At 43.7% G+C, this 56,475-nt stretch carries 67 protein-coding genes (2 of these 67 running past the window's edge); 22 read left to right on the forward strand and 45 right to left on the reverse strand.

All coding sequences use genetic code 11. The annotated features are described in order from the left end of the window. Positions 1 to 69 carry the start of a TetR/AcrR family transcriptional regulator gene (locus NEJAP_RS10850; RefSeq protein ID WP_201347265.1) on the reverse strand. Its footprint begins 474 nt before the window's first position, so the window shows 69 of its 543 coding nt (coding positions 1-69); it begins with the start codon at positions 67 to 69; its stop codon lies beyond the left edge, outside the window. A gap of 83 nt (positions 70 to 152) precedes the next feature. On the opposite strand from NEJAP_RS10850, the gene trpB reads away from it, so the two are divergent. After that, complete coding sequence (gene trpB, locus NEJAP_RS10855) at positions 153 to 1,382, forward strand: tryptophan synthase subunit beta (RefSeq protein ID WP_201347266.1); 1,230 nt, start codon at positions 153 to 155, stop codon at positions 1,380 to 1,382. Then, entirely contained in the window at positions 1,379 to 2,161 is a 783-nt protein-coding gene (gene trpA / locus NEJAP_RS10860) for a tryptophan synthase subunit alpha (protein WP_201347267.1), read from the forward strand. The genes trpB and trpA overlap by 4 nt, the downstream gene beginning before the upstream one ends. Positions 2,162 to 2,245: 84 nt before the next feature. Here the strand turns inward: trpA and NEJAP_RS10865 are convergent, their stop codons facing one another. Continuing rightward, positions 2,246 to 2,908: a hypothetical protein gene (locus NEJAP_RS10865; RefSeq protein ID WP_201347268.1), complete on the reverse strand. Its 663-nt coding sequence runs from the start codon at positions 2,906 to 2,908 to the stop codon at positions 2,246 to 2,248. 97 nt (positions 2,909 to 3,005) lie between these two features. On the opposite strand from NEJAP_RS10865, the gene NEJAP_RS10870 reads away from it, so the two are divergent. The 3 genes from NEJAP_RS10870 (at position 3,006) to NEJAP_RS10880 (ending at position 4,444) form a co-directional block, all read left to right on the forward strand. Further along, positions 3,006 to 3,482 carry an acyl-CoA thioesterase gene (locus NEJAP_RS10870; RefSeq protein ID WP_201347269.1) on the forward strand — a complete coding sequence of 159 codons (477 nt, stop codon included), beginning with the start codon at positions 3,006 to 3,008 and terminating at the stop codon, positions 3,480 to 3,482. Positions 3,483 to 3,644: 162 nt separating this feature from the next. After that, on the forward strand, positions 3,645 to 4,001 hold the full coding sequence (locus tag NEJAP_RS10875) for a MerR family transcriptional regulator (RefSeq protein WP_201347270.1): 357 nt from the start codon (positions 3,645 to 3,647) through the stop codon (positions 3,999 to 4,001). A gap of 59 nt (positions 4,002 to 4,060) precedes the next feature. Continuing rightward, positions 4,061 to 4,444 (forward strand): carboxymuconolactone decarboxylase family protein, encoded by a 384-nt coding sequence (locus NEJAP_RS10880; RefSeq protein ID WP_201347271.1) that lies wholly within the window; start codon positions 4,061 to 4,063, stop codon positions 4,442 to 4,444. Between the two features lie 85 nt (positions 4,445 to 4,529). Here NEJAP_RS10880 and NEJAP_RS10885 read toward each other — a convergent pair whose 3' ends face one another. Genes NEJAP_RS10885 through NEJAP_RS10900 form a run of 4 tightly spaced genes read right to left on the reverse strand, consistent with a single transcriptional unit; the run spans position 4,530 to position 7,193 of the window. After that, entirely contained in the window at positions 4,530 to 5,072 is a 543-nt protein-coding gene (locus tag NEJAP_RS10885) for a DoxX family protein (RefSeq protein WP_236590895.1), read from the reverse strand. A 15-nt stretch (positions 5,073 to 5,087) separates the two neighbouring features. Further along, the gene (locus NEJAP_RS10890) at positions 5,088 to 5,933 is read right to left on the reverse strand and encodes a DNA-binding domain-containing protein (protein WP_201347273.1); all 846 of its coding nucleotides are present in this window, start codon (positions 5,931 to 5,933) and stop codon (positions 5,088 to 5,090) included. A 23-nt stretch (positions 5,934 to 5,956) separates the two neighbouring features. After that, the gene (locus tag NEJAP_RS10895; RefSeq protein WP_201347274.1) at positions 5,957 to 6,871 is read right to left on the reverse strand and encodes a DUF692 domain-containing protein; all 915 of its coding nucleotides are present in this window, start codon (positions 6,869 to 6,871) and stop codon (positions 5,957 to 5,959) included. Then, positions 6,846 to 7,193, reverse strand: a complete 348-nt coding sequence (locus NEJAP_RS10900; RefSeq protein WP_201347275.1) for a DUF2282 domain-containing protein — start codon at positions 7,191 to 7,193, stop codon at positions 6,846 to 6,848. Before NEJAP_RS10900 ends, NEJAP_RS10895 begins: the two co-directional genes overlap by 26 nt. Positions 7,194 to 7,591: 398 nt before the next feature. On the opposite strand from NEJAP_RS10900, the gene hisC reads away from it, so the two are divergent. Together hisC and rarD are read left to right on the forward strand one after the other, a co-directional pair. Then, the gene (gene hisC, locus NEJAP_RS10905) at positions 7,592 to 8,662 is read left to right on the forward strand and encodes a histidinol-phosphate transaminase (protein ID WP_201347276.1); all 1,071 of its coding nucleotides are present in this window, start codon (positions 7,592 to 7,594) and stop codon (positions 8,660 to 8,662) included. A gap of 157 nt (positions 8,663 to 8,819) precedes the next feature. After that, positions 8,820 to 9,707, forward strand: a complete 888-nt coding sequence (gene rarD / locus NEJAP_RS10910) for an EamA family transporter RarD (protein ID WP_201347277.1) — start codon at positions 8,820 to 8,822, stop codon at positions 9,705 to 9,707. A 49-nt stretch (positions 9,708 to 9,756) separates the two neighbouring features. Here the strand turns inward: rarD and NEJAP_RS10915 are convergent, their stop codons facing one another. The 3 genes from NEJAP_RS10915 to NEJAP_RS10925 form a co-directional block, all read right to left on the reverse strand. Next, positions 9,757 to 10,674, reverse strand: coding sequence for a sensor domain-containing diguanylate cyclase (locus NEJAP_RS10915; RefSeq protein WP_201347278.1), 918 nt, complete (start codon positions 10,672 to 10,674; stop codon positions 9,757 to 9,759). Between the two features lie 96 nt (positions 10,675 to 10,770). Continuing rightward, complete coding sequence (locus NEJAP_RS10920) at positions 10,771 to 11,070, reverse strand: hypothetical protein (protein WP_201347279.1); 300 nt, start codon at positions 11,068 to 11,070, stop codon at positions 10,771 to 10,773. Between the two features lie 80 nt (positions 11,071 to 11,150). Continuing rightward, a complete protein-coding gene (locus tag NEJAP_RS10925) occupies positions 11,151 to 12,146 on the reverse strand; it encodes a rhodanese-related sulfurtransferase (RefSeq protein ID WP_201347280.1) in 996 nt (331 codons plus the stop codon). A 174-nt stretch (positions 12,147 to 12,320) separates the two neighbouring features. Here NEJAP_RS10925 and NEJAP_RS10930 point away from each other — a divergent pair, with 174 nt between their 5' ends. Together NEJAP_RS10930 and arfB are read left to right on the forward strand one after the other, a co-directional pair. After that, positions 12,321 to 12,758, forward strand: coding sequence for a DUF3617 domain-containing protein (locus NEJAP_RS10930; RefSeq protein ID WP_201347281.1), 438 nt, complete (start codon positions 12,321 to 12,323; stop codon positions 12,756 to 12,758). 74 nt (positions 12,759 to 12,832) lie between these two features. Continuing rightward, on the forward strand, positions 12,833 to 13,249 hold the full coding sequence (arfB, locus tag NEJAP_RS10935; protein WP_201347282.1) for an alternative ribosome rescue aminoacyl-tRNA hydrolase ArfB: 417 nt from the start codon (positions 12,833 to 12,835) through the stop codon (positions 13,247 to 13,249). A gap of 69 nt (positions 13,250 to 13,318) precedes the next feature. On the opposite strand, the gene NEJAP_RS10940 is transcribed toward arfB, so the two are convergent. From NEJAP_RS10940 to NEJAP_RS10965, 6 genes are all read right to left on the reverse strand, one after another. Next, positions 13,319 to 14,278: a hypothetical protein gene (locus tag NEJAP_RS10940; protein WP_201347283.1), complete on the reverse strand. Its 960-nt coding sequence runs from the start codon at positions 14,276 to 14,278 to the stop codon at positions 13,319 to 13,321. Positions 14,279 to 14,448: 170 nt separating this feature from the next. Then, positions 14,449 to 15,234 (reverse strand): tRNA cyclic N6-threonylcarbamoyladenosine(37) synthase TcdA, encoded by a 786-nt coding sequence (tcdA, locus tag NEJAP_RS10945; RefSeq protein ID WP_201347284.1) that lies wholly within the window; start codon positions 15,232 to 15,234, stop codon positions 14,449 to 14,451. 40 nt (positions 15,235 to 15,274) lie between these two features. Then, positions 15,275 to 15,496, reverse strand: coding sequence for a hypothetical protein (locus tag NEJAP_RS10950; protein WP_028468800.1), 222 nt, complete (start codon positions 15,494 to 15,496; stop codon positions 15,275 to 15,277). Positions 15,497 to 15,583: 87 nt separating this feature from the next. Then, complete coding sequence (gene hda / locus NEJAP_RS10955; protein WP_201347285.1) at positions 15,584 to 16,291, reverse strand: DnaA regulatory inactivator Hda; 708 nt, start codon at positions 16,289 to 16,291, stop codon at positions 15,584 to 15,586. Next, positions 16,278 to 17,408, reverse strand: coding sequence for an AI-2E family transporter (locus NEJAP_RS10960; RefSeq protein WP_201347286.1), 1,131 nt, complete (start codon positions 17,406 to 17,408; stop codon positions 16,278 to 16,280). Before NEJAP_RS10960 ends, hda begins: the two co-directional genes overlap by 14 nt. A gap of 6 nt (positions 17,409 to 17,414) precedes the next feature. After that, entirely contained in the window at positions 17,415 to 18,557 is a 1,143-nt protein-coding gene (locus NEJAP_RS10965; RefSeq protein ID WP_201347287.1) for a DUF2066 domain-containing protein, read from the reverse strand. A gap of 43 nt (positions 18,558 to 18,600) precedes the next feature. Between NEJAP_RS10965 and purM the strand changes: the two genes are divergently transcribed. From purM to NEJAP_RS10990, 5 genes are all read left to right on the forward strand, one after another. Beyond that, entirely contained in the window at positions 18,601 to 19,656 is a 1,056-nt protein-coding gene (gene purM / locus NEJAP_RS10970) for a phosphoribosylformylglycinamidine cyclo-ligase (protein ID WP_201347288.1), read from the forward strand. Positions 19,657 to 19,660: 4 nt separating this feature from the next. Continuing rightward, entirely contained in the window at positions 19,661 to 20,314 is a 654-nt protein-coding gene (gene purN, locus NEJAP_RS10975; RefSeq protein WP_201347289.1) for a phosphoribosylglycinamide formyltransferase, read from the forward strand. 22 nt (positions 20,315 to 20,336) lie between these two features. Further along, a complete protein-coding gene (locus NEJAP_RS10980) occupies positions 20,337 to 21,047 on the forward strand; it encodes a DUF3108 domain-containing protein (RefSeq protein WP_201347290.1) in 711 nt (236 codons plus the stop codon). A 1-nt stretch (position 21,048) separates the two neighbouring features. Then, complete coding sequence (locus NEJAP_RS10985) at positions 21,049 to 21,300, forward strand: YfcL family protein (protein ID WP_201347291.1); 252 nt, start codon at positions 21,049 to 21,051, stop codon at positions 21,298 to 21,300. A gap of 77 nt (positions 21,301 to 21,377) precedes the next feature. Further along, the gene (locus NEJAP_RS10990) at positions 21,378 to 21,611 is read left to right on the forward strand and encodes a hypothetical protein (RefSeq protein WP_201347292.1); all 234 of its coding nucleotides are present in this window, start codon (positions 21,378 to 21,380) and stop codon (positions 21,609 to 21,611) included. 38 nt (positions 21,612 to 21,649) lie between these two features. On the opposite strand, the gene NEJAP_RS10995 is transcribed toward NEJAP_RS10990, so the two are convergent. From NEJAP_RS10995 to NEJAP_RS11005, 3 genes are all read right to left on the reverse strand, one after another. After that, complete coding sequence (locus NEJAP_RS10995) at positions 21,650 to 22,204, reverse strand: hypothetical protein (protein ID WP_201347293.1); 555 nt, start codon at positions 22,202 to 22,204, stop codon at positions 21,650 to 21,652. A 99-nt stretch (positions 22,205 to 22,303) separates the two neighbouring features. Next, positions 22,304 to 23,401, reverse strand: coding sequence for a hypothetical protein (locus NEJAP_RS11000; RefSeq protein ID WP_201347294.1), 1,098 nt, complete (start codon positions 23,399 to 23,401; stop codon positions 22,304 to 22,306). 22 nt (positions 23,402 to 23,423) lie between these two features. After that, entirely contained in the window at positions 23,424 to 23,669 is a 246-nt protein-coding gene (locus tag NEJAP_RS11005; protein ID WP_201347295.1) for a hypothetical protein, read from the reverse strand. A 2-nt stretch (positions 23,670 to 23,671) separates the two neighbouring features. Between NEJAP_RS11005 and NEJAP_RS11010 the strand changes: the two genes are divergently transcribed. Continuing rightward, the gene (locus tag NEJAP_RS11010; protein ID WP_201347296.1) at positions 23,672 to 24,841 is read left to right on the forward strand and encodes a murein transglycosylase A; all 1,170 of its coding nucleotides are present in this window, start codon (positions 23,672 to 23,674) and stop codon (positions 24,839 to 24,841) included. A 124-nt stretch (positions 24,842 to 24,965) separates the two neighbouring features. Here the strand turns inward: NEJAP_RS11010 and NEJAP_RS11015 are convergent, their stop codons facing one another. From NEJAP_RS11015 to NEJAP_RS11055, 9 genes are all read right to left on the reverse strand, one after another. Beyond that, positions 24,966 to 25,172 carry a cold-shock protein gene (locus NEJAP_RS11015; protein WP_028468790.1) on the reverse strand — a complete coding sequence of 69 codons (207 nt, stop codon included), beginning with the start codon at positions 25,170 to 25,172 and terminating at the stop codon, positions 24,966 to 24,968. A 172-nt stretch (positions 25,173 to 25,344) separates the two neighbouring features. Further along, a complete protein-coding gene (locus NEJAP_RS11020; RefSeq protein ID WP_201347297.1) occupies positions 25,345 to 25,866 on the reverse strand; it encodes an RNA methyltransferase in 522 nt (173 codons plus the stop codon). A 6-nt stretch (positions 25,867 to 25,872) separates the two neighbouring features. Further along, on the reverse strand, positions 25,873 to 26,454 hold the full coding sequence (locus NEJAP_RS11025) for a cysteine dioxygenase (RefSeq protein WP_201347298.1): 582 nt from the start codon (positions 26,452 to 26,454) through the stop codon (positions 25,873 to 25,875). A gap of 96 nt (positions 26,455 to 26,550) precedes the next feature. Next, positions 26,551 to 27,318 carry a 3-deoxy-manno-octulosonate cytidylyltransferase gene (gene kdsB / locus NEJAP_RS11030; RefSeq protein ID WP_201347299.1) on the reverse strand — a complete coding sequence of 256 codons (768 nt, stop codon included), beginning with the start codon at positions 27,316 to 27,318 and terminating at the stop codon, positions 26,551 to 26,553. Positions 27,319 to 27,327: 9 nt separating this feature from the next. Continuing rightward, positions 27,328 to 27,516 carry a Trm112 family protein gene (locus NEJAP_RS11035; RefSeq protein WP_201347300.1) on the reverse strand — a complete coding sequence of 63 codons (189 nt, stop codon included), beginning with the start codon at positions 27,514 to 27,516 and terminating at the stop codon, positions 27,328 to 27,330. Then, positions 27,509 to 28,504 carry a tetraacyldisaccharide 4'-kinase gene (lpxK, locus tag NEJAP_RS11040; protein ID WP_201347301.1) on the reverse strand — a complete coding sequence of 332 codons (996 nt, stop codon included), beginning with the start codon at positions 28,502 to 28,504 and terminating at the stop codon, positions 27,509 to 27,511. The genes NEJAP_RS11035 and lpxK overlap by 8 nt, the downstream gene beginning before the upstream one ends. 3 nt (positions 28,505 to 28,507) lie before the next feature. Continuing rightward, positions 28,508 to 28,927, reverse strand: a complete 420-nt coding sequence (locus NEJAP_RS11045) for an ExbD/TolR family protein (protein WP_201347302.1) — start codon at positions 28,925 to 28,927, stop codon at positions 28,508 to 28,510. A gap of 12 nt (positions 28,928 to 28,939) precedes the next feature. Beyond that, on the reverse strand, positions 28,940 to 29,563 hold the full coding sequence (locus NEJAP_RS11050) for a MotA/TolQ/ExbB proton channel family protein (protein ID WP_201347303.1): 624 nt from the start codon (positions 29,561 to 29,563) through the stop codon (positions 28,940 to 28,942). Positions 29,564 to 29,623: 60 nt separating this feature from the next. Continuing rightward, the gene (locus NEJAP_RS11055) at positions 29,624 to 31,900 is read right to left on the reverse strand and encodes a DNA internalization-related competence protein ComEC/Rec2 (protein ID WP_236590896.1); all 2,277 of its coding nucleotides are present in this window, start codon (positions 31,898 to 31,900) and stop codon (positions 29,624 to 29,626) included. Between the two features lie 76 nt (positions 31,901 to 31,976). Between NEJAP_RS11055 and NEJAP_RS11060 the strand changes: the two genes are divergently transcribed. Continuing rightward, positions 31,977 to 32,486: a DUF2062 domain-containing protein gene (locus tag NEJAP_RS11060; RefSeq protein WP_201347305.1), complete on the forward strand. Its 510-nt coding sequence runs from the start codon at positions 31,977 to 31,979 to the stop codon at positions 32,484 to 32,486. 38 nt (positions 32,487 to 32,524) lie between these two features. Here NEJAP_RS11060 and lolD read toward each other — a convergent pair whose 3' ends face one another. Both lolD and NEJAP_RS11070 read right to left on the reverse strand, forming a co-directional pair. Further along, entirely contained in the window at positions 32,525 to 33,214 is a 690-nt protein-coding gene (gene lolD, locus NEJAP_RS11065; protein WP_201347306.1) for a lipoprotein-releasing ABC transporter ATP-binding protein LolD, read from the reverse strand. Further along, entirely contained in the window at positions 33,207 to 34,451 is a 1,245-nt protein-coding gene (locus tag NEJAP_RS11070) for a lipoprotein-releasing ABC transporter permease subunit (RefSeq protein WP_201347307.1), read from the reverse strand. Before NEJAP_RS11070 ends, lolD begins: the two co-directional genes overlap by 8 nt. Before the next feature lie 96 nt (positions 34,452 to 34,547). Between NEJAP_RS11070 and NEJAP_RS11075 the strand changes: the two genes are divergently transcribed. From NEJAP_RS11075 to NEJAP_RS11085, 3 genes are read left to right on the forward strand one after another with little or no spacing between them, the layout of a single operon-like run. After that, positions 34,548 to 35,111 carry a PilZ domain-containing protein gene (locus tag NEJAP_RS11075; protein ID WP_201347308.1) on the forward strand — a complete coding sequence of 188 codons (564 nt, stop codon included), beginning with the start codon at positions 34,548 to 34,550 and terminating at the stop codon, positions 35,109 to 35,111. Positions 35,112 to 35,170: 59 nt separating this feature from the next. After that, positions 35,171 to 35,989 (forward strand): DNA replication terminus site-binding protein, encoded by an 819-nt coding sequence (locus NEJAP_RS11080; RefSeq protein WP_236590897.1) that lies wholly within the window; start codon positions 35,171 to 35,173, stop codon positions 35,987 to 35,989. Positions 35,990 to 35,995: 6 nt separating this feature from the next. After that, positions 35,996 to 36,283 (forward strand): hypothetical protein, encoded by a 288-nt coding sequence (locus NEJAP_RS11085; protein ID WP_201350745.1) that lies wholly within the window; start codon positions 35,996 to 35,998, stop codon positions 36,281 to 36,283. Positions 36,284 to 36,309: 26 nt separating this feature from the next. Here NEJAP_RS11085 and sthA read toward each other — a convergent pair whose 3' ends face one another. The 10 genes from sthA to NEJAP_RS11135 all read right to left on the reverse strand — a co-directional run bounded on the left by sthA (position 36,310) and on the right by NEJAP_RS11135 (position 46,720). After that, positions 36,310 to 37,710 (reverse strand): Si-specific NAD(P)(+) transhydrogenase, encoded by a 1,401-nt coding sequence (gene sthA, locus NEJAP_RS11090; protein ID WP_201347310.1) that lies wholly within the window; start codon positions 37,708 to 37,710, stop codon positions 36,310 to 36,312. 81 nt (positions 37,711 to 37,791) lie between these two features. Beyond that, positions 37,792 to 38,040 (reverse strand): (Na+)-NQR maturation NqrM, encoded by a 249-nt coding sequence (gene nqrM, locus NEJAP_RS11095; RefSeq protein ID WP_236590898.1) that lies wholly within the window; start codon positions 38,038 to 38,040, stop codon positions 37,792 to 37,794. Between the two features lies 1 nt (position 38,041). Next, complete coding sequence (locus tag NEJAP_RS11100; protein ID WP_236590899.1) at positions 38,042 to 38,962, reverse strand: FAD:protein FMN transferase; 921 nt, start codon at positions 38,960 to 38,962, stop codon at positions 38,042 to 38,044. 126 nt (positions 38,963 to 39,088) lie between these two features. Then, on the reverse strand, positions 39,089 to 40,318 hold the full coding sequence (gene nqrF, locus NEJAP_RS11105; protein WP_201347312.1) for an NADH:ubiquinone reductase (Na(+)-transporting) subunit F: 1,230 nt from the start codon (positions 40,316 to 40,318) through the stop codon (positions 39,089 to 39,091). Positions 40,319 to 40,358: 40 nt separating this feature from the next. After that, on the reverse strand, positions 40,359 to 40,970 hold the full coding sequence (nqrE, locus tag NEJAP_RS11110; protein ID WP_236591140.1) for an NADH:ubiquinone reductase (Na(+)-transporting) subunit E: 612 nt from the start codon (positions 40,968 to 40,970) through the stop codon (positions 40,359 to 40,361). After that, a complete protein-coding gene (locus NEJAP_RS11115; protein WP_201347313.1) occupies positions 40,967 to 41,626 on the reverse strand; it encodes an NADH:ubiquinone reductase (Na(+)-transporting) subunit D in 660 nt (219 codons plus the stop codon). The genes nqrE and NEJAP_RS11115 overlap by 4 nt, the downstream gene beginning before the upstream one ends. A gap of 3 nt (positions 41,627 to 41,629) precedes the next feature. Next, positions 41,630 to 42,409, reverse strand: coding sequence for a Na(+)-translocating NADH-quinone reductase subunit C (locus tag NEJAP_RS11120; RefSeq protein WP_201347314.1), 780 nt, complete (start codon positions 42,407 to 42,409; stop codon positions 41,630 to 41,632). After that, positions 42,399 to 43,607: an NADH:ubiquinone reductase (Na(+)-transporting) subunit B gene (locus tag NEJAP_RS11125; protein WP_201347315.1), complete on the reverse strand. Its 1,209-nt coding sequence runs from the start codon at positions 43,605 to 43,607 to the stop codon at positions 42,399 to 42,401. The genes NEJAP_RS11120 and NEJAP_RS11125 overlap by 11 nt, the downstream gene beginning before the upstream one ends. 12 nt (positions 43,608 to 43,619) lie before the next feature. After that, a complete protein-coding gene (locus NEJAP_RS11130) occupies positions 43,620 to 44,963 on the reverse strand; it encodes a Na(+)-translocating NADH-quinone reductase subunit A (protein WP_201347316.1) in 1,344 nt (447 codons plus the stop codon). A 320-nt stretch (positions 44,964 to 45,283) separates the two neighbouring features. Beyond that, positions 45,284 to 46,720, reverse strand: coding sequence for a glyceraldehyde-3-phosphate dehydrogenase (locus tag NEJAP_RS11135; protein WP_201347317.1), 1,437 nt, complete (start codon positions 46,718 to 46,720; stop codon positions 45,284 to 45,286). A 187-nt stretch (positions 46,721 to 46,907) separates the two neighbouring features. Here NEJAP_RS11135 and mfd point away from each other — a divergent pair, with 187 nt between their 5' ends. Both mfd and NEJAP_RS11145 read left to right on the forward strand, forming a co-directional pair. After that, positions 46,908 to 50,363 (forward strand): transcription-repair coupling factor, encoded by a 3,456-nt coding sequence (gene mfd / locus NEJAP_RS11140; protein ID WP_201347318.1) that lies wholly within the window; start codon positions 46,908 to 46,910, stop codon positions 50,361 to 50,363. Next, entirely contained in the window at positions 50,360 to 50,929 is a 570-nt protein-coding gene (locus NEJAP_RS11145) for a CsiV family protein (RefSeq protein WP_201347319.1), read from the forward strand. The genes mfd and NEJAP_RS11145 overlap by 4 nt, the downstream gene beginning before the upstream one ends. 111 nt (positions 50,930 to 51,040) lie before the next feature. Here the strand turns inward: NEJAP_RS11145 and NEJAP_RS11150 are convergent, their stop codons facing one another. The 5 genes from NEJAP_RS11150 to sohB all read right to left on the reverse strand — a co-directional run bounded on the left by NEJAP_RS11150 (position 51,041) and on the right by sohB (position 55,479). Next, positions 51,041 to 52,171 (reverse strand): mechanosensitive ion channel family protein, encoded by a 1,131-nt coding sequence (locus tag NEJAP_RS11150; RefSeq protein ID WP_201347320.1) that lies wholly within the window; start codon positions 52,169 to 52,171, stop codon positions 51,041 to 51,043. Positions 52,172 to 52,178: 7 nt separating this feature from the next. Next, entirely contained in the window at positions 52,179 to 53,180 is a 1,002-nt protein-coding gene (gene nagZ, locus NEJAP_RS11155; protein ID WP_201347321.1) for a beta-N-acetylhexosaminidase, read from the reverse strand. Then, the gene (locus tag NEJAP_RS11160; protein WP_201347322.1) at positions 53,180 to 53,656 is read right to left on the reverse strand and encodes a L,D-transpeptidase; all 477 of its coding nucleotides are present in this window, start codon (positions 53,654 to 53,656) and stop codon (positions 53,180 to 53,182) included. The genes nagZ and NEJAP_RS11160 overlap by 1 nt, the downstream gene beginning before the upstream one ends. Positions 53,657 to 53,669: 13 nt before the next feature. Continuing rightward, complete coding sequence (locus NEJAP_RS11165) at positions 53,670 to 54,329, reverse strand: TetR/AcrR family transcriptional regulator (protein WP_201347323.1); 660 nt, start codon at positions 54,327 to 54,329, stop codon at positions 53,670 to 53,672. A 79-nt stretch (positions 54,330 to 54,408) separates the two neighbouring features. Continuing rightward, positions 54,409 to 55,479 (reverse strand): protease SohB, encoded by a 1,071-nt coding sequence (sohB, locus tag NEJAP_RS11170; RefSeq protein ID WP_201347324.1) that lies wholly within the window; start codon positions 55,477 to 55,479, stop codon positions 54,409 to 54,411. Positions 55,480 to 55,587: 108 nt separating this feature from the next. Between sohB and NEJAP_RS11175 the strand changes: the two genes are divergently transcribed. Next, positions 55,588 to 55,917 (forward strand): SCP2 sterol-binding domain-containing protein, encoded by a 330-nt coding sequence (locus NEJAP_RS11175; protein ID WP_201347325.1) that lies wholly within the window; start codon positions 55,588 to 55,590, stop codon positions 55,915 to 55,917. Between the two features lies 1 nt (position 55,918). Here NEJAP_RS11175 and nudC read toward each other — a convergent pair whose 3' ends face one another. Next, positions 55,919 to 56,475, reverse strand: the 3' portion of a protein-coding gene (gene nudC / locus NEJAP_RS11180; protein WP_201347326.1) for an NAD(+) diphosphatase. The gene runs 229 nt beyond the window's last position; only the last 557 of its 786 coding nucleotides appear in the window; its start codon lies beyond the right edge, outside the window; its stop codon occupies positions 55,919 to 55,921.

Raw genomic sequence — 56,475 nt, forward strand, 5'->3', positions numbered from 1 at the left:
AGACTCTGCGAACAGCTGTCGTGCTGCATCCAAAATCACTTGTTTTTTAGAAGGACGTCCGCGCGCCATAAATACCCCATTGACGCCAGTAAGAATTTTTATTATCTTTACCGAACCGTTTAGTTAATAAATTAATACATATAGGCACGATCATGAATGATGAAGGACGCTTTGGTCAATACGGTGGGAGCTTTATCCCCGAAATACTCTATAGCAGCCAACAACAACTGCTAAAAGCTTATCGCGAAGCTATGGCTGACACCTCCTTCGTTCAACAGGTCAAATCTGAAATGCAGCACTTTTCAGGACGCCCTACCCCCTTAACCTATTGCGCCAACCTTACACAAAAGATAGGCGGTGCGCAGATATACCTAAAACGTGAAGACCTAAACCATAGCGGCGCCCATAAAATGAATAATGTCATAGGCCAAGGGCTACTCGCTAAGCGTATGGGGAAAACGCGCGTTATTGCCGAAACAGGTGCAGGCCAACACGGTGTTGCCAGCGCACTGGTTGCGGCTCGCCTTGGACTGGAGTGCGTTGTCTATATGGGAGCACACGACATTGAACGCCAATACCCTAATGTTTTCTGGATGAAACAACTTGGCGCGACGGTGGTACCGGTATCAACTGGTGCCGCCACACTTAAAGATGCGTTAGATGAAGCGCTACGCGACTGGTCTTCTAGTTATGAAGACACTCACTACCTAATTGGTACCAGCTGCGGCTGCGCACCTTACCCTGAAATGGTCGCTGGTTTTCAGTCCGTTATCGGTGAGGAAGTTAAAGAGCAATCCATACAGCAGTTTGGAAAGCACCCTGATCGCATCTATGCCTGTGTTGGCGGCGGTAGTAATGCGTGTGGTATTTTCTTGCCCTTCGTCGATACACAAACAGAACTTGTTGGTGTTGAAGCAGGCGGACGCAGCAACGATCCTGGCGAGCACGCAATGCGTTTTAATACAGACCAAGCACGTTTTGGTATTGCTCAAGGCTTTGCAACACGCTTTCTACAAGATGACGAAGGCCAGTTACAACCCACGCACTCTATATCCGCGGGGCTTGATTACGTTGGCGTGTCTCCGATACTGGCTGATTTAGAGGAGCAAGGAAAGGTTCGCATGACCAGTGCTAATGATATAGAAGTCATTGAAGCCTTTAAGCTACTCACACGTAACGAAGGGATCATCCCTGCGCTAGAGTCCTCTCATGCCGTAGCGGGGGGCTTGAAAGAAGCAGCTACCATGTCGCCTGACGAACACCTAGTCATCAACATTTCAGGGCGCGGTGATAAAGATATATTCAACATAGCTAAAGCATTGAATGACGAACCGTTCACTGAATTCTTACATAGCTACTTAAAAGAGGGAGCTGCACAATGAATAAACTAACCTCATTCATACAAGAGCAAAGGCAAAACAAGCCCCTCTTGATGATGACCCATGTTGTTTACGGCTACCCGAGCATTGAAAAAAGTCTCGAGATCATGCAACTAATGCTTGAAAGCGGCGTTGAGGTTCTCGAGGTACAATTCCCCTTCTCTGACCCTGTAGCAGACGGCCCGACCATCACTACGGCATGCCATCATGCATTGGAGCATCAACCTAAATTATCTCAGTGCCTTAAAGATATAAAACAACTCGCGCAACGTTACCCACAAAGTCGCGTGCTGTTAATGAGCTATTTAAACCCACTGTTACAACCTGGTTTTGAGTCGCTAGCACAGCAAATGGGAGATGATGTTATTGGTATCATCATACCGGACTTACCTATTGATCATCACGCCATGCTTGCTCCCCTGCCCGAGAAAGGAATCTCTCCGGTATGGCTATTGACTCCTGACATGCAGCAAGAGCGGATTAAAACCGTTCTAAAGCACGCTCAAGGCATGCTTTACTGTGTAAGCCGTTCAGGTGTGACTGGGCAGCAAGCACCTATCCACGACGACACAAAAGCGCAAGATATCCAGAGCTATCTAAGCACAATTAAAAAGTATACTTCGTTACCATTAGCGGTCGGTTTTGGTATTAATACTGCTAGCGATATCAGTTCGCTCAAAGGTTATGCCGATGTAGCGATTGTAGGATCTGCTTTACTCAATACATTTAACAAAGGAGGTTTAGACGCAGTGGCTGAAAAACTGCAAGAGCTACAGCCCTGATTACGAATCTGCTAGTAAAAGCAAAGGCTGCTTTAAAGCAGTCTTATTTTCATGAATAAAGAATGCGTAGGGCACTATCATCTCTTAGAGAAACTCTCGCAATATCGGGTTTGACTGATATAAAGGCGCTATCAGTTCTGATTTCTCGTTAATCACAGCCATCTCATTAACACGAATTAATTTTTCATGGACACGTACTTTTCCGTTACTTGGCAAGGACCACTTTTGCCCCGCCACATTAACAATATCTTTTCGTAAAGCTTCAGATATCAAAAGCGTAAAACCGTCATAAGCTACCCCTTTAGACACCTTGCTATTGATGTATTTGTAATCTGGATTAATAAGCTGGTAACCACAACCAAAATAAGGCACTAAAAAGTTTTTGGTGACTAAAGCGGGACTCTTATAATAGCTCCAATATTTTTTAGGCACTGCAAGATAAACCGCATTACTCCAATAAGGCTCTGATTTAACATTGGACAAATGCTCAACATAAAAGCTCTTGCTAGCAAAGAAAACACCTTTGTAACTCGCGTTTTGAGGCCCTATATCAACTTTACCTACCTTATGTTTTTCCCATGACTTTTTTACTACTTTTAGAAATGGATTGTTCAAATAAACAGGAAACATAACGTGATCAATTACAAGCTCTTCGGACTCCTCTTCAGCAGTATGAACAACAGGAGATAGCAGCAAGAAAACACAGCTGCTGATAACGATACACACAGACTGTAAACGAGTACTCATAAATAACCTCTCTTAGGAGTCAGTGGAGCATTTCTCACACACTCCTTTAGTCTATATAATAAAAGCACTTTCTATAAAGCATAATTTTGAGGTTTTCATGGCAGGCCAAGACAGAGAAATAACGCTAAGATTTTTATCCGAGCCAGCTGACGTTAACTTCGGCGGAAAAGTTCACGGCGGTGCCGTGATGAAATGGATTGACCTTGCAGCTTACGCATGTGCTGCCGGGTGGAGTGGCAAGTATTGCATTACTGCGTATGCTGGGGGTATTCGTTTCGTTAAGCCAATCCATGTAGGTAACATTGTTGAAGTTGCTGCAAAAGTAATTTATACCGGCCGCTCATCAATGCATATTGGGATTGATGTACGTGCAGGTGACCCGAAAGATACCGAGCGACACCTAACCACTCACTGTATTGTTATTATGGTTGCCGTTGATGACCAAGGTAAACCAACCGATATCCCTGAATGGATTCCAATGACTGAACATGATATTCGTCTAAGAGATTCTGCATTACGACTCATGGATATGAGAAAACGAATCGGCGATGAAATGGAAGCCCACGTAAAATAAAAGTAATGCATAGTCGTTGATACCTGATCCGATATTTTGATAGGTCATCAGGTATCAGCGCTCTCTATAACAACGCCCTTCCTATATCACTGCATAACAAAAACTAACTAGACGTGATTTTCACATTCATTACATAATGTGGCCAAGATAAGGATATCCTCGATGAATATGAAAGATTTTTCTGCACGTACAACCCTATCAGCGCATACACTAAGATATTATGAGAAAATTGGTCTTCTCCGCGATATTCACCGCAGCTCAAACGGCCACCGCTTTTTTACAATAAAGGACCTAGAGTGGGTTGCATTTATTATCAGACTCAAAGAAACAGGAATGCCACTAGAAAGCATTTTAGAATACTCAAAACTAAGAGCATTGGGTGAGAGCACTAACCAACAGCGCCAAGCATTACTTGAACAACATCGTGATAAATTAAAATCTAGAATCGAAAACGAGATTCAGCATCTAGCTGCACTCGATTCGAAAATTGAATACTACACTATCAATAAAACCTCTTGACCTAGAGTAAACTCTAACTTGTAACCTTGCCTCGATTACCTACGCAAAGGAGCAAGGAAATGAACAAATCAAGATATGCTGTTGGTTTAAACAAGTTAGCAGAGATTGATGGTCAAGCAGGGCATAAAGTGATCGAGAGCCTGCAAAATGTTTGCCCAGACTTAGCGCGCTACACTATTGAATATCCTTTCGGTGACATCTATTCAAGACCAGGCTTAGATTTAAAATCAAGGGAAATAGCTACTGTTGCAGCACTCACAGCTATGGGTAATTGCAGACCTCAATTAATAGTTCATATCAACGCAGCGCTGAATGTTGGCTGCTCTCCCGAAGAAATAAAAGAAACCGTTCTACAAATGTCTGTATACGCAGGCTTTCCCGCAGCGCTTAATGGCATGTTTGCTGTAAGAGAAGTGCTGGAAGAACGCGACTTACTCTCTTAATAAGCTCTTTATAAAGCAACTTAAAGCAAACCACAAAAGAGCACCGAGTCAACGACACGCCCGGTGCTCTTATCAGATTAAAACATCACTTAGCTAGTGCTGGCTTTGCATCTAAGCCAAGTAATCTATCGATAGACAGAGTCCCTGGACCGCGTGCAACAATTACCAATAGCGACACTGCCCACCATGATGCTGGATTAATCCAATGATCCCATGTTGGGAATACAGCCAATTGAATAAACATCGTCATACCAATAAGGCCTAGTGCAGCAAAACGAGAAAACAGTCCAATGATGAGCAATACTGGCAACACAACTTCGGCGATACCCGCAAATACTGCAAGCAGTTCAATCATTTTCACAACAAACGAGCCTTCAACATACTCGAGTGTTTCTGGGTTACAAAGCTGCAATGCCCCTGGCCTTACTGGGTCTGGGCAGAAGAACTCGTACATGAATAAGTCATACTTATCGACATTAAACTTTAAAAAACCATCCCACTTACCTAGCCCAGAATCAAGAAAGACCTTGGCCACCATAAAGCGGAGAAAAAATAACGCCAGCGGCTCTAAAAACCGTGATAATTGCTGGCCTATTTGCACATAAAGCTCACGTAACTTCCCCACCATACCCATATTAATTCCTTATTTATTATGATCGTGTGTAGTCATATCAATTTCTAAAATTTCATTTTGTATACAGGCCGAAAAAATATCACTCACGTAAAAGTCGGGATCCAACGCTAAAGCTGCATCAAAAGCCTCTTCCAACACACAACCCTCTCCTTGCAAAGCATGCATAACTGCCCACTCAGGAGCAGAGAGAGCGCGTACCTGTACGGAACCGTGTAGACGCCAAAACATCACGAGATCAGAAGATAAAGAACTATCTCTCAATGACGATTCACGGTGTATATTCTCATCTTGTGCGACTTCGCTTGAGTTAGTTTTTAATGCAATCCATTGCTCCAACGTGTCGGCACTTACTTGTAGAAGAATAACGCTAGCGTTCAATGTCGCTATTGATTGAGTAAAATCGCAGTCTTCGCTCATTAACCATGTGACTTTTTCTGCTGTCAAAGCCTGAGTAACATCAGCACTCATCAAGCTCATTAGCCAGGCATAATCCAAGTGTGCCAAATCAACCAACTTTGACGATAACTTTAACACCTCAGGTTGTTTTGCTAGCTCCGTTATAAAGTCATCTAAAAAATCAGGAAAGTTAAGCCCATAACCTACCAAAGTGCCTTTTTCTGGCGGGTAATGATCAACATAAATACGAGCAATATTCTTAAAGTTGTCACTTCCTACAAATTTTTCACACATAGGAAAGTTTGCAGTTAGCGCATCAACACACCCTTTGTAAAAACCATTGCGGTATACCGACATACGCTTTAAGTGCTCAGCATTAACGCAAAAATCATTCATCCCACTCACATCACCTGTTCGCAGGTAAATAGAAAATGCATCAATGTAAGAACTAACCCCCATCAACAACCTCCCGTAAAAAGATATTATGCGGCATTACTTCTTATCTGCTTTAAGTAGCCTTGTGCAATTTGGCACTCACTCATCAACTCAGCAAACGCTGGTATGTTGGCATCCCGTTCAACCAAAACAGGCTTATGGCCAAATAAAGACAAGGCATGCTCTAACAACGCCCACACCGGTAAGTCGACTGCTGATGCATGACTATCAATAAGTAATGCTTCTCCCAACTCCGGATCAGGATCATGTCCTGCTATATGAATCTCTCCGACAAGATCAGCAGGAATTTGTGATAAATATTCTACGGCATCAATACCTGTATTCTTACTACTGATATACAAGTTATTAATATCGATTAATAAACCACAACCACTACGATTCGCCGCATCAACAAGAAACTGCGGCTCATCCATCTCACTGGTAAAATCCAAATAGTTACTTGGGTTTTCAATTAAAATTCGCCGCTCGATACCCGTCTGATAACGATCAATTCCTTCAACTAATGACTGAAGTGCGTCATGCGTTCTAGGTAATGGCATAAGGTCTGCAAAATATGCTCCCCCAGAGCGAGACCAAACAGCATGCTCTGAGACAAGCGCCGGTTGAAACTCATCGATTAATACTTTTACCTGCTTAATATGCTCAGGCATAGATTGATGATCATAACCGAGTGACCCCCCCACTCCATGAAAACTAAGATCGTAATTCTCACGGATTGCTCTGAGGTAGTTGAGTCGAGGCCCACCCGCTACAAAATAGTTTTCTGTATGAACCTCAAACCAAAGATGGCTACCAGCACACGTTTTATCGGTAACGGGTAATGCCAAAATAGCATCTAGGTGCTCCGCCTTTAAACCAAGGCCAGCACCTAAGCGCCCCTCCGCAGTCAAAGACTGCGAAAGCAAGGGAGATTCATCAGCTTTCAAGCGAACCGGTTCCATGAGGCGTTACGATCGATTCGCACGTGCCCTTTGGAGCATAGGTCCAAGCATTTGCTTGAAAATCTTTAGTTGATGTACCTTCGCAGCTTGTACCAGCACCTGCCGCACAATCATTTTCACCTGCTAGAGCAATACCGAAACACTTATCTTTACGACCGCGGATTTTATCACCAGCCAACCAACCTTGAACTTTGGCCTGAACCTCAGCTGGTGCAGCTTCCGAAACTTTTAGTTGGCTGTTAGGGCCTGCAACGGCACCGGTGCTTAGAATGGCTGCTGATGCGCCAACGAGTAGGGCTGTAGTTAAGCTTGCTTTATTCATTGTTATTGCTCCACGTTAAATCGATCATTATTTTAGTTATTTTTACAACTAAGTTTCATCATTAAGAACTATTTCAAGCACGCTGCGCTTACAGTATTTATGTACAACTAAATCTAATGTTTTCCATAGGTTGGGCTATCTAGAGTTTAGACTACCAAAGCTTATTTGCCATAAGCTGCTACTTAACATCAATAGAGATAAAGTTACTTGCAAATACACTGCCTCATCGCTGCTTGATGTGACTTACTTTAAAGACTGAAACTGAAACGAAGCTGAAAACCCTAAAAATAAAAACTGCTAATGAGTCAATGTTCAGCGTGTTGCTTTTTTGCTATGCTCCGCTCTCCTGTTTAGCGGGTGGCGGCTGTCGCCCCCCAGCATTAAAATGAGTGATTGCCATGAGCAAATACTGGAGCGAAGCTATCCAAAGCCTAACACCTTATGTACCAGGTGAGCAGCCAAAGGGCAGCAATATCATTAAACTGAACACCAACGAAAACCCATTTCCACCCTCCCCAATGGTGTTAGAAGCGATCCATCAGTTTGATACTGATCGTCTACGTCTTTACCCAGACCCAGATGCATCTGCGCTTAAGCTATCACTCGCCGAACATTTTAATGTAAAAGCCAATCAAGTCTTTGTAGGCAACGGCTCCGATGAAGTACTCGCGCATACTTTTATGGCTTTTTTCCGCCAACCCCAACCACTATTGATGCCAGACATCTCTTATAGTTTTTATGATGTGTACTGCAATCTCTATGGTATTGAAGCCAAGCATATCCCTCTACAAGATAATTTTTGTATTGTGCTAGATGACTATGCCCAAGCTAATGGCGGTATTATTTTTGCCAACCCTAATGCACCTACAGGTAGAGCACTCACGCTAGAAAAGATAGAAGCATTACTGCAACGAAACACTGAGACTGTCGTCGTTGTTGATGAGGCCTATGTAGATTTTGGTGCACAAACAGCTATCAATTTAGTAGATAAGTACCCAAACCTTTTGGTTATCCAGACATTATCTAAGTCTCGCTCATTAGCCGGAATGCGTGTTGGCTTTGCGATAGGCAGTGCTGAGTTAATTGAAGGCTTAGAGCGTGTGAAAAACAGCTTTAATTCTTATCCATTAGACATGCTTGCACAAGCAACAGCCATTGCCGCTATTAAAGACAATGACTACTTTGTAGAAACCACTCAGCAGATCATAACGATGCGTGAGTGGACTAACCAGCAATTACAATCCTTAGGTTTTAAGATTATTCCATCTAAAACAAATTTCGTATTTGCTTCACATCGCTATATTGAAGCGGCAGAATTAATGGGCTTTCTAAGAACCAACCAGATATTAGTACGCCATTTCAGCCGCCCCGGCATTAATAATCACTTACGTATCACCATTGGCACAGAAGCTGAGATGCAAGCGATGATTGACTGTCTAAAGCGCCACCCCGACATAATCTCTCTGTAGTTAACCCCCCTCGCTCGCTAACGCGAGGGGGATTTTTTAAGCTCTTCGTTACGTATTCTTCGTCACCCCCCAAAAACATCTTTTACACAACAATCTGTTTCCTTGCTGTATTAGGCTTTACTGTTAGAATTCGTTTTTAATAAATGGAATACTCACTGTGACAGAGTCTAACCGCGGCTTATTGCTTGCCCTATTTTCCTATTCAATGTGGGGAAGCTTTGTACTTTTTTTTAGCTTACTAAAGCATATTCCTGCCACCGAAGTACTACTTCATCGTGTGATATGGTCTTTTCTATTTGTCGCTATTATTCTCACGCTGAGCAAAAACTGGGGGCGCGCTAAAACAGCGTTACTCAACCGCCGATTACTCCTTGCACTTTTTTGCTCTTCACTACTTATTGCGACAAACTGGGGACTATATATTTGGGCCGTTAGCGTAAACCGTGCTGTTGATGCCAGCCTCGGTTATTTTATCAACCCTTTAGTGGCAATATGCTTAGGCGTTATTTTCTTTAAAGAATCACTGGCTGTTTATCAGAAAGTGGCCATTTTGGTCGCATCACTAGGGGTTGCTTACAAAATAATAGGGATGGGTGAGCTTCCTTGGATAGCTCTCACGCTCGCTATTAGCTTTGGGCTTTACGGGCTTGTTCGTAAGAAAACACAAGTAGATACAGTCACAGGACTCATGATTGAAACTATTCTATTGCTACCCTTTGCTGTCGCTTATTGGTTATGGCTACTATTTCAGGGTCAGCAACACTTCAGCATCAGTACAGACGGAGCTTTGCTTATTCTCGCAGGAGTCCTTACTGCATTACCTTTGCTGGCTTTTTCTGCCGCTGCTCATAGACTCAGCCTGACAATACTTGGATTTATGACCTATCTTGCCCCAACACTTCAACTGTTAAGCGCAGTGCTTATTTTAGATGAGCCTTTTGACGACGGGGACTTAATAACTTTCTCAATGATTTGGCTAGCACTACTTATATTTTCAGGCGGCGCTATCTGGCGCCGCAGAAAGACGCCAAGAAGTATTGCTTAAAAACATTGCGCTGAGATTCAAACGTTAAAATATAGCGGTTAACTAGCTGCTAATTGGACTCACCTTCAATTCGGTTAGTACCGCTCTGTTTTGCAATAAACAAATTCTCTTCTGCTCGCTTCAAAATACTTTCAGGTGTATCTTGCGCATCTTGCAACGAAGCAGCACCAATGCTTACGGTAAAATTCAGAATAAACTCACTTCCATCAGCAGCTATACATGGCACCTGCTGCTCAGCAGCCAGTTTTCTTACACGTTCTGCCGCTAATAATGCCTGCTCTTGATTGGTTTCAGGTAAAAACATAACAAATCGATCATCAGAGAAGCGCGCAAAAAAATCAGCCGTGCGTTGAAAACCGAGCATAGCCCTTACGAACTGCTGCAAAACTTTATCGCCAGTATCCCAATTATATTGATCGTTAATTTGATTAAAGTGATCAATATCGATCAATAAAAAGGAACAGACCCAATCGTAACGCTGCGCTTGTGCAACAGAATGATCAAGAACAGTAAGCAAAGAACGACGGTTGTAAGCACCCGTCAAAGGATCTCGCTGCGCTTGTTTAAAAAGCTTTTGCTCATTTCGCTTAGACACTGACACATCACGTGCAACCCACATAAGCTCTGTAGCACTCACGGCAACCAGTGTTGTATCCCAAACCTGAGCACTGCTTAGGCCAAGCTCATGCCAATGAAATGAATGCTCTGGCTTCATGGAGACAGTTAGCTGTTGAGGCTCATTACTTTTCAGGGCTTTATTAATCGAGGATGATATATGCTCTGCTATTTCATCGGCAAACAGCGAAGAGAAGGTTCTAGAAAGCATTGCTTCGGTATTTAACCAAGATGCTCCTCCTGCATTGACTCTAAGCACTTCCCCAGCGCCATTTAAAATCACAACTATCTGGTCGACAGCCGATAATAGACACTCAAAACGACGCTGCTGTAGTCCCTCAGAGTCCGTCATTTACATCTCCAAAATGAAATTACTTTGTAAAAGTTATAGCACAGCTGAAGGTGCTTGTTATCCGTAATTGGAAAATATTCTAATGATTTCTTCGAATCATTTAATAAAGCGTCTAACCAACCGGGCGGAATCACCAAAAAGATCTAACGCATAATGTCCCGAATGCTTATCAAAACAACCAACCAGCTCAGAAATATCTTCAGGCATACCTTTAAAGCTAGCATCCAACAACAAGGTGCCTTCACCCTGCAAATTCAGCTGAATGCGGTCTTTCTTAAGTACATCTTCATCTTCACTATGAATTAATAAATTCCAACCAGACAGTACTAACTGGCTCACTATAGAATCTCTTTCAAGCGGTAAATTCACCGTACCTAATAGCCTGTAAGTCTGCATAAAACTCCTTACTAGCATGAGCTCACTCACACCAGTAAATAACCCAATAATGAAAACAGATCCAACTTTGAAATAAACAACTATTTGTTAGATTTTTGCTGCTCAGCTATCAGTCGCGCTCGTGCTGCGCGTTTAGCCTCTCGTCGCTCTTGCATCGTCATCACAGCAGCATCACCGATATGCCCTTCGCCTCGCTCATTGGCTAACTGCATTTGCTTTTCACGCTGAGCAAAACGCTGAACCTGTTCCGCCGTATGCTTACCAAAACAATGAGGACAACTAACGCCTGAGACGTATTGCTCACTCTCTTTATCAGCTTGAGTTATCGGCATACGACAGGCATTACACTGATCATACTGGCCTTTTTCGAGTTGATGATTTACCGTCACTCGATCATCAAAAACAAAACACTCGCCTTCCCATAATGATGTTTCTTGAGGCACTTCTTCTAGGTATTTTAAAATTCCACCTTTAAGATGATAAACCTCATCAAAGCCCTGCTCCTTCATATACGCGGTCGATTTTTCACAACGAATGCCCCCCGTACAGAACATGGCAACTTTTTTCTGTTTAGCAGGGTTCATATTCTGCTTCACATATTCAGGAAACTCTCGAAACGTTTCTGTATTTGGGTTCACCGCATGACGGAATGTACCCACCTGAACCTCATAGTCATTACGAGTATCCACCAGCACTACATCTGGATCACTAATAAGCGAATTCCAATCTTTAGGCTCAACATAAGTGCCCACAACTCGTTTGGGATCGATCCCTTCCACACCCAGAGTAACAATCTCTTTTTTTAGCTTAACTTTACTTCTCTTGAATGGCTGACGCTCATGCAAAGATTCTTTGTAGTCTATATCCGCTAAACGCTCATCTGATTTGAGCCAAATAAGCAACGCATCAATAGCTTCTCGTGTCCCTGATACTGTGCCATTTATCCCTTCCTGGGCTAATAATAGCGTCCCACGCACATCATTATTTTTCATTACCTCATGCAAAGGTGCGCGCAGTTCTTGGTAATCATCCAGAACAACAAATTTATAAAGGGCACACACCACTGTGTGGGACATAGAGATTCTCCTAGCTCAGGTAAAAATGACGCACCATTATACGTAAATCTACTTTATCTGTCGCTAAGCGGGCAAAACACTCGCCATCAATTAATTTGTATTAGACGTCAGCTAGCACAGCTGAGATGATTAACTTATCCTTACCACCACTTAGCAACCTTAAAGAGCATCAACATGAAAATATTACTATCGTGCGCTTTTATGTTGAGCGTACTCACACTCCCCATAAACCAAACCCATGCAGCGACGGTAAACAGCGTGCCTTTTAATGCAGGAAAGTGGGAAATCACTAGCAGAGCCTCAATGCCAATGCTGGCAAAACCTCTCGTTAATAAGAATATTGAATGTATTCGTGAAAAAACGATAAGTGCTGACCACTTCACACAAAAAACTCGCGGTAACTGCAAAGCAACAGACGTGCGAGTTAATGGAAAAAACATACAATGGAATATGAGCTGCAACATTGAAGGCAACTTAGTAACAGGGCGTGGTGATATGCAGGTACAAAACACTAAAGTTAACGGCAAAGCTATCATTGCAATGTCTATGCAAGGAATGAAGTTAGAAATGACAACTACATGGAGCGGGAAACGTCTGGGAGAATGCAACTAGCATTTAAGTACAACTACGCCTATATCACTGACAAAATACCAACAGCTAATCATTAAATAAAAAGGCAAGCGTACGTGCTTCAAATTTCTAATTACGTCATGATTCCTGATAGCGAAATCGAACTAACAGCGATACGCGCTCAAGGTGCTGGGGGGCAGAACGTCAACAAGGTTTCAAGCGCCATCCACCTGCGATTTGATATTAACGCATCCTCACTACCGGACTACTACAAACAGCAGTTACTCAATATCAACGACCATCGCATCACCAAAGAAGGCATCGTGGTCATTAAAGCACAGCAATTTCGTACTCAAGAAAAAAACAAAGAAGCAGCTTTAACAAGATTATTAGAACTGATAAAAAGCGCCACAGCGCAACAAAAACCGAGAAAACCAACCAAGCCAACTAAGGGCTCAAAAACAAGACGACTGGATAGTAAAAACAAACGAGGAAAAACCAAACAAATGCGCGGAAAAGTCACTGACAGCTAGTGTCAAGCAATACATTTTAATAGAGTAAAACTACTACAGGGACTTATCACGATTTATGTATAAGGCAAGCTATGCACCTAGCATATACCCTTGAGCATCAGATTTTTTTGAGTCAGTAATGGAATCCAGTGCTTTCTCTATCCATTCACCCGTCTCACCTCTGAGCCATGCTGCAGATAACTCTTCTTGCAACAAACTATCCCAATCAGATACAGCAAGCCGTGCCGAGATGCCTAGGCGCAAAGGAAGATGTTTTAAAATAGAGTAAACTTCGAAGGATATTTTAAAATCTCTAAACTGCCTACGCGCGAATAACTGTAACTGCCTTCCAGTACATGCAGAAGCCACTATGTCTTTACCTGCAGCCACTTGCATCCACGGATCAATCCCTCTAATTCCCAGCTCATCATGAGCCAGCGGGAAAACACCATACAAATTAAAAGCACGAAGATAAATTTGTCGCAAATAGGCATCGTAGCATTGATTCTCAATTGCTTCGATGCGCGTCATACCACTAATTCTATGCACATCAAGCGTAGCTGCTGCCAGCGCATATGGGCGCCCTAAAACAGCTACTCCCATTAACTCATTACTTTCCTTACGCACCCAATGACTAATAGGCCGCTCATGCCGCCATAAGCTTGCTAAAAATTCGTCATTTAGTTCAAATGGAACATTGAGATCAGAAATAACGCCACCAACACCAAAACGTACTGTCAATAGATCAGTTTTAACACTGCCCAATAACGCCTCGATAACACGGCCCGCTCGCTCATGAAAACGGATATAATCTTCAGAGTGCTTTTCAACACTTTCTTCAGGGAAGTTTAATATGTCAATCAGGTTAGGTACGGACCACTCAGCAAGCAAGCGCAGTTCAGCTTCCGTAACAACATCACGTATAACAGCATGGCTGTTTTTCACATTAGATCGGAAAATATTACGCGCATTAATACTTCTCGTAGAGGCTGACAGAAGGGAACCTTCTGCGGAACGGGGCATCTGGTAGCAATGATTCAGTCCAAGCATATTAAGCTTCTCAAAATAATTCCGTGATATTGATTGCTCTGAGCAAACCGGTTTCTTTGCTGTAAGTTCATATTATTTGCAATCCATGCATAAGAAGAACTATTGAAATAGATTCAATATTACTAGTTGAATTATAGCCGCTTCTTCAGTTCTTGTTAAGCTCTAAACGGCTACTCCGCACTCACCTTTAGCATGATTTTATTAAGTACCCGCGAAGCTGCCACCATGCCAAACGTGGCCGTGACCACTGCTGCAGCACCAAAACCACCATCACAATCTAGCTTAGTTTGGCCATCAGACATCATTTTCTGCCCACATACCGACCCATCAGGCTGAGGGTAGCGCAACTGTTCAGTGGAATAAACACAATCAACACCAAACTTCTTACCATTCTTGCTAAACCCATAATGGCGTCGCAACATAGAGCGCACTTTGGCGGCCAAGGGGTCATTATAGGTTTTAGAAAGATCGACAACACTCACACATGTTGGATCGAGTTGCCCGCCGGCTCCACCCACAGAAACAATGGGTACCTTAAAGCGTTTGCAGTAACCGATCAATGCCGCTTTATCTTTAACACTATCGATTGCATCAACCACATAATCAAAACAGTCTTGGACTAAATCAGGTGTATTGTCACGATTAATAAATGCATGCTCTTCATGCACAAGGCATTCCGGATTAATCAAACGTATACGCTCAGCCATCACTGCTATTTTAGATTGACCTACCGTTCCATCCAATGCATGTATTTGTCGATTAATATTCGTTTCACAAATATCATCTTGGTCTATAAGCGTAATTTCACCGATTCCAGAACGAGCTAGCGCCTCTGCCACCCATGAACCAACCCCTCCTATGCCAATAACACAGACATGGGAATTACGGAAACGCTCTACAACATCAGCGCCATATAAGCGACGAGTGCCACCAAAACGATTATCAAATGCAGACACGAATAAGCCCTAATGCTAAAAAATACAATTTAAAAGAGAATTACAGATCATCTTCGGTTAGTTCAGTAAAAACTTGCTCACCGCACTTGTTACAAGAACCCTCTACAAAGATGGTTCCATCTAATTCATATTCTAGAGGCGTGTGCATACCCAGATCCGCAGCCTGGCAGTTATCACACCAAGTTTGGCTCAAAAATGCTTGCTGCTCATCATCATCACGTGCAAAAAAATCACGTTTTATTTTTGTATCTTCATTGGACATAGGTGGTGCCTTAACAATTTATGGAATTAATAGACGACTAAAAATACTGAACCAACTGTATGAACAAGAGAGACTCGCTAAAAAGAACTACCAGCCCATCTCTTGCTTTATAAAAGGAATAGTTACTTTTCTTTGCGCCATTAGCGATGCTTTATCAAGACGATCCAGCATCAGACACAAATCATTCATATCTCTACTTGCATGATGCACCAAATACCGCGCTACATCCTCGGCAAGATCAATACCACGGATTTTTGCACGTAACTGGATGGCCTGTATCTTATCTTCATCGTTAAGTGCTGCAACACTAAAAACAGCCCCCCAACTAAGACGAGAAACAAGATCTGGCAATTTAATGGTTAGCTGACGCGGCGCTGAATTAGCCGCAACAATCAAGGTGTTTTGCTCTTGACGAATACGGTTATACAAGTGGAATAATGCTTCTTCCCATACTCGCGATGTAGCAACAGCTTCTACATTATCTATACATATTAGGTCGAGATGTTCCATCCCTTCAAGGATCACTGGGCTTAAGCCCAAAAGCTCATTCAATGGAAGATAGACAGCGGTTCTCTTGCAGGGCTCCGCCGCATGACAAACAGCTTGTAACAAATGAGAACAACCCGTTCCTTTAGCGCCCCATATATAAAGGAAAGGCTCCCCTACACCCACCGCGGCCTGGCGAAGCATTTCGCACACAAGCCCATTATCACCTATCTGATAATTTTCAAATCGCGCATCATCCCTGAGAGTCACTCCTAAAGGGAGCTGCTGTGGCGCATTAGCGCTGTTCATCTAAGCCTATATCCTGTTCTTGCGGTGCTTCATCTGCGATTACATCAACGACGGTATCAGAGCCATACAAGTGACTATTTTTATATCCGTCATGAACATGGCGCAAAAATACCATAATTACAGCCGCGACCGGAAGTGCTATCAACACACCAACGAAACCAAAAAGCTGCCCGCCTGCCATAATTGCAAAAATAACGGCTACCGGATGCAATCCTATTTTATCACCCACAAGCAAAGGTGTTAAAACCATCCCTTCTAAAGCCTGACCTACACCAAAGACAGCAGATACCCACAACAATATTACAGGATCATGAAATTGCAAGTAAGCAGCCACACCTGCAGCAAATATACCAACAATAAAGCCCATATAAGGAACAATGCTTGCGAGTCCTGCCAACATACCTAGCAGCAAAGCTAGATCCAAACCAACCAACCACAAGCCCACTGCGTATACAAAACCCAATGTCAACATGACTAGCAGCTGCCCTTTAATAAAAGCGCCTAGCACTTCATCACTTTCTTTTGCCCAACGAGAGACTACAGGCTCAACACTTCGTGGTAATAGGTGCCCTATTTTATCCATCATCACATCCCAGTCACGTAACAGGTAAAATGTTACAACGGGAATAAGTAATAGGTTTGCTATCCAACCAACAACAGCCAAACCAGAGCGCGTAATGCCAGATGCAACTTGCGCCATAATATCGCCTGTTTTTTCCCAATGGCTGGCAACTAGCTTTTTAAATGACTCAATATCTCCAAAAGAAACACCATCACCTAGAAATGCTTGGATAGCGGGTATTGCCTTCTCTTCAAAAAGCGCAATAACAGCGGGTATCTGATGGATCATTACTTGAATTTGATGCGTTAGTTTTGGAATAAACAACAAGATCAACATCGTTATTAAAGTAGTCAGGATAACAAACACAATAACAACCGCTGCCGTGCGTGAGACCCCTAACTCTTCAAGCCGATCAGCTACCGGATCCGTTAAATAAGCCAGTAGCGCACCAATAAGGAATGGCGATAAGATGGGCCCCAATAAATACAGCAAGAAGCCTGAAGCCATAACAGCTAACAGCAAAAAAAAGCGCTGCGATGTGAGAACATTATCCATTAAATCTTACCTACCTCGTGTACCAAACCATCGCCAACGCAAAGTGGCTTCTGATTCTGCTTCTTTCTGCAAGGGGCGCATATACAACATACGCCTATCTAAGCTCAACAAACGCGATACTTCGGCGCTATCCAAAGGACTTTGCAATGCAAGGGTCAATGTTTGGTTATCCAATGACGCAACCGTTATTAAGTCAATGGAAGGCAGCGACCGGACGTATTCCATAATTGCTGCATAGTCTGCCATATTTTTAACTCTTGTCACGATTATCTGATGAGAATTTTTCGTTAAAGCTCTTTTGCCATCAATTTTAATTCCTGAAGAATCAAACCACGCATCAAATGCCTTCGTTAACTGTGAAGCAAAGCCACCCTTTGAAAAAGCCCACTTAACCCTTTCATGGGAAGCCTCATCAACAACGGTCCAATGCATAATTTCATTTTCATCAAAAAAGACAACAATAACTAATGCTTTAGGGTAACTCTTAGAACGCTCACTAATTTTCTCAATTAGCCTCCCTTTTGTTTGCTGCTTAATAAACACCTGATTGGCCATCAACAAAGTCACTGGAAACGCCACTTGAGCAGCATGCTGTTGCAAACCCTGTCTAAAACTTAACAGTGCCTTATTTTCATCTCCCAGCACCCAAACAAGCAATCGCGGCCTGTACTTTCCCAAAGGAAAAAAATCACTGCTATTTAACAACTTATCTATAGATGCCTGTTCAAAGAGTAATACCAGACGCTGCGCAAGATAATCATTACCTTGAGCATCCGTACGCACCTGATACGTAGACTCAAAATGAAATTTACTCATATAAAGATCAGGATCAAAAACAAATTCATCAACGATTTGTGAAGCCTCCGTAGTACCGCTCACCTTTACTAATATGCGTTTTAAACCGAATCGCAGAGAAATATCATCGGGGTGCGTTAAACGATCAGAAACAAGGAGCTCTGTTTGATATAAGTTTTCAACTAACTCAGCTCTAAGCGGAGTCGATATCAAGAAACCCAAGACTATTAATTGAGCAACAATGAAACAAAGAAGGTTTTGCATGCTAAATAAATGTACCAGAGACATTTTTAAAACTGAAAACTGTAACATACAATAGCCGCCACTCCCGCAACCTGTTAGAATGCTGCGCATATTTTTTCACCTGTTATTTACCCTGTCTGAAAGGTTGCATTGCATGTCTACTGGTTCTGACCAAACATCACTTAGTTACAAAGACGCTGGCGTTGATATTGATGCAGGAAATGCATTGGTTGATCGAATTAAAAGTATTGCAAAGCGTACAGCTCGCCCAGAGGTCATGGGTGGTCTCGGCGGCTTTGGAGCGCTGTGTGAAATCCCTGAAGGATACAAACAGCCCGTTCTTGTTTCTGGCACCGATGGTGTTGGCACAAAATTACGCCTAGCAATGGAGCTGCAAAAACATGACACCATTGGCATTGACTTGGTGGCTATGTGCGTTAACGACCTGATCGTAGCCGGAGCAGAACCTTTGTTCTTCCTCGACTACTATGCCACCGGGAAACTTAATATCGAAATGGCAGCGGATGTTGTTACTGGTATTGGCAAAGGTTGTGAGCTTTCAGGTGCAGCCCTCGTGGGCGGCGAAACGGCTGAGATGCCAGGCATGTATGAAGGCGACGATTACGATCTTGCCGGATTCTGCGTCGGTATTGTAGAAAAGTCTGAAATCATTGATGGCAGCAAAGTTAGCGTAGGCGACACTTTAATTGGATTAGCTGCCTCAGGCCCGCATTCAAATGGCTACTCCCTGATTCGTAAAATCATTGACGTATCCGATGCAGACCTTGATCAAGATATCGAAGGGCGCACGCTAAAAGATGCACTACTTGAGCCTACACGCATTTATGTTAAGTCTGTTCTTAACCTGCTAAAAAATGGCCAAGTAAACGCGCTGTCACACATTACAGGTGGCGGCTTACTTGAAAATATTCCTCGTGTATTACCTGATAATGCTAAAGCGGTTATCAATACCAACTCATGGACAATACCTGGCGTATTCCAATGGCTCCAGTCAGCTGGAAACGTCGATTCGCGTGAAATGTATCGCACATTCAACTGTGGCGTAGGCATGGTAATTTGTGTTCCTGCTGACCAAGCACAGGCATCTATTAACCTGCTAAAAGACACAGGCGAAGATGCTTGGGTCATCGGTCATATCGACACAGCCAACGATGGCGAAGAACAAGTAGAGCTTATCGACGCGGAGTAAAGTAATGCCCCTGAAACGGATTGTAGTACTGATTTCGGGAAGCGGCTCTAACCTGCAAGCCATCATGGATGCTATTGAATCTGGCCGTATACACGGCCAGATCGTTCAGGTTATCAGCAACAAAACCGATGCATACGGATTAGTTCGCGCTGCCAATGCAGGAATCCCGACAACCTGCATAGACCACAAAACCTTCGCCTCTCGCGAAGCCTTTGACGACGAAGTTCGACGCTGTATTGATATCAACCAAGCAGACTTAATTATTCTTGCCGGGTTTATGCGAATCCTTTCAGCAAGATTTGTTCAGCATTTTTCTGGCCGCATGCTTAATATACATCCTTCACTTCTACCTAAGTACAAAGGCCTACACACACATCAACGGGCACTTGCTGCTAATGACCTAGAGCATGGCTGCACAGTACACTATGTAACTGAAGAATTAGACGGTGGCCCCTTACTGATACAGGCCGTTGTTCCCATTCTACAAAATGACGATGAAAACAGCCTGCAAAGCCGTGTTCATACACGCGAACATGCTGCATACCCATTAGCTGTCGAATGGATTTGCGCAGGCCGAGTTCGCTTTGACAAAGATGGCATACATCTAGATGAGGAACTTTTACCAGATTCTGGTTTCAGACTAGGCTACGACACTTAAGCTTGTTTAAGGACTCTTAATTATGTCTTCATTTATTAAGGCATTGCTTACTTCAGCTTTTCTGATTCCAGCAATTACAAACGCAAATACCTCCCCCCCAGTTCTGCCCTTTACTGCCGTATACTCATCACAATGGAATGCGGGAATTGCCCTCAAAGGGGAAGTCGAACGATCACTCTCTAGCACCCCTGATGGACAGTGGTTATTTCGCACTTATGCTAGCGCTCTTATTGCGTCAATCGATGAAAAAAGCACGGTTGTATTTAACAACTCCGAAGTAACTCCTCAAAAATACCACTATAAGAAACTCGTGCTAGGCAAAAAACGTGAAGCAAAGCTCGCTTTCGACTGGGCAAACATGAGCGTAAAAAACGATGTTGATGATAAACCTTGGAAAATGGATATTCCAGCCAAAGCACAAGACAAGCTAAGCTATCAGCTACAGATGCGCCTTGATCTGAAAGCCGGAAAAAAAGGACCTTTTAGCTATAAAATAGCAGACGGTGGCCGCCTCAAAGAATACGACTTCAAAATTATCGGCGAAGAAAAAATACAATCTCCTCTCGGTGAATTCGATACTATCAAAGTTGAGATGGACAGAGGCCCTAAGGCCGCCCGCAAAACCTATATTTGGTATGCCCCCAAGCTTGACTACATGATTATTAAACTCAAACAAATTGAAGGCGATGGCAAAACTTACGCTCTTCAACTGAAATCCATGGAAACATTCTGATATGCCAAAAACAAATGGTGACACTCTCTACAACTGGCTCCTTCAGCAAGAGCTACAAGGTGATGACGACCGACGCTTTTATTCAAGCTACCTTTTAGGCCATGTTAGCCTAGCCCTAGCCGATACAGAGGAGTTACCGGAGCAATTTATAGAGCGCTTAAACCAAGGCCTTAATGACGCGATCCCTGATGACAAGCTCTCTGAAAAAGATATAGAAGGCATTCACGCACTCTTAGCTGAAGGTCTAAAATAACTTAGCACGCATTATTGTGCGGCGCACAATAAGAGAGTAAACTTTAGTCTATATTAATAGTTGACTGGAGTTAAATCATGAGTATGAAATTTACGGGTATTGCTGATGATGACCGTCGCATTGAAGCAGAGCTACATGCAATGGGCGCATTCGACACCCCTCAGATAGAACAAGCATCATCGATTTCTCAAATATTTAATGCCATAGGCCAATTTGCAGAATGGATGCGCTGGAAAGGCGAAGTCGGCGTTTACGGCTGCCGCGTTGGTGCCGCGCACGCTCGACACGAAGAAGCCAAGCACTTCGCATAAAATATACGGCAGCTCATCACATAAAGAGCTGCCGATTTTTAATCCATTGATTTAAGGTCAACCCCTAAAGCAACAGACCTCTTTTGCATAGCAGCATTAATCACCCGATCACTTAATGTGCCGTTGTTTTTAGTAATCTGAAGAATATGCTCACACTGCTGGTGCTGACGCTTCTGCTCTTCATTATCCGTCTTCCCATCCTTCCAAGCCATTGCCGATTTTCGACTTAAAACGTAGTCTTGACTGAAACTTTGAAATGAAAAACTTTCTTTAAGAGTAAATTTTTGATTCATTTGTTTAATAAAAATACCCGTCATCAACATCGTTGATGTTGACTGCCTAAACAGATAGCGCTTATTGATTCCCGGCCAATTCTTTTGAATTACACCCAACGCCTGATGATCAGCAGCTTGATCTAAATTATGCAGCAAAGCAAAAACACCATCATAAAACCCAGAGCATTTAGCGCCTACCGACGACGCTAATTTCATTTTCTCAAGACCCACACGGCTCTTTTCTGCAGACTCTGATACTAGCGGAAACATCAAAACCAAAACAGAGCAACCCACTACACGCCTGAATAAAACAGACATAAAAACTCCTTCGAATAACTATACTAAGGAGTTTACCGGATTATCGACTTTTCAGGTACTCAACAAAGCAGCCTAAAAGCTAATCTCATCTACTGACAATCAAACAACCATATCAACCTGCTGAACAGAACCAACCTCTCCTGTCTCAGCAATATAGATTCCACTTTCAACAACCCTGCCAAGTATTTGATTATTTTTATTTTTTATATCAAATGGAGTTTCTTCTGAACCGGTATAAATAGCACCTATATTACTCTCCTGCAACGATAGGAGCTCATCCGATTCGAGCGTTTTATTCCATACCAAAAGATCATCAAAAATATCATCCCCAGCATCTATAAAACCATTCTTATCACTATCATACTGGCGCAACTCATCAAAGCCTCGCCCTGTTAGACCGCCAAATAACTCAGATCCATCATCAATCCGACCGTTATCATTCTTATCTAGCCCCAACCAACCACTGGCGCCCTCCAAATAACTTAACGACTCCATTTCGCCATCGGCATCGATATCAAACTCAAATGACTCATCTGAAAGCTCAGCGGCAGAGCCGTTAAAATTAAGCAGCAAAGGGTCTTTAAAGCGCACCTCTTGCGTAAAGCTCATTTCACGCGACGCAGAGTATTGACGCTCCATCGTCATATCTAAATTAATATTTATTTCTACCCCATCAGACGTCTTAACAACACCCGCCGCACTAAAATGAGTTGATTCGTATTCTTCTATGGACTCAGAAACATGTACTGTCACCTGAAGCGTTTTTTCTTCAGACAAAAACGCAGTCGATGCAGAGCTCTGCACCCTTCCAGACGCATAATCAGCCACTGCCAACTCTTCACTACCAGAAAACGCATCATCAACAACGGGAACCTCTTTTCCCGTAATTGCTTCAAACAAAGCCTTAAACAACCTCGCTTGAGTATAACTCTGCTGCAACTCAGCACTTTCTTCAGCCCCTGCCTCCCTAAACTGCAACCCCTGATCGGTCATTACAAGTATTGACGGAGCCCGCGGACTTTCATCAACGACTTTATCTCCAACAGCCAGCCCAGAAATATCCAGCCCATCCAGTAACGATTGCGCCTGGGTGAAATTTTGGCCAAAATTAGATAGGTTATCTCGCCGCACATAACTGACTGACTCAGTTTTTTGATGCTCAGCACTCATCGCGATCATACTCTGCTCAATTATCATAACTAATCACCTAATTAGAATATCAATGTAAAACGGCCACGATTTGCCTCGCCTTAGCAGCTGCGGCAAACAGAACGCCCCACTTCTGCGAATGCTGAGAACAACCCAAACAAACAACAACCCAGCCACCATACAGCCTAAAGCAGCATAAAACCGCCAAATACTCTTCAAGCACTAACAACCCACTTGCTGATTTAACACTCGCTCTTGCATAGCTCTTAATAAGTAAGCAAGATGCAGGCCTAAGATAGACTTTAAGGAACTTCATAAATGCTTACCCATGCCACCCGCTGCTTATTGTCGCCTCGGACCATAACCACCAGCTGCATCGCTTTATTACTTCATGGCTGCAGCTCGATTACCCCTCCACCACCTGGAGTCAACCACGCCACGTGCTGGAATAAACTACATGGCTGGCAACAAGACTCTTTTAGCGAAGCGCTGCCTGCACTGCTTAGCCAATGCCCAAGGCTCAGTAAAAAATCGCCTGAGTGGAAGAACATTTGCAGCTCAGCTAAGTCTCTTACCTTGGCATCCGATGTCGAAGTTCGCCGCTTTATAGAAGAAAACTTTATACCCCACACGATCATCGGCACTGCTGGAAAAAACGAAGGCCTAATAACAGGCTATTACGAACCGACACTCAATGGCAGTCTAAAACCAGACGATCAGTACAGCTACCCGCTATACCAAACACCGAAAGACATGCTAACGGTTAAGCTTGATTCTCGTTTCAAAGAACTCAAAGGAAAGCGCGTACGCGGACGAATCACAGGAAACACAGTGATTCCTTATTACAGTCGTGCTGAAATTGATAAACCAGAGTCCCCACTCAAGGGCCAAGAGCTACTTTGGGTTGATGATCCAGATGCTGCTTTTTTTCTACATATCCAAGGGTCAGGGCGAATACAACTCACAGATGGCAGCATGGTGGGCGTAGGTTACGCTAATCAAAATGGCCACCCCTATGTAGCTATTGGAAAAAAGCTTATTGAAACAGGCGCGCTAACACGCGAAGAAGTTTCTTTAGACACTATCAGGCAATGGCTCGATACTAATCCATCTAAAGCTCAAGCACTGAAAAACCAAAACCCTAGCTATGTTTTTTTTACGATGAGACACGACTTGGAGTTCGGCCCTCGCGGCTCTCTCAACGTCCCACTGACACCTGAGCGTAGCGTAGCTGTAGACAGAAAAATAATTCCACTGGGCACGCCGCTATGGGTTACCACAACACTACCCGGCACCAACAAGCCTTACCAGCGCCTAGTATTCGCACAAGACACAGGCGGCGCAATCAACGGGCCTGTTCGGGCAGATGTGTTTTTTGGGCGAGGAGAGCGAGCAGAAAAACTAGCAGGCGAGATGAAACAAAAAGGCAGCATATATGCCCTGCTACCAAAACCAGCTAACAGCCAAAATCAAATGAACTGCCAATAAAAGAAAAACCCAAACAGCAGACAAAAAAAAGGGCAAGACAATTAAGCTTACCCTTTTTTTCTCTTTCCAAACAAATGGAAGAGCAACCGGCATTAATTCAACACCGGTTACATAACACTTTAAATTAAAGTGCTACGATGTTTTCTGCTTGAAGACCTTTCTGGCCCTGAGTAACAGTAAACTCAACTTTCTGGCCTTCAGCCAAAGTTTTGAAACCGTCACCAGCGATAGCACGGAAATGAGCGAAAACGTCAGGGCCGTTTTCCTGCTCGATGAAACCGAAACCTTTCTCTTCGTTAAACCATTTTACTGTGCCAGTAGTTGTAGACATAATAATATCCTGTTAATTCATGAATCATGGATGCCGTCACTTTATGCTCGGGCTATGAAGCTGGAAATTTTGCTATTACTTATGAAAACAGAACGAGCACTCAACAAAGAACATCGAAATGGAACACATAAATATAAGTCGAACTTTCAAGCTAGGCTAATTATATACAGCTTCAGTCTGTAGTCAAAGCACTAATCTTTACTTTATTATTAGTATCTCTGCTTTGACGAATTAATTCATCGCCTTCAACGACTAAAGACGATTTAGCAAGCCTATCGTACAAAACAACATTGACAGTAGCCGCTAAATTCATGCAGCCCACTGTCGGTATATAGACAACAGCGTCTGCACGATCAACAACTTGCTGATCAAGAGAGCTATCTTCTGGCCCAAAAATATAAAAAGCATTATCCGGATGCTCAAACTCAGGCAGCGAAGTCGCTCCTTCTACTAACTCAACACAAACAACTTTTGACCCTACAGGTACATGCTCAAGCAAGCAGTCAACTCCAGCTAATGTAATATTGTTACGGACATCTTTTGTATCAGTATTAAACTTTGCTGCACGCGAGTAACGCGCACCCGTATAAAAAACAGCACTGGCTCTATAACAACCCGCTGCACGCATAACAGCCCCAACATTTGTTGGGCTCTTTGGGTTAACCAAGCCAATACTGACCACTTGCTGATTCATTAAATATCAACCCCAAATATTGGGTAATACTGGATTAGTATATCCAGAGATGAAGGACTGTACCTTCTTAGAATTTTGATCATAAGTATGCCGGTCAACCATACCGATGTTGGCCCCATATATATGAATACTGACAGAGACATCATCGCTTAAAGCATTGGAAACTCGATGAATATCCCCCACCGCTGGAGAAACCAAGTCAACATCACCTACTTGCAAGGTATGCTGACCAGCAGCAACCACTTCTCCGCTTGCTTGATCAACACTAAACTCTTCACAAACCTCACCACCACGCATGACACCGACCATTCCCCATACAGTATGATCATGAATAGGCGTTAACTGGCCCGGCCCCCAGACAAAGCTCGCTACAGAAAACCTCTCATGAGGATCACAGTGCAATAAAAACTGCTGATATTGATCCGAAGAGGCTTGAGAAAACTCTTCAGGCAACCAGTCATCACACTTAATCAGGCCTTGAAGAAGCGCTTTACCTGTCACAAATATTTTCTTTTCGTCATTGCCAGCAACATCAATTAAGCGGGTGAAATCTTGGATAAAAGACCTAAATCTAGTCAAATTATGCATCACTATTCCTTGTTATGTTTTTTATTCAACAGCAAAGCCTGCACAAACAAATAGCGCCGGCCAGCAAAACTTAAAAGAGGCGCGCGCTTTACTCAATTACACTTTTCCAGACTTAAACAACTCACGCAAGCGCTCCAGATCTTCTGGAGTATCAACACCTGCCGGTGGTAACTCATCAGCAACTTCTACATGTATGCGAGCACCATTCCACATAGCGCGCAACTGCTCTAAGCACTCAGCTTCTTCTATCGGTGCTGGAGCCCAATGCACAAAATCATTAAGCATTTTCACACGATAAGCATAAATACCAATATGGCGCTGCCAATTATAGCTAGAGGGCATTACATCCTTAGTAACCGCAAACTCATCTCGCGGCCACGGAATAGGAGCCCGGCTAAAATAAACAGCCATACCGCGGTGATCCGTAACTACTTTAACGACATTAGGGTTTAGTAAACTCGCTACATCTTCAATAGGCTCCGACAGTGTAGATATACCAGCGTCAGGCTCCGCCTTCAGGTTATGAGCGACTTGGTTAATCACACGAGGCGGAATCAATGGCTCATCTCCTTGCACGTTCACAACGATATCGTCTGCATAAAACCCTAATGAATGCACTACCTCTTGCAATCGATCAGTGCCTGATGGGTGGTCTGCTTTCGTCATACATACTTCAGCACCAAAACCAGAAGCAACAGTAGCAATGCGCTCATCATCAGTGGCCACAATGACACGCTCAGCTTCACTTTGAAGGGCGCGCTCGTATACATGCTGCACCATAGGCTTGCCCGCAATATCTGCTAATGGCTTTCCTGGAAAACGCGTTGATGCAAATCTGGCAGGTATAATTACACTGAATCCCATCACTAATTCCTATTTATCTTTTAAACGTTCTTCAGATGTCAGCGTACGCGCCTCACTCTCCAACATGACAGGAATATCATCCCGCACTGGATAAGCTAAGCCGCTGGTACGACAGATCAATTCGTTAGTTTCAGCACTGTACTCTACCGGTGCTTTAGAGACAGGGCAGACTAGGATATCTAATAATTTTTTATCCATTAATATCACTCTCTTTATGTAATTTGAGCTTTTCTTTTAACTGATGCGCAAATGCAACAGGTAACTGCGCATCGACCTGTAGATAATAAGCAGGGGTTTCAATTTTTAACCCTCTACATTTAACCGCATCTTTTTCGGTCATAATAACAGGAAGCTCATCACTAAATGTGATATCAGCCTCCTGAAACAAATAGTGATCAGGAAAGCTATGTTTGATAGGGTCAAGACCCTCTTTTTCTAGCGTTTCGTAAAACCGACTTGGATTCCCAATTCCTGCAACCGCATGAACATTCGTTGTCTTAAGCGCTGAAATATCATACTGCTTACCATCATTAAGCCCAACTAAAGTCGTAGCCAACAAGCGCATCTGGATTGACGGCTCATAACTAAAGCCCCCTTCACCATTAACCACAATCATATCAACTTGTTGAAGTCGGCTTGGACTCTCACGCAAAGGACCAACAGGCAAACAATGACCATTGCCCAAACCACGCTGACCATCAACAACAACTATTTCAATATCACGCCCCATCGCATAATGCTGCAAACCATCATCGCTGATAATTATATCGCACGCATACGTTTTTAATAAATGCTGGCACGCGCTCACACGATCAGGGTCAATAACCATCGGCACCTGAGTACGCTGCACTATCATTAAAGGCTCATCTCCCACATCGTGCGATGCAGAATCAGGAAACACACTAAAAGGATATTCCGGAGGGTTTGCGGTATAACCGCGACTGACAACACCAGGTTTATAACCCTGCTCTCGCAACAACTTAATTAAAGCAATTACCAGCGGGCTTTTCCCCGTACCTCCTACATTTATATTGCCAACCACTATAACAGGTACAGGAGCACGCCACTGAGTCAACTCATGCTTGTGTCGTCGATAACGCGATACAGCAATAAAAAATTTCTCTAACGGATACAGCAATAAAGACCATCGTGAACCATCATACCAAGCTTTTTCGAATACACTCATTAGTTATTCTGCGGACTGTTTTGTCGTAATACTAAGCTTTTCAAATCCAAGCTTACCCGAAACGTCCATTGCAGTTACAACGGATTGATGCGGTGTTTTTGCATCCGCCGTAATGACTAATGCAGGCCGATCATCACCCTCTATTAATTTAAGCATTGCCTGACGTAAAGTTTTTTCCTGAGTATTTATTAACGGAGCACCATTTACACTGTACTGGCCCTCTTCATCAATTATAATTTCTATCGCTTTTGGGACATCTTGCGTTGTCGCTTCTTCGGAAGCTTGAGGCAAATCAATTTCTAAATGACTTTCTTTTGTAAAGGTTGTCGAGACCATAAAAAAAATCAGCAACAGAAACACCACATCGATAAGCGGTGTAAGGTTAACACTGACCTCTTCTCTATTTTGGCGCTGGAACTTCACAATAAATCTCCACTATTTATCATGATCAACGTCACGTTCGCCATGAACAGCTTCCACTAATTTCACTGCCTGCTGCTCCATTTCGACAACAAGAGAATCTATTTTACGTTGAAAATGGCGATGAAATATTAAAGTAGGAATAGCAATAGCCAATCCAGATGCCGTGGTAATCAATGCTTCTGAAATACCACCTGCCAAAACAGAAGCATTCCCTGTTCCTTGGATCATAATCTCAGTAAAAACTTTAATCATCCCAATAACAGTACCCAACAAACCCAATAAAGGAGCAATAGCCGCAATGGTCCCCAAGGCTGTCAGAAAACGCTCTAGTTCATGTATAACTTGAGTCGCTGCTTCTTGAATACTTTCTTTCATGATCTCTCGACCATGGCGAGCATTATTGAGTCCTGCAACAATAATGCGTCCAAGAGGACTACCCCTCTTAACTTCCTTCATGCGCTCAGCTGTCATGGCTCCGCTTTTTAGCCAGCCCCACACATCCTTCATTAAATCAGGTGGCGCAATCTTATTTGCACGTAACTCCCATAAGCGCTCCATACAAATAGCCAGCGCTAGTACCGAACAACCAATGATAGGAATCATTAGCCAACCACCCGATGCAATCAATTCAAACACGTTCAACTCTCCTTTAGAATCGAGCTACTTTAACACACACAAATCCATTGGAGTATGCCCTCAACTGGCTGTCCAATAACGTTTTTCTTTTTGTCGCCATGTTTCAACACGACATTCATCGCCAGTTGTTTCATCCAAGATTAGGGCACCTTGTTGATCCGTGCGAAAAACCTGACTGCCGGCTGCCTTTATACGAGAAAGCACCTCCTCATGCGGATGCCCATAACGATTAAGAAACCCTGCAGAAATAAGTGTATTTTTTGGCTTATACGCCTCAAGAAAAGCAACCCCTGTTGACGTACGACTCCCATGATGCCCCGCCACCAGCCAGTGAATAGGCGCGCGCGCATCTGAATTAGCCAATACCTCTTCTTCAATACGAACGCTTGCATCACCTGTTATTAATAAACTGCATGCCTTGCTACGTACTTCTAATACGCATGAGCGGTCATTATCGGTAGCCGACAAGCTAGGCTTTGGATGAATATAGCGAAAATAGACGCCATCCCATTGCCAACTAACGCCCACTCGGCAGAGCTGAGCAGTTACATTAATTGCATCCGGCATCCCGCTTTCTATCGCACCAATACGCATCACCTCAATAACCTTAGACACACCGCCGGCATGATCATTATCCTCATGACTAACAATCAACTTATCAATAAATTCAATTCCTTTAAGCCTCAAATACGGCAGCACAGAACGCTCGAAAGCGGTATTTCCATTGGGATAAGCAGCGCCTGTATCATATAAAAGAGTATGTCCATGTGTCCTAATTATCATTGCTGTACCTTGCCCGACGTCAAACACAACAGCACTCATTCGTCCCGATGGCACACTGCTTTGTGGCGGTACAAATAAAGGCAACCAGCACAATACGCCCAGCGCTTTTAACTTAATACTGATCGGCTGAAGCACCATTACTGCCCCCAAACCTGCAAATAGAATGACCATAAAACTGGGTTGTTGAATATAAACAACCCCATGATCACTCAACCCATTCACCCAAGCTAAACCGTCCCATAATGACTGAATCAATACCCCAACAAAATCTAACCCCCAACTAACACCGGCAGCCTCCAGCAACATAGCCGGGACAATCAACAACAGCAGGAGTGACAGAAAAGGGATAGCCAGAATATTTACGAATGGCGCACTAATAGACACCTGGGAAAAGAACAAGAGCATTAATGGGCTTAATACTAAAAATATCCACCATTGGCTTTTAAGTAACATCAGCCACCCCGCGCTTTTCTGGCGTGCCGTCACTAGAAATAATAATGCAGCAACCGCCGCAAATGATAACCAAGCGCCAACTTCATGGACTGCCAAAGGGTGCAAAGTAAGCACAATCGCCAAGGCCAACCACCAACGAAACCACACACTAGGCCGACGCATCACTAATTGCGCTCCCAATAACACCGCCGCCATAATCCACGCCCTTTGTGTCGGGATACTAAAACCGGCCAAAGCAACATAACTGCCACTCACGAGCAAAGCAACAACCACAGATAACCAGTGATGTGGGATTCGAGACTCCTTACCTCTGAACAGTAAAGCAGCAATAATACGACCAAACCACCAGCCTAATAACACACAAACACCAATATGCAGACCACTTACAACCATTAAGTGTGTAGTCCCAGTACTTCGCAGCAAAGACCATTGCCAATCAACAAACCCACTTTTGTCGCCAAGCAGCAGTGCCTGTAATGTTGACAATACAACCGGTTGGAGCCTCAAACGATTACCCAACCATTCAATCAAACTAAAACGCCATACATCTATTGACGCACTAGATACAGGCTGGTGCACATAAAGCGCTTTAACATACCCAACAGCATCAATATCACGTCCTAAAGCCCATCGCTCATAATCGAAACCACCCGGGTTCCATAAAGAATGAGGAGGGCGAAGTTTCACATCAAGTTCAAGTAAGTCGCCAGGCTTTAAGCGCTCATCGGTGCGATACCAGCTCAATCTAATTATACGCGGAGTACTCTCTGGCTGGACACCAGCCTCAACCGCATTCAAGGCACTGCTAATACGTAAGTTAAATGTTATGTGCTTACTTTTATAATCAGGAAGACCGTCAACAGTCCCTTCTACTCGCCAAGTTGATGCGGCATCAGAGGAGTGCCAACGATACTGCAACTGAATATGACCATAGATCAAGGCAATTGTTAAACCGGCCATTAATGCCAACAATTGAAAACGCAGAGACCGAAAATAATAAAATGAAAAGATTAAAACGATAGGGAAACAAAGCAGCCAATATAGTGGCGGCAAAAAAGGAAGCCAAGCTATGACAAAAAAACCTACAATATATATGATCATCCATGATCTCTATGTTGGCTTACACAGCTGTGCTGTGCATAATACGTTTATCTTTTTCAGATGAAGTATACTTCCTATGCCTCGGAAGATTATCAAAAGATTCATGCCAAATGAGTCATCACTACGTAATCACAAACATCTCAGCTGGCTTGGCCGTCACTTACACGACCCTGCGCTTTGGCATTTAACACGTAAATCTGTTGCGAAAGCCTTTCTCGTGGGTGTTTTTTGTGCCTTTTTACCTGTACCGATGCAAATGATCATTGCCGCGGTACTTTCTCTCTTTGCACGTAGCAACATGCCTATATCAATTGGTTTGGTCTGGATTACCAACCCGTTAACCATCCCTCCCATATTTTATTTCAGTTATGTAGTAGGAACTTACCTACTTGGCACACCTATACTAGATATGGAGTTAGAGTTTTCTTATAAAGCCCTATCACATGACTTATCCGCTATCTGGTGGCCCCTCATAACAGGCTCTTTGTTCTGCGGAGCTATATTTAGTGTAATTGCTTATTTTAGCGTCTCATTTTTATGGATATGGCGTGTTCGCAAAACATGGTCTGGCAGACGAAAAAGTTAACCGCATGTAGCGGTTAATACAGGCAACACAACCGCTACTTACCTTGTTACTTCGTGCAAACCGCCATCGCGCAACTCCAATACTCGATCCATTCGGTGTGCTAACTCAGAATCATGTGTCACTATAATGAATGATGTCTTGAACTCTTGATTTAAGTTTTCCATCAATTTTTGCACATCATTTGCTGTATTATTATCTAAATTCCCCGTAGGCTCATCCATCAACACACAAGCTGGCCGAGTAACCAAGGCTCTTGCAATAGCCACTCGCTGACGCTCTCCACCACTTAGTTGTGCAGGTTTATGAGAAAGTCTAGCAGATAAACCAACCGCCTCTAACATCTCTTTAGCACGCGCCTGTGCTTCTTTAATAGCAACCTTCCCCAGCAGCAATGGCATCGCCACATTTTCAATAGCGTCAAATTCTGGCAAAAGATGGTGAAACTGATAAACAAAACCTAATTGGCGATTACGAATCCGCGCTCTTTTTTCTTCAGAGACATCATATAACGACTCACCACCAACACTCACTTCACCTTGGCTTGGCGCTTCTAATCCACCTAGCGTGTTCAGCAATGTACTCTTACCAGAGCCTGATGTTCCTATAATAGAGATCCGCTCCCCTTTAGTAACATTAAGAGAAACTTCGCTTAAAACCGTTAAAGGATTACCCGCTTCAGTGTATATTTTACCCACGCCACGGCACACCAACACTGACTCATTACTCATAGCGTAAAGCCTCCGCAGGCTGTGTTCTAGACGCTTTCCACGCAGGGTATAGCGTAGCAAAAAAGCTAATTAACAAGGCAGAACCACCTATCACACCTACATCATTCCAATCCAAACGTGAGGGTAGATAACTAATAAAATACACATCAGAAGATAAGAACTGCATTCCTAGAACTTGCTCGATCCAGGCAACCAAATCAGTCACAGTCGACGCCAAAAGCACACCTAGCGCCGCTCCAATCAAGGTACCAGCAAACCCGATAACAATACCCTGCACCATAAAAATACGCATAATCATGCCAGGCGTCGCTCCCAAGGTACGCAATATGGCAATATCCGATTTCTTATCTGTCACCACCATAACCAATGTTGATACGATATTAAAAGCTGCCACAAACACAATAAGAAATAATAGCAAACCAATCATTTTCTTTTCCATCTGTATAGCTTGGAACAGGTTACCGTGAGTACGCGTCCAGTCTGAAACAAGAAAGTACCCATCAAGTGTTGACGTTATTTCTCTGGCCGCCACTGGTGCTTTAAATAGGTCCTGAAAGGTCACTCGTACGCCTTCTACACCTTCACGAATACGCTTTAAACGGGCAGCATCATCTATATGTATATAAGCGAGTGAACTATCAAGCTCGGCTCCCACTGAAAAAATACCAACAACGGTGAAGCGCTTTAGCCTTGGAGTGACACCAGCAACACTAATGGATGCTTCAGGTAATACCAGCGTCACCTTATCGCCAATGCGTGCACCCAAATAACGCGCTAACAGGTCGCCCAGAACCACTCCAAACTCACCACTCTTAAGGTTACTCCATTCACCGTTAAGCATATGTTGTGAAACGATAGATACCTTGCTCTCAGCAATAGGGTCTACTCCTTGCACCATAACACCGCGCACTTGCCCTGAATATGTCAGCATACCTTGCGCATTGATAAAAGGCGCCGTAGCTATCACTCTTGAATCCTGCTCAACAACAGCAGCAAGTTGCTGCCAATCAGCAATGGGGTTTTCATAACCGGTGATAGTGGCATGTGGAACCATGCCTAGAATTCTATCTTTTAATTCACGATCAAAACCGTTCATTACAGACAAAACAAGAATTAATGCAGCCACTCCCAACATCAACCCAAGCATTGAAACCAAGGAGATAAAAGAGATGAAATGATTACTGCGCTTTGCTGCGGTATACCGCAAGCCTACATATATAGAAAAGGGTCTGAACATGGTCGCGGATTAAATCACAGTTGGGTTAGTAACTCTAACAATATTAAGAAAATCTCCGCTATACTCTAGCCACAAACACGTGAACAGGAGGTGACTGTGAGTCAGGAGCGAAGACAGTTTTATAGGGTCGAAAAAAATGTAGCACTAGAAGTGCAACACGTGACCCCCGAAGAAGCAAACCATTCTAATAAACCGGCTCAATTTGAAGTATCTCCATATTTTGAACTGCTCTCAGATGCTCAAGAAATTGATAAGCAACAAACAGACCTGCTCATTCAATTAAACGAGTCTCAACCCTTATTAGCTGAGCTCTTCTCACTACAAGCCAAAAAACTTGAATTAATTACTCGCACACTCGCGAACAGCGGCTTAAAAATCGAACGCCTTACTAAGCAATCCGTAAATTTAAGCGAAGGTGGTATGCAATTTGTCACCACAGACAATATATATCATGTGGGAGACTTCATCGAGATAAAGCTTATTTTCTCGAATCCACTATTAGGAGTTTTATTGTACGCAAAGGTTCAACGCGTTATCACAGATGAAGATAACTTCCATATAGCCATCTCCTTTCACCGCACTCCTGAAAACTGCCGCATGCTTATCGCTCAACGCGTTATTCAAACTCAAGCACTCCAACTTCCTGAGACCGATCAATAATTCACATGGCAATTACTCCTACGCTCCTCACGAATATAATTGATGCATTCGAGCAGCTGATGGAGTCTTTACTTATTTTTGACAAGCAACTCTCAACGTCACATCTACCCATATCACTTCCTTCACAGGAACGCGATGTGCTCACACAACAACAAGCATTGGACCAAGTCAGGTATTACTATAGCAACATCTGGCATAGCGATGACACTGACGGGCGCAGAACACAATCTTGCTACGGCTTAGTCGGTGCAAACACAGAAACTCTTGAATCCGCTGTTAAATTAAATACAGCAAAAGACAAGCTTCGCATATCTGTCGGCTTGCTTCAAAAATCTGAGCTAAAAACCGCATCAGAACAATTACATCGACGCTCTCAAGCACTAGCATTAGTCCTGAATAATCAAGGATTAGGCCGCATACACTTAAAGCAATGCTATCGACATATCCCATTATTAGACTCTACACCTCACAACGTAAGGTTTAGCTGGTACAACAGCGGACGAAGCATAAAAAAGCTCACCGCAGAATGTGCAATGCAAATGCTATTAAAACTAGACACATCTCAGCCACATATTGTCAGGCAAATAGAAAAGCTATCCCCCTTACACAAAAATATAAAGATGGCTCAGATCCAAACTCAAGTACCCGTAATTCGCGCTAACATTGCATGGAAAACAGGTGATAATAACTGGCGACGTCTTGCAAAAAACTGCCCGCTACCTATACTGATCCCTCTCTTAGATGAAGCACCGTTACCCGAACATAACGTGTTAACAAGCGTTGCGCCTATACTACGCAGCCGAGCTCAACGCTCAGATAGCCTTATCGACCCTGAACCTTTTTTGCCCAGCTTACGCATCCATCTTTACAGGAAATAATCCATTATGAGCAGTAACACGCTCCACCATTTAGCTACCGGCCTAGGGTTTGCTTTTTTAATAGGCAGCTACTTATTAGGCCGCCACTTAGGATTTATTGACTGGATAACACTGCAGATGCCAAAAGGCTATGAGGGGAGCGGGCTTATGTTAGCAATCGGCATTATGATGACACCCGCATTCTTTATTTGGAGCCGCTTCAATCGTTTTGTAGAGAAAAAACTAGGTATTAAAGGCAAGTACTACGAAGACAGTTACTATAACAACGATGTTCAAAAAAAAGACCGGGACTAGCCCGGCCTTTTCAATTAAGAAGCTTCTTACAAATTAGCAATACGATTTAATCCTGCGATGGCAGCCACACGGTAAGCTTCAGCCATTGTAGGGTAGTTAAACGTAGTATTAACAAAATACTCAATCGTATTAGCTTCACCTTCTTGACGCATAATAGCCTGCCCGATATGCACAATCTCAGACGCCTGATCTCCAAAACAATGGATACCAAGAATAGCCAATGTTTCACGGTGAAATAGAATTTTCAGCATGCCAACAGGCTGGCTAGAAATCTGCGCGCGCGCAGTATCTTTAAAGAAAGCTTGCCCAACCTCATAAGGAACCCGCTCAGCCGTTAGCTCCTCTTCAGTTTTACCTAAAGAGCTGATCTCAGGAATTGTATAGATCCCTGTCGGCACTTCATCTATGTAACGAAAGCTATCAGCCCCAACCAGATCGGCAGCAGCAGATCGCCCCTGATCCAGAGCAGCAGAAGCCAAACTTGGCCACCCTATAACATCACCAACGGCGTATATATTTTCTACGTCAGTTTTATAATGCTGATCTATAGTCAATTGCCCACGACTATTCGCCTTAAGCCCACTCGCCTCAAGGTTCATATTATCCGTATTTCCTGTTCGGCCATTACACCAAAGGAAAGCATCTGCACGAATACGCTTGCCTGATTTCAGATTCAGAATAACGCCGTGCTCATCACCTACTACACTCTCATACTCTTCGTTATGACGAATCTTAACGGCAGTATTACGCAGGTGATAGCTCAGTGCATCAGAGATTTCGCCATCAAGAAATGACAACAGTCGATCCTGAGTATCGATTAGATCAACTTTCACACCGAGACCGCTGAAGATAGAGCAATACTCGCTACCGATTACACCAGCGCCATAAATGATCAATGTACGCGGCGTATGACTTAGCTTAAGAATAGTATCTGAGTTATAAATACGTGGGTGTGTAAAATCAATATCTGGCGGGCAGTACGGACGCGATCCTGAAGCAATAACGACGCTCTTGGTACGCAGCGTCTCATCACCTTTCGCCGTTTCTTTTACTATGATGGTGTTGTTGTTCTCAAACTCTGCTCTGCCGAAAAATACATCAACGCGATTACGCGCATAAAAATTGGTACGCAACATAACCTGGTTAGACATTACTTTTTCAGCACGTTTGAGCACTTTTGAAAAAGAGAACCAGCGCGGCTCCCCAATATCTCTAAACATTGGGTTAGTATTAAATTCAATGATCTGCTTAACCGCGTGACGTAATGCTTTAGATGGAATAGTCCCTTTATGTGTACAGTTACCACCAACAGAATCTTGCTCTTCAACAATCGCAACACGGCGCCCGTGCTTAGCAGCATTCATTGCTGCTCCTTCTCCTGCCGGACCTGAACCAATCACGACAACGTCATAGTCATAAACAGCCATCAATATCCCCTTAGTTTATCTTTATTGTCAGTTACTTAGGACTACATAGTACAGAATAAGCCACAACTAGGCAGACAACAATCAGCTTTTAGACTTAACCTCATAAGCTAGATCTGTTGATTTGGCCAATTCTGCGATACGGCGATTTTTTTCGTCTTCATCTTCACAAATAGATTTATCACCCGCACAAATATCACACGCAGTATCCATGCCTAGATTTGCCATACCACCGCATGAACCCGCGATTGGCTTACCTCCCAGAATAACACCTACCGACATCGCCAAAATGATTAACATCAAACCTGCTAAAACAAAGATAAAAATATCCACATCAACCTCTCTTCACCAAGCGCTTATCAAAGCCCGGTGTCATTTTTTCGATAAAATCTTGATTAGATTTTACAATAAAGAAAGCATCTATATTATGCTTAACTGCAAATTCATACGCCCGCTCCTCCCCCATCACCATAAACGCCGTTGCCATTGCATCCGCTTCAGCGCAAGTAGGCATCAACACAGTCACCGAAGCCAACTTATGTATTATTGGCCGGCCTGTTTTTGGGTTGATCGTATGAGAGTAGCGAACACCCGCTTCTTCAAAGTAATTTCTATAATCACCCGAAGTAGCAATTCCTGTATCACTGATACTGAGTATTTTTTGTACTTTTCGTGCACCATTAACAGGACTTTCAATTGCAATTTTCCAGTCCTGATCATTTGGCTTATGACCTTTAGCCCTTAACTCACCGCCGATCTCAACAAGGTAGTCATGGATATCATGCTTTTCCATAACCCTAGCCAAGACATCAACACCGTAGCCTTTCGCTATCGCTGAAAGATCTACATATAAAGCAGTTTTCTTAAGCGCTTTTTGAGCATCACTGTTAATTACTAATTTCTCAAAGCCAGTCTGCTGCTGCAAGCGCACAACATCACTATCTGCCGGCGCCTTAATAACACGCCCATCGGGCCCGAAACCCCATAGATTGACGAGAGGCCCTACTGTAACATCAAAAGCACCTGCGGTTTTCTTACTAATACTTTGCGCTAGACTCAATACAAAAAATAATGCATCACTAAGCTCTACCTCATTCTCAACCGGCAGCTGATTAAGAAGAGATAACTCTGAGTCTGCTATGTATGTCGACATCGCTTGGTTAACGTCAGCTAACGCGCCTGCCACGTCCTCGTGGATACTCGCCACACGAGCATCGTCATCACCTACCCACTTTACGGTAAATGTAGTTCCCATCGTCACCCCTGAAAAGGAAACGATCTCTGAATTCTGTTTATTCTCGCTACACCCAACTAAAAACAAAAAGGCCAGCAGCAATGCTGCCGGCCATTTAGGGGCACGATGTAGTGCATCTATCAAGGCCTAACCACCAAAGTCATCAAGCAAGATATTTTCATTCTCTACACCTAAATCCAACAGCATTTGAACAACTGCGGCATTCATCATAGGCGGACCACACATGTAGAACTCACAATCTTCAGGCGCTTCATGATCCTTAAGATAGTTTTCATACAACACGTTATGGATGAAGCCTGTTAGACCATCCCAGTTATCTTCTTCCTGAGGATCTGACAACGCTAAGTGCCACTCGAAGTTATCGTTATCAGCCTGAAGCTGATCGTATTCTTCATTATAGAAACACTCACGCAGTGAACGCGCACCGTACCAGAACGACATCTTACGTGTAGACTTCAATCGCTTCAGCTGATCGAAAATGTGCGAACGCATCGGCGCCATACCCGCACCACCACCGATGAAGACCATTTCATTGTCAGTATCTTTTGCAAAGAACTCACCAAACGGTCCGTACACAGTGATTTTATCACCCGGCTTAAGACTGAAAACATAAGAAGACATCAAACCTGGAGGCAGGTCATCTTTACCTGGAGGCGGAGAAGCGATACGAATATTGAATTTAACAATACCCACTTCCTCAGGATAGTTTGCCATAGAGTATGCTCGGATAACGGGCTCCGTTACCTTAGATACATACTTCCACTGGTTAAACTTATCCCAATCACCACGGTACTCTTCTTCAATGTCGAAGTCTTTATAATGAACTTCATGAGCAGGTGCTTCCAACTGCACATAACCACCAGCGCGAAAATCTACATTTTCACCTTCAGGCAGGCGCAGTGTTAGCTCTTTGATGAAAGTAGCAACGTTCGGGTTTGACTCAACCGTACATTCCCACTTTTTAACACCAAAGATCTCTTCTTCCAGCTCAATATTCATGTCTTGCTTTACAGCAACTTGACATGACAAGCGCCAGCCGTCTTTTGCTTCACGCATTGTAAAGTGCGACTCTTCAGTTGGCAGCATAGAACCACCACCATCAAGAACCTGACATTTACACTGCGCACAAGTCCCACCACCACCACAAGCCGATGGCACAAAAATCCCAACGTTTGCAAGTGTCTGCAAAAGCTTGCCACCCGCAGGCACTGTGATCGCTTTTTCTGGATCATCATTGATGCTAATAGTCACATCACCAGAACTTACCAATTTTGAACGGGCTGCCAGAATTACCGCTACAAGTGCAAGCACTACAACGGTAAACATGACAACACCGAGAACGATTTCAGCATTCATAGGCTTAATCCATCCTTCTGTTGTTCACGTCTGAGCAGAATCACAGCTGCACACCAGAGAAAGACATGAAACCTAGAGACATCAAACCAACAGTAACGAAGGTAATGCCTAGACCACGTAGTCCCTCTGGAACATCGCTATACTTCAATTTTTCACGAATACCCGCTAACGCTGCAATTGCCAACGCCCAACCAACACCCGCACCAACACCGTAAACAACACTTTCACCAAAGTTATAGTCACGCTCTACCATGAAGAGAGCAGCACCCATAATGGCACAGTTTACTGTGATCAATGGAAGGAACACTCCTAATGCGTTATATAGTACTGGAAAGAACTTATCCAATACCATTTCGAGGATCTGAACGATCGCAGCGATAACGCCAATATAAGAGATGTAACCCAAAAAGCTCAGATCTACTTCAGGATAACCCGCCCATGACAATGCGCCTTCACGCAGTAAGCCGTTATAAAGCAAGTTATTGATAGGTGTAGTAATTGCAAGCACTACAATTACCGCAATACCTAAACCAATAGCAGTTTGCACTTTCTTTGAAATAGCCAAGAAAGTACACATTCCGAGAAAGAAGGACAGCGCCATGTTCTCAACGAAGATAGCCCGAATAGCCAAGCTGATATATTGCTCCATTATACAGCCCCCTTCTTAGAGTTTGGTGCCATGATGAACTCAGGAGCCTCTACCTGCTTTTTATCATAGGCACGTATAATCCAAATGAATCCACCGATGATAAAGAAAGCACTTGGCGGCAACAGCATCATACCATTGGCCTGATACCAACCACCGTTAGTGACTAATGGAAGAATTTCAATTCCAAACAGGCTGCCTGATCCGAACAATTCACGGAAAAAAGCAACAAACATCAATACAGCACCATAACCTAGTCCGTTACCGATACCGTCCATGAAAGAGATCCCAGGAGGATTTTTCATAGCAAAAGCTTCAGCACGACCCATTACGATACAGTTTGTGATAATCAAACCCACGAAAACGGATAACTGTTTAGAAACATCATAAGCAACGGCTTTCAAAATCTGATCAACAACAATTACCAACGATGCGATAATAACCATCTGACAGATAATACGAATACTGCTGGGCATATGATTACGAATCATAGACACAAACATATTTGAAAATGCTGTTACTGAAATTACTGCCAACGTCATTACAAGCGCAGTGTTCATGTTCGTTGTTACCGCCAGAGCGGAACACACACCAAGAATCTGTAATGCTATTGGGTTATTTTTGACGATAGGGCCCGTCAAAATATCTCTAGTTTCAGACATGATTTACACCCCCCCAGCTTTCAGGTTAGTAAGAAACGGCGCATAACCGTTTTCACCCATCCAGAACTTAACCATCTGAGACACACCATTACTAGTCAGTGTCGCACCGGAAAGGCCATCGATCTGATGAGCAGCATTTGCAGCATCAGGATTCACCTTACCTTTAACCAAGCCTAACAATGGTTCCATAGCGCCATCAGCATAGACTTTCTTACCTGGCCACTGCGACTTCCAAAGAGGGTTGTCTACTTCACCACCCAATCCAGGGGTTTCAGCATGAGAGTAAAAACCTAAACCAACGACTGTATTTAAGTCACCTTCTAATGCAAGGAACCCATAAAGCGTTGACCAAAGACCGTAGCCATGAACTGGCAAAATGACCTTTTCAAGTTTACCTTCAGCTTCAACTAAGTATACAGTCTGAAATTTCGCCTGGCGCTTGATTGATGCGATATCATCCTTACGATCCAACTTACTTGATAGAGCGGGATCTTTAGAGGCTTTACGCGCATCAAATGTTGCAGCGTCAACCGCATCAGTATACTTGCCTGTTTCCAAATCAATGACTTTAGTAGTGATCTGTGAAAACAACTCATCAACAGACTTAGACGAATCCATTAGACCAGCAGCAGCCAGAATATTGGTTTTTCTGTCGAGTTCTTTGTTAGCAATTTGCTGAGGCTTCAGAAGTACTGCAGCTGCAGATACGATTACTGAACAAACCACACAAAGTAATACGGTGACGGTAATCGTTTTACTGATAGTATCGTTATTAGCCGACATTGCGTGCCATCCTCCGTTTAATGTTCGCCTGAATGACAAAGTTGTCAATCAATGGTGCGAACAAGTTACCGAACAGAATCGCTAGCATCATACCTTCAGGGAATGCGGGGTTAACTACACGAATTAACACCACCATGATGCCGATCAGTGCACCGAAGTATAGCTTACCGGTATTCGTCATTGACGCAGAAACCGGATCGGTCGCCATAAAGAACATACCGAATGCGAACCCACCTAACACAAAATGCCAGTAGAACGGCAAAGCGAACATCGGGTTAGTATCAGAACCAATAATATTTAGCAGTACCGTCATTCCGACCATACCCGCAAATACACCAGCAACAATACGCCAAGCAGCCACTTTAGCTATCAGCAATACCGCACCACCAATCATAATGGCGATAGTTGATGTTTCACCTACAGAACCTTGAATTTGGCCCAAGAAAGCATCCATCCATGTCAGGTTTTGCGCAAGAATGGCATCAACACCACCCGCTGCTGCTAAACCTAGAGGTGTTGCTCCAGAGAAACCATCAACAGCAGTCCAGATAGCATCACCAGACATCTGCGCAGGATATGCGAAGAATAGGAATGCACGCCCAGTAAGTGCAGGGTTCAGGAAGTTTTTACCTGTTCCACCGAACACTTCTTTACCGATAACCACACCAAAGCTGATCCCTAGCGCTACTTGCCACAACGGAACAGTTGGAGGAAGAATCAATGCAAACAAGATTGAGGTTACGAAAAAACCTTCGTTAACTTCATGCCCACGCTTCATTGCAAACAAAACTTCCCAGAAGCCGCCTACAAGAAAGACTGTTATATAAATAGGTAACCAATAAACAGCACCATGGATAATGTTATCCCATATACTGCTTGCATCGAACCCAGTCAAAGCACCAGCAATAGCACCACGCCAGCCTTCAGCTTCAGTCAGGCCCATGCCCGCCATAGCTGTATTCGCTTGGTATCCAACGTTATACAAACCAGCAAAAATTGCTGGAAAAGTACACATCCAGACCAAAATCATCATACGTTTAAGGTCGATACCATCCCGCACATGCGACGCTGTTTTGGTCACAGATGCCGGTGTATAAAAAATGGTATCTGCTGCTTCAAACAACGCATACCAATTTTCGTACTTGCCGCCTTTATGGAAATGCGGCTCCATTTTATCAAGTATATTTCTGATACTCATACGCTGCCTCTCTTAGGCTTCTTTCTCTATGCGCGTCAGATTATCGCGAAGGATTGGTCCGTATTCGTACTTACCAGGGCAAGCAAAAGTACAAAGAGCCAGATCTTCTTCGTCGAGTTCCAAGCAACCTAACTGCATTGCAGTTACGATATCCCCGGTGACTAGCGCACGTAGCAATTGAGTTGGCAAGATATCCAGCGGCATCAGTTGTTCAAACTGTCCCACAGGAACCATTGCTCGCTCAGAACCATTTGTGGTGGTTGTGAAATCGAACTTTTTGCCAGACGAGAGGAACGATGTAAAGACGTTCAGAACAGAGAATTTATTGGAACCAGGCAAAACCCATCCAAAGAATTCACGCTTGTTACCTTCGGTCAATACAGTTACCTGGTTTGCGTATCGCCCCAGATATGCCAACGGCCCTTTAGCTGTCGCACCATTCCAAACTGAACCATTAATCAAACGGTTTTCGCCAGTAGGCAATAAACCAACTGTTAACTCGTCTAGCTTAGCGCCCACACGGGTTTTAAGAACAGACGACTTATTAACATGCGGCCCAGCAACTGAAACAAAACGCTCAACAAATAGTCGACCATCAGTAAAGAGCTTACCCATAGCAACAACGTCTTGATAACCAATAGTCCATACAGTTTTTGTACGAGACACAGGGTCAAGATGATGAATATGAGTACCAGCATTACCTGCAGGATGAGGACCGTCGAATTCTTCAACAGTAACACCATCAACACTCGGCACTTTGGTACCTGGTGCTTTACACAGATAAACCGCTTTCTCAGATAGCTTAGTTAGCAGCTTCAATCCATTGGCAAAATCTTCAGCATATTCATTAATGAATAGCGCAGGATCAGCTGCCAAAGGGTTGGTATCAATTGCAGTTACGAAAATAGAAGCAGGGACAGTTGAGATAGCAGGCACACGGCTAAAAGGACGTGTACGTAGGGCCGTCCACAAACCAGAGGCTTGTAGGTTCTCAACAACCTGATCACGTGTTACATCTGCTAATTTAGCAGCATCGTAACGTGCGAATTCTATTGATTCTTCTTCAGCGTCCAGTTCAATAACAACCGATTGAAGAACCCGACGCTCTCCACGATTGATCTCAGTTACTACACCAGCGCCTGGAGCAGTGACCTGAACACCTTCAGTTTTTTTATCGGAAAAGACCACTTGACCGAGTTTAACTCGATCACCCACCTTGACGGCCATTGTTGGTTTACAACCAATATAGTCTGGCCCAATCACGGCGACCGACCGAATTTCCGAGACAGCACTTTTTACAGCCTGTTCAGGAGAACCCGTTATCGGTAGATCTAGACCTTTATTGATCTTGATCATACACCTCACCCAATCACGATTAAATTTTTCGAGATCTAGTTTCCTTCATGTCAGATACAGCGAATCAGCTTAGCTTCCACTAAATGCCCCACTTCTGATCTTCTTATTTAAGAAAACGAATAACCCCACCTAAAAACTTTCCAAGTATACCTGAGCGTCACACTCTATATCTACAAAGAGCCCCGGTTAAACCGCTGCTACCTTGGGCTTAGTTAGGCAAATCACCTAGACGCATTTAATATAAGCTTATTCTTTTCTGGAATATAAATTAAAAGACCAAAAAAAACCGCACAATGCGGTTTTTTCCTGACAAATATCAACTATTTATTAGCTTTAGGGAAAGCAGGCAAAGTGACATTAGCCATCTTCTGAGCCATACGAATCACCTGGCAGCTATAACCAAACTCATTGTCATACCATACATAAAGCACACAACGATTACCTGTTGCGATAGTCGCCAAAGCATCAACAATACCCGCCGCACGCGATCCAACAAAATCACTTGATACAGCTTCCGGAGAGTTGCTGTAGGCTATTTGTTTCTGCAATGGAGAGTGCAATGACGCTTCACGAAGATAATCATTCAAACCTTCGCGATCAACTTCTTTTGACAAGTTCAGATTCAAAATTGCCATTGAAACGTTAGGTGTTGGCACACGAATAGCATTACCCGTTAGCTTACCTTCCATAACAGGCAAGGCTTTAGAAACTGCTTTAGCCGCCCCCGTTTCTGTAATAACCATATTCAGGCCTGCCGCACGGCCGCGACGATCGCCTTTATGGTAATTATCAATTAGGTTCTGATCATTTGTGTAAGAATGCACAGTTTCAACATGACCATTCTCAATACCATAAACATCATTCACTGCTTTCAAAACAGGCGTAATGGCATTGGTAGTACAAGAAGCGGCAGACAAAACCAAATCTTCATCTTCGATATCATGATGGTTAACACCCATCACAATGTTTTTAACGCCTTTACCAGGAGCCGTCAGCAATACACGCGCAACACCTTTTGATTTAAGGTGCAAAGAAAGACCTTCTTTGTCACGCCACATACCCGTGTTATCAATAACAATAGCATTATTAATACCATACTCTGTGTAATCGATCTGGTCTGGAGCGTTAGCAAAAATAACTTTAATCTCATTACCATTGGCAATCAGTGTGTTATTTTCATTATCAATTTGGATGGTTCCTTTAAACGAACCATGCACTGAGTCACGACGTAGCAAACTAGCACGCTTCTCAAGATCATTATCAGCCTTACCTTTACGCACAACAATCGCACGCAAACGTAAAGATTGACCACCGCCAGTACGCTCGATTAGCAAACGCGCCAACAAACGACCGATACGACCAAAACCATAAAGTACAACATCAGTACCTTGACGATCTTCAACACCAATAACTGAGGACAACTGCTCCTCAAGAAACTCTTTCATGGTGCGGCCATTTCCACTTTCACGGAACTGTGCTGCCATTTTACCGACATCAACATGAGCACCACTCACATCTAAAGACTCAAGTGCTTCCAGCACAGGGTATGTTTCTAGTACTGTCAGCTCTTGAGCTTCCATCTGACGCACGTAACGATGCGCTTTAAGCACATCAATGACAGAACGCTTAACAATCAGACGACCATAAACAGAAGTTTCAATATTACGATCACGGTACAAACGACCGATCAAAGGAATCATGGCTTCCGCTGTCGCTTCGCGTTCTTTCCATTCAGCGAATACTTGATCTTGGCTCACAGGCTTCTCCAACTTTACATCAACACACGTTAAAAATTTGCGGAACATTATCCCCTTTTATAGGGCTGCGGGCAAACACTCTCATCCTAGTACTTTAGCCGGATGATTTTTCAAGCACTTATATCTCTTCTTTGAGCCAATCTGTAATATAGGGCGCTTCTCAATATTCTGAAACAGGAGAGGTTTCGTGACAAATTTGATATTTCCGATACCGACAAAACCAGGTGATATCAAATGGGTGGGCCAAGCACACCAAAGTGCCGCCGGGTTATTAATAGCTCAAGCAGCTCTTAAGCATCAACAACTAACCTTAGTCATCACGCGAAACAGTGATACAGCGAGCCTACTGGAAAATGAAATCCATTTTTACTCGGCAGCTCAAAACTTAGAGATTCTTCCTTTTCCTGATTGGGAAACCCTGCCCTACGATACGTTTTCACCCCATCAGGACATTACTTCAACACGCGTCAGTACATTAAAGCAGCTGTCGCAACTCAAACATGGTGTTGTTATCGTGCCTATCAGCACGCTTATGCACCGGATTGCGCCCTCCAGCTTTTTACAGGCACACTCATTATTATTGCAAACAGGCCAGCCTCTTAATATTGACAAATTAAGACAACAACTTAGCAATGCAGGCTATCGCGCCGTTGATACCGTGAATGAACATGGAGAATACGCCGTCAGAGGCTCCATCATTGACCTTTTTCCTATGGGCGCAGAAACACCTTTTAGGATTGATCTTTTTGATGATGAAATTGACACTCTGCGCACATTTGATCCTGAATCACAGCGATCTATCGACAAAATTGAGCAGATTCGCTTATTACCAGCACGCGAAGTACCACTAACAGAAGAAGCCATTTCTCGCTTTAAACAGAACTGGCGCAACACCTTTGATGTTGACCAACGTCGCTGCCCAACCTACCAAGATGTCAGTAACGGTTTCGCACCAGCTGGAATTGAGTACTACTTACCATTTTTCTTTGACGAGACCGCTACACTCTTTGACTACCTACCCAAAGAGACTCTGATAGTATCCGATGGGTCACTTGACAGGCCTTGCCAGCAATTCTGGAACGATGTTAATGGCCGCTATGAAGAGCGCCGCCATGATATCGAACGCCCTATCTTGCCACCTAGCGCAATATTCACCCCTAAAGACGAGTTCTTCGGCGCCCTCAAGCAATTTAGACGCATTCAATTTAGCGCAGATCCTGTAGCAGATGACACCGCCGGCAGATTCAATTTTCCTTACCAAGAAACACCCGAGCTAACAATAAATGCTCAGTCATCCTCCCCTCTCTCACTACTAACGAGTTTTTTAGAGGAGCGCCCCAGCCACAAGATCTTATTTTGCGCTGAGTCTGCTGGCCGACGCGAAGCGCTTCAAGAGCTACTCAATAAAGCCCACATTAAGCCCATTATTGTCGATAACTGGCAATCGTTTATTGATAGCGATATCCGTTGCGCATTAACAGTATACCCAATCAATCGCGGACTCAGCGCTGATAACGACATTCATGTTATTTCAGAATCACAACTCTTTGGCAGACAAGTATTCCAACGCAGAAGACGCGCCAAAGACAAAGGCCAAACAGACCTCGTCGTTCGCAACCTCGCAGAGCTCGCGCCTAACGCACCTGTCGTACATATAGACCACGGAATTGGGCGCTACCTCGGCCTTGAAACCATTGACCTTGACGGACAGACCAATGAATTTGTAGCGTTGTCTTATGCCAATAACGCCAAACTGTATGTACCGGTAGCCTCGTTACACTTAATTAGCCGATACAGTGGCAGCAGCGACGAACTTGCCCCACTGCACCGCCTTGGTACAGAGCAATGGAGCAAAGCCCGCCAAAAAGCGGCAGAAAAAGTGCGCGACACGGCAGCCGAACTATTAGATATTTACGCAAGGCGTGCAGCTCGCAAAGGTTTTGCCTTTAGTGACCCGGATGAAGACTATCAATTGTTTGTTTCTGGCTTTCCATTTGAAGAAACACCCGACCAAGAAATAGCTATCCAATCCGTTATTCGCGACATGATATCTCCTCAGCCAATGGATCGACTAGTATGCGGCGACGTAGGCTTTGGTAAAACAGAAGTTGCCATGCGGGCCGCTTTTATCGCCGCAAACTCAGGAAGACAAATAGCCATTCTTGTTCCTACCACCTTACTAGCCCAGCAACACTTTGAGAACTTTAGAGACCGTTTTGCAGACTGGCCAGTAACTGTCGAGCTTATTTCGCGCTTTAGAAGCAGTAAGCAACAAACTGAAGCGATAGAAAAGCTTAAAACAGGCCAAATAGACATCATCATAGGCACACATAAGCTATTACAAGGCGATATCACATTTAAGAACTTAGGCTTGGTCATCATTGATGAGGAGCACCGCTTTGGCGTACAGCAAAAAGAGCGCCTCAAATCACTACGCTCTGAAATCGACATCCTCACCATGACAGCAACACCCATTCCTCGCACGCTCAACATGGCCATGTCTGGCATGCGAGATCTGTCCATTATTGCTACGCCACCAGCACGAAGACTGGCTGTCAAAACTTTTGTCCGTGAATCAGACGGCCCGCTTATTAAAGAAGCCGTTTTACGTGAGCTCTTACGCGGAGGACAAGTTTACTACCTTCACAACGAAGTCAAAACCATTGAAAAAACCGCACAAGAACTAGCAGAACTAGTCCCAGAAGCCCGCATAGGCATTGGCCACGGCCAGATGCGTGAACGAGAATTAGAACAAGTCATGACCGACTTCTATCATAAGCGTCATAACATCCTACTATGCACCACCATTATTGAAACAGGGATCGACATCCCTAATGCCAACACTATTATTATTGACCGTGCCGATAAGTTTGGCCTAGCTCAACTACACCAGCTACGAGGCCGCGTCGGCCGCTCGCATCATCAGGCTTACGCCTATATGCTGACGCCCCCCGCTAAAAACGTTAGCAAAGATGCTACCAAGCGACTTGAAGCCATTGCTTTAGCTGACGACTTGGGCGCAGGCTTTACCCTCGCCACTCATGACCTTGAAATACGCGGTGCTGGCGAACTGCTCGGCGACGATCAAAGCGGTCAAATCCAAGGCATTGGCTTTACTCTCTATATGGAAATGCTTGAAGAGGCCATCCAATCCATTAAGGACGGCAAAACACCTAACATGGACAGACCTCTTCATCACGGCGCGGAAATCAACTTACATATTCCTGCACTGATAAAAGATGACTATCTACCCGATGTACATAGCCGCTTAATCATGTATAAACGTATTTCCAGCGCAAAAGACGATACCGAACTGAAGGAACTTCAGATTGAAATGATTGACCGTTTTGGCTTATTACCTGAAACGACTAAGAGCCTGTTCAGGCTAACATCGCTAAAATTACAGGCAGAACAACTCGGCATCATAAAATTGGATGCAGGCAGCCAAAGTGGTCGCCTTGAATTCGACCAAGCAACTAAGGTAGATCCTTTTACGCTTGTGACATTGGTGCAAAAACAACAAAATAAATACAAACTTGAAGGCGCTAGTCATCTCCGCTTTTCTTTAGAAATGGAAGAGACCGAGCAACGCTTCAACGCTGTTGAAAATCTGCTAAAAGAACTGGGTAAGGTACATCCATGAAAAAACTGATCTCTTTATGTTTCGTTTTGCTATCGCTGACTTTACAGAGCAATGCTCAAGCAGCAACAGTTTACGGAATAGAAGTCCTTATCTTTAGCCGTGACAATGCCTCTGCATACAGCGAATACTGGCCAACTCCCGACAAACCACCTGCATCAGGTATCAGCCTTTCTAGCGGCGGATACAACGAGCGCTCAGCTCGTAGCTTCATGCTAAAAAGTACCGACAAAAGAATTCGCAACACCAGCGGCCTACGCGTCATTTACCATAAAGCGTGGACTCAGTCCGTAAGAAAAGGAAGAAGCTCTAAGCCCGTTGCTATTCGTGCAGGAAGCATAATGGATGATGGGTATCACGAGCTTGAAGGCGCAATAACTGTTGATCGTGGTCATTACCTTCATTTCAAACCAGATTTACAGCTGCGTCGCACCGTAACACTTGAAGACGGATTTCAGAAAACGATTGCTGCCGTGCTAGATGAGCCGCGCCGCATGAAATCCAAAGAAGCGCACTATATCGATCATCCGCTATTTGGCATTCTTGTTTACGCAACACCGCTAAACTAAATAGATAGATAGATAGATAGATAGATAGATAGACACATCTGAAACCTAAAATCAGGAAAGCTCACCGCACATCTTTACGGCGAGCTCTTACCCCTCTACAGAGCAACATGTCTATTTAAGCGCCTCTACGGGAACCTGAAACTCGCCTTCAGGTATAAGATGTACTGTACTGGTAGGAAAGGCTGCCTCAGCTCCATGCTTCTCAACGATATCCATAATTTTTAGCAAGACGTCCTCTTTTACTTGATGAAAACGCACCCAATTAGTCGTTTTAGTGAAAGTATAAACAAAGAAGTCGAGAGAAGACGGTGCAAACTTATTCAAATTCACAATCAGCGTCTGCGATTGATCAAGATCAGGGTGCTGGCGTAACATTTCACGCACCTCAACAACAACCCCCTTCACTGCTTTAAGGTCACAATAGCGCACTCCAATTGTTTCATAAATCCGGCGGTGCGTCATACGAGAAGGGTTTTCAACAGAGATGCTGGCAAACGTTGCATTAGGCACATACAAAGGACGCTTATCAAACGTCCTTATACGCGTTAAACGCCAACCGATATCCTCAACTGTCCCTTCAATATTTTGATCAGGAGAGCGAACCCAATCACCGACCTTAAACGGCCTATCCATATAGATCATCAGGCCACCAAAAAAGTTAGCCAACAAATCTTTTGCAGCAAAGCCAACGGCTAAACCGCCAATTCCACCAAATGCCAACACACCAGAAATACTATAGCCAAAGCTTTGCAACACCACCAATGAGACCGTTATTATCAGCGATAAGCGCAGCAACTTTCCCATTGCGCTTATCGTAGTTGCATCTAGTGTCGTATCAATTCCGGCAGGATCAATTAAAGCTTTTTCAGCTGCACGAACAAAACGTATAAGAAACCAACCCAGCAACACAATAACAGCTACTTTGCGAAGAGGCTCAATGACGCCAAGCAAGACCGTCCCTGTTTTAGCATCGATAACATCAAAAGCCCAACTACCGCCCAATACCCAAACCATCATTACTGCAGGACGTCTTGCAGAATCAAGCAAGATATCATCCCAAGTATTCTTAGTGCGCTTAAGCTGAGCAGCCATTCGATCAAACACTTTACGCGCAACAAAGGCTCCTGTAAGCGTCACAAGAACGATGATAAAAACACTTAAAATCCAGCCATTCTCTTGGCCTAATGATAAGTACTGAACCAACCAGGCATTAAACCCATTGACCGCTTCTTTCACATCCATCCCTAAGCTATGCCCCTAACCGTAATATTAAATCCTGCACACGTTCAAAACGCGACTCATCAAAGGCGTGTTTTTTATGCTTCATGGTATGTATAGAGACTGTTGAAGGCCCCTGATAACGCTCTAAATAGGAAAGCACCTGCACAGCGCCTTCTGGATTGTTACACACAAGCGCCATATCACATCCTGCATCAAGCGCCGCTTGTGTCCGCTCAACAAACCCGCCAACAGCAGAAGCCCCTTCCATGCTCAGGTCATCACTGAAAATAACACCTGAAAACCCCAACTGCTCACGTAATATTTTTTTAAGCCAAAAGCCTGAAAAACCCGCTGTTTTCTCATCCACCTGCTGATAAATAATATGCGCAGGCATAATAGCGTCTAACCCCTGATCAATTAATGCCTTAAAAGGTTTAATATCATCAGAACACAGCATCTCAAAACTGCGCTCATCACAAGGAATATCAAGATGAGAATCAGCAACAACCCAACCATGCCCAGGAAAATGCTTCCCTGTTGCTGCCATGCCGGCATCATGCATCCCTGCCATGAAGCTACTCGCAAGTGAAATAACTTGTGGAGCACTTTTGCCAAACGCTCGATCACCTATAATCTCACTGCGAGACCAGTCAATATCGAGCACTGGGGCAAAACTTATATCGATATCATAATTAATGAGCTCCGCTGCCATAAGCCAACCAATATCTTCTGTTACCTGTAGCGCTTTATCAGGGTCCGCCTCCCACAACTGGGCAAGCACACGCATAGGAGGAATCCTTACAAACTCATGACGAAAACGCTGAACCCGCCCGCCCTCATGGTCCACTGCCAATAAGATGCCCGGATTTTGTTCTCGTATATCTGCAATCAAGTCACTTAACTGTGACTTACACTGGTAATTGCGCCCAAAAAGTATCAACCCTCCCGCTTCTGGATGACTAAGCATATCCCGCTCAGATGACACCAATGACAGCCCTTGCACATCCAGCATCAAACGCCCAGAAGACATCAGCACTCCTCAATCAATAATTCAGTTCCGACTGGAACAAGGTCAAATAACTCAATTACATCTAAATTACGCATGCGAATACAGCCATGTGACAACGCAACACCCATAGGTTCAGTATCTGGTGTGCCATGAATATAGATATACCGTCTCATACTATCGACTGAACCTAAGCGGTTACGACTAGGCTCTTTCCCGCTGAGCCACAAAATGCGCGTCAGTATCCAATCTCTTTTAGGGTGTAATTTGGCCAAATCGGGCGTATAGATCTCGCCGGTAAAACGGCGTCCAACGAATACCGAATTAAGGGGAAGGCTCTCGCCAATTTTGGCACGTATAATATGCAAGCCTCTGGGCGTACAGCCTGATCCAAATTTTTCACCGGCACCATTAAGCGCAGTCGACACATGAAATTGCCGACTGCCTTGTGCTAAGTGCACGGTCAAAACCTGTTGTTTAATGTTTAACTGCAAGTGCATGAGGGGTTTTAAATCAGAGTCGGCAGAAAAAAGTTTTATCCGAACGGGCCTGCAATCCTGCCGTTAATACAGGGATCATTCTGTGCAGAACCTTTTCTATCTCAACCTCTTTATCAAATTCACTTTTCTCGATAGAAATTAGTGTATGAAAATTCGATAAAGTAAAAACCATAGACCCCATAAGAAAATGTAAACGCCAGAAGAACTCATCATCTTCCATAGGAGATGAATCGTTACGTAAAAGCTCTAAAAAACGCTCAAGCTTAACGTGCTGTTGCAAAAACATATACTCACGCAGTACTGACTGGCTTTTCATATAGGAAAGATCAAGCAAGCGCATAAACATAGACAAGGCATGCGTATTATCATGCCTCACGTCCAACAATGCTCGCATCACCATCTCCATCAACTCGTCCGAGGTAACAGTGACACCAGACTCGCTTGATAAACGCTCAGTAACAGCATCATCAATGTAATCACAAAAAGGCGTTAAATATTTCTCAGAAACAGCTTGAATAAGACCCTGCTTAGAACCAAAGTGATAATTCACTGCTGCCAAATTCACATCGGCAGCCGCGGTAATCTGACGCATGGTTGTTTCTGAGAACCCCTGCTCAGAAAATAAAGCTTCAGCAGCTTTTAGTATTTGGTTTGCCGTTTTAGACCGCTGCAAGCTCCGCCTCCTTTCAAATCTTGTTTAAAACATTTATATAAAAAATATAGCTCATAGATGAGCAATAGAAAAATTTTATTTATCTTGTCATAAAACGGCTATTCGAGACACGTGTCCAAATTTTAGATACGATGCCCTCAGAGGTTTGAATTGCCATCTCACTTAAACGCTCTTGAAGCGTTTTTTTCATCTCGTAGCGCACTCTAAACACATCAGCTTCATTACATGCGGTCATCAGGTAATCATCTGATGTAGAAAGCTCATCAATCAGCTCTTCTGCTAAAGCACGCTTACCAAACCATACTTCACCGGTTGCTACTTTTTCAATATTTAGCTGTGGGCGATATTCAGAAACAAACTCCTTGAAAAGTGCATGCGTATCTTCAAGTTCTTCAACAAATTTCTGTTTACCTTTTTCTGTATTCTCACCAAACATTGTCACTGTACGCTTGTACTCACCAGCAGTGAACATCTCGTAATCAACATCATGCTTCTTTAGCACACGATTAAAATTTGGAACCTGGGCAATAACACCAATGGAACCTACTAACGCAAACGGCGCAGCAATAAGCCGGTCAGCCAAGCATGCCATAAGATAACCACCACTGGCTGCTACCTGATCGACACAAACGGTTAACGGTATTCCGCTAGCTTTAATACGCGCCAGCTGAGAAGCAGCCAAACCATAGGTATGCACCATACCGCCAGCGCTCTCCAAACGTATAACAACCTCATCGCAAGGACGAGCAAAAGTCAATACTGCCGAAATTTCTTCTCTCAGCAACTCAACCTCACTGGCTTTAATATCACCATCGAAATCAAGTACATAAATACGCTTCTTATCCTCTGGCTCTTTAATAGAGGCTGTTTTCGCTTCTTTCTTGCGCTGCTTACTTTCAAGCTTATCTTGCTTTTTCTGCTGCTTCAGCAGCTGTTTATAAGCATCCTTATCTAATACAGCAGCTTCAACTGTATCCTTCATATCTTCGTAAAGATCATTTATAGAGGTTACATCAACCTCACCATCACCATCATCCCGACGGTTGCGCGCACTTACCATTATGATGCCAGCTACTAACAGCAACACAACCACTAATCCGGTGAATGCTTTCGCAGCAAACAGACCGTATTCAAAGAAAAATTCAGACAACAGGTTTCTCCAGAAAAAGAGTTATCAGTATTAAGTGCGGTAATGTAACATAAAAGCGAATTAACGAATCCACTGTACGCTACTTTTCCTAACAGGAATGTATTTATAATGAGTTCAGATATTACTGTCACTCGCGTTATTGAAAAACTACCCTCACGCTTCCAAGCAGACGCTGCTGGCAGCCTTGATGCCATCTTTCAGTTTTTACTAGAAGATGACGACGATTTTTATATCTCGATTAAAGAACAGACCTGCACAACCGAACAAGGCGAGCACCAAGACCCATCCATCACATTACTTATGGATGCCGACACCTTTATTAGGGTCGTTACCGGAGAGCAGGACGGCATGAGCGCATTCCTCAAGGGCCAACTTCGCGCTGAAGGCAATGTCATGCTTGCTACAAAGCTCGGCAAACTCTTTAAAAACAAATCATAAATCAGACATTACCTTTAAGGAAATGTCCAATTAATGTCGAAGAAATCGCAAACGAGGGTGGCAAATCCGGCATCGCATCGCGGTGATACCAATTAGCCTCCTCAATTTCTACACCATCAGGAATTAACTCTCCTCCAGCATAGTCTGCAAAAAAACCTAACATCAAAGAATGCGGAAAAGGCCACGACTGACTTTCTACATAACGTACATTCTTAACATCTACACCCACTTCTTCTTTAATTTCTCGATGCACAGCTGACTCTGCAGTCTCACCGGCCTCAATGAAGCCCGCTAACGTACTAAAAACCCCCGGCTTAAAACGGGGTGAGCGAGCCAATATACAACGGTCGCCATCAACGACTAACACAATGATACAAGGCGATATACGTGGATACTGCACTAAAGCGCAGCTTTCGCAATGTTTTGCTAAGTCAACGGCATGATGCTTCATTTGATGCCCACAGCGCCCACAAAAGCGATGTTCATTATGCCAAGTGACTAATTGTGCAGCTCTGGACAGAGTTACATATTCTTGCTCATCCCGAGAAACAGATAACA

The organism is Neptunomonas japonica JAMM 1380, assembly GCF_016592555.1.
GTDB classification, from domain to species: Bacteria; Pseudomonadota; Gammaproteobacteria; order Pseudomonadales; family Balneatricaceae; genus Neptunomonas; species Neptunomonas japonica_A.

Coding starts and splice junctions, on each gene's coding strand:
- NEJAP_RS11175 (WP_201347325.1), top strand. CDS start 55,588: ATGAGTTCAGATATTACTGTCACTCGCGTTATTGAAAAACTACCCTCA.
- NEJAP_RS10925 (WP_201347280.1), bottom strand. CDS start 12,146: ATGTCCCACACAGTGGTGTGTGCCCTTTATAAATTTGTTGTTCTGGAT.
- NEJAP_RS11015 (WP_028468790.1), bottom strand. CDS start 25,172: ATGTCTACAACTACTGGCACAGTAAAATGGTTTAACGAAGAGAAAGGT.
- NEJAP_RS10875 (WP_201347270.1), top strand. CDS start 3,645: ATGAATATGAAAGATTTTTCTGCACGTACAACCCTATCAGCGCATACA.
- kdsB (WP_201347299.1), bottom strand. CDS start 27,318: ATGGGATTCAGTGTAATTATACCTGCCAGATTTGCATCAACGCGTTTT.
- NEJAP_RS10900 (WP_201347275.1), bottom strand. CDS start 7,193: ATGAATAAAGCAAGCTTAACTACAGCCCTACTCGTTGGCGCATCAGCA.
- trpB (WP_201347266.1), top strand. CDS start 153: ATGAATGATGAAGGACGCTTTGGTCAATACGGTGGGAGCTTTATCCCC.
- trpA (WP_201347267.1), top strand. CDS start 1,379: ATGAATAAACTAACCTCATTCATACAAGAGCAAAGGCAAAACAAGCCC.
- NEJAP_RS11160 (WP_201347322.1), bottom strand. CDS start 53,656: ATGCACTTGCAGTTAAACATTAAACAACAGGTTTTGACCGTGCACTTA.
- purM (WP_201347288.1), top strand. CDS start 18,601: ATGTCTACTGGTTCTGACCAAACATCACTTAGTTACAAAGACGCTGGC.
- NEJAP_RS10865 (WP_201347268.1), bottom strand. CDS start 2,908: ATGAGTACTCGTTTACAGTCTGTGTGTATCGTTATCAGCAGCTGTGTT.
- NEJAP_RS11120 (WP_201347314.1), bottom strand. CDS start 42,409: ATGTCGGCTAATAACGATACTATCAGTAAAACGATTACCGTCACCGTA.
- NEJAP_RS10950 (WP_028468800.1), bottom strand. CDS start 15,496: ATGTCCAATGAAGATACAAAAATAAAACGTGATTTTTTTGCACGTGAT.
- NEJAP_RS10995 (WP_201347293.1), bottom strand. CDS start 22,204: ATGTCTGTTTTATTCAGGCGTGTAGTGGGTTGCTCTGTTTTGGTTTTG.
- NEJAP_RS10885 (WP_236590895.1), bottom strand. CDS start 5,072: ATGGTGGGGAAGTTACGTGAGCTTTATGTGCAAATAGGCCAGCAATTA.
- NEJAP_RS11130 (WP_201347316.1), bottom strand. CDS start 44,963: ATGATCAAGATCAATAAAGGTCTAGATCTACCGATAACGGGTTCTCCT.
- NEJAP_RS11085 (WP_201350745.1), top strand. CDS start 35,996: ATGAGCAGTAACACGCTCCACCATTTAGCTACCGGCCTAGGGTTTGCT.
- hisC (WP_201347276.1), top strand. CDS start 7,592: ATGAGCAAATACTGGAGCGAAGCTATCCAAAGCCTAACACCTTATGTA.
- NEJAP_RS10870 (WP_201347269.1), top strand. CDS start 3,006: ATGGCAGGCCAAGACAGAGAAATAACGCTAAGATTTTTATCCGAGCCA.
- NEJAP_RS11025 (WP_201347298.1), bottom strand. CDS start 26,454: ATGCATAATTTGACTAGATTTAGGTCTTTTATCCAAGATTTCACCCGC.
- NEJAP_RS11020 (WP_201347297.1), bottom strand. CDS start 25,866: ATGAATCAGCAAGTGGTCAGTATTGGCTTGGTTAACCCAAAGAGCCCA.
- sthA (WP_201347310.1), bottom strand. CDS start 37,710: ATGGCTGTTTATGACTATGACGTTGTCGTGATTGGTTCAGGTCCGGCA.
- NEJAP_RS11100 (WP_236590899.1), bottom strand. CDS start 38,962: ATGGGAACTACATTTACCGTAAAGTGGGTAGGTGATGACGATGCTCGT.
- NEJAP_RS10980 (WP_201347290.1), top strand. CDS start 20,337: ATGTCTTCATTTATTAAGGCATTGCTTACTTCAGCTTTTCTGATTCCA.
- NEJAP_RS10965 (WP_201347287.1), bottom strand. CDS start 18,557: ATGCGCAGCATTCTAACAGGTTGCGGGAGTGGCGGCTATTGTATGTTA.
- NEJAP_RS11070 (WP_201347307.1), bottom strand. CDS start 34,451: ATGTTCAGACCCTTTTCTATATATGTAGGCTTGCGGTATACCGCAGCA.
- NEJAP_RS11125 (WP_201347315.1), bottom strand. CDS start 43,607: ATGAGTATCAGAAATATACTTGATAAAATGGAGCCGCATTTCCATAAA.
- nagZ (WP_201347321.1), bottom strand. CDS start 53,180: ATGTCTTCTGGGCGTTTGATGCTGGATGTGCAAGGGCTGTCATTGGTG.
- NEJAP_RS11055 (WP_236590896.1), bottom strand. CDS start 31,900: ATGATCATATATATTGTAGGTTTTTTTGTCATAGCTTGGCTTCCTTTT.
- NEJAP_RS10990 (WP_201347292.1), top strand. CDS start 21,378: ATGAGTATGAAATTTACGGGTATTGCTGATGATGACCGTCGCATTGAA.
- NEJAP_RS10930 (WP_201347281.1), top strand. CDS start 12,321: ATGAAAATATTACTATCGTGCGCTTTTATGTTGAGCGTACTCACACTC.
- NEJAP_RS11005 (WP_201347295.1), bottom strand. CDS start 23,669: ATGAAGTTCCTTAAAGTCTATCTTAGGCCTGCATCTTGCTTACTTATT.
- NEJAP_RS10940 (WP_201347283.1), bottom strand. CDS start 14,278: ATGCTTGGACTGAATCATTGCTACCAGATGCCCCGTTCCGCAGAAGGT.
- NEJAP_RS10915 (WP_201347278.1), bottom strand. CDS start 10,674: ATGACGGACTCTGAGGGACTACAGCAGCGTCGTTTTGAGTGTCTATTA.
- NEJAP_RS10960 (WP_201347286.1), bottom strand. CDS start 17,408: ATGGATAATGTTCTCACATCGCAGCGCTTTTTTTTGCTGTTAGCTGTT.
- NEJAP_RS11035 (WP_201347300.1), bottom strand. CDS start 27,516: ATGGATAAAAAATTATTAGATATCCTAGTCTGCCCTGTCTCTAAAGCA.
- NEJAP_RS11080 (WP_236590897.1), top strand. CDS start 35,171: ATGGAGTCTTTACTTATTTTTGACAAGCAACTCTCAACGTCACATCTA.
- NEJAP_RS10985 (WP_201347291.1), top strand. CDS start 21,049: ATGCCAAAAACAAATGGTGACACTCTCTACAACTGGCTCCTTCAGCAA.
- NEJAP_RS11000 (WP_201347294.1), bottom strand. CDS start 23,401: ATGATAATTGAGCAGAGTATGATCGCGATGAGTGCTGAGCATCAAAAA.
- NEJAP_RS11115 (WP_201347313.1), bottom strand. CDS start 41,626: ATGTCTGAAACTAGAGATATTTTGACGGGCCCTATCGTCAAAAATAAC.
- lolD (WP_201347306.1), bottom strand. CDS start 33,214: ATGAGTAATGAGTCAGTGTTGGTGTGCCGTGGCGTGGGTAAAATATAC.
- NEJAP_RS10920 (WP_201347279.1), bottom strand. CDS start 11,070: ATGCAGACTTACAGGCTATTAGGTACGGTGAATTTACCGCTTGAAAGA.
- NEJAP_RS11145 (WP_201347319.1), top strand. CDS start 50,360: ATGAAAAAACTGATCTCTTTATGTTTCGTTTTGCTATCGCTGACTTTA.
- NEJAP_RS11060 (WP_201347305.1), top strand. CDS start 31,977: ATGCCTCGGAAGATTATCAAAAGATTCATGCCAAATGAGTCATCACTA.
- NEJAP_RS11150 (WP_201347320.1), bottom strand. CDS start 52,171: ATGGATGTGAAAGAAGCGGTCAATGGGTTTAATGCCTGGTTGGTTCAG.
- nqrF (WP_201347312.1), bottom strand. CDS start 40,318: ATGAATGCTGAAATCGTTCTCGGTGTTGTCATGTTTACCGTTGTAGTG.
- NEJAP_RS11010 (WP_201347296.1), top strand. CDS start 23,672: ATGCTTACCCATGCCACCCGCTGCTTATTGTCGCCTCGGACCATAACC.
- purN (WP_201347289.1), top strand. CDS start 19,661: ATGCCCCTGAAACGGATTGTAGTACTGATTTCGGGAAGCGGCTCTAAC.
- NEJAP_RS10890 (WP_201347273.1), bottom strand. CDS start 5,933: ATGGGGGTTAGTTCTTACATTGATGCATTTTCTATTTACCTGCGAACA.
- NEJAP_RS10895 (WP_201347274.1), bottom strand. CDS start 6,871: ATGGAACCGGTTCGCTTGAAAGCTGATGAATCTCCCTTGCTTTCGCAG.
- NEJAP_RS10880 (WP_201347271.1), top strand. CDS start 4,061: ATGAACAAATCAAGATATGCTGTTGGTTTAAACAAGTTAGCAGAGATT.
- hda (WP_201347285.1), bottom strand. CDS start 16,291: ATGAACAGCGCTAATGCGCCACAGCAGCTCCCTTTAGGAGTGACTCTC.
- lpxK (WP_201347301.1), bottom strand. CDS start 28,504: ATGAGTGTATTCGAAAAAGCTTGGTATGATGGTTCACGATGGTCTTTA.